The organism is Microbacterium sp. NPDC091676 (assembly GCF_044756645.1).
In the GTDB taxonomy this organism is placed as follows: Bacteria; Actinomycetota; Actinomycetes; order Actinomycetales; family Microbacteriaceae; genus Microbacterium; species Microbacterium paraoxydans_D.
Window position 1 is genome coordinate 1,454,799 of record NZ_JBIVTI010000001.1, and the last position, 56,365, is coordinate 1,511,163.

General features: G+C 70.7%; 54 protein-coding genes and 3 tRNA genes (1 of these 57 running past the window's edge). 12 read left to right on the plus strand and 45 right to left on the minus strand.

Annotated features, from left to right (window positions below; translation table 11 throughout):
- Together ACIQID_RS07155 and ACIQID_RS07160 are read right to left on the minus strand one after the other, a co-directional pair.
- A protein-coding gene (locus ACIQID_RS07155; protein ID WP_312673557.1) for an APC family permease crosses the window boundary here: on the minus strand, positions 1-624 show its start. Its footprint begins 915 nt before the window's first position; the window shows 624 of its 1,539 coding nt (coding positions 1-624); it begins with the start codon at positions 622-624; the stop codon falls past the left edge of the window.
- Positions 625-722: 98 nt separating this feature from the next.
- A complete protein-coding gene (locus tag ACIQID_RS07160) occupies positions 723-1,088 on the minus strand; it encodes a helix-turn-helix domain-containing protein (protein ID WP_071327524.1) in 366 nt (121 codons plus the stop codon).
- A gap of 93 nt (positions 1,089-1,181) precedes the next feature.
- Between ACIQID_RS07160 and ACIQID_RS07165 the strand changes: the two genes are divergently transcribed.
- Positions 1,182-2,027: an SDR family oxidoreductase gene (locus ACIQID_RS07165; protein WP_400283295.1), complete on the plus strand. Its 846-nt coding sequence runs from the start codon at positions 1,182-1,184 to the stop codon at positions 2,025-2,027.
- Between the two features lie 17 nt (positions 2,028-2,044).
- Here ACIQID_RS07165 and ACIQID_RS07170 read toward each other — a convergent pair whose 3' ends face one another.
- The 9 genes from ACIQID_RS07170 to ACIQID_RS07210 all read right to left on the minus strand — a co-directional run bounded on the left by ACIQID_RS07170 (position 2,045) and on the right by ACIQID_RS07210 (position 6,123).
- A complete protein-coding gene (locus ACIQID_RS07170) occupies positions 2,045-2,434 on the minus strand; it encodes a hypothetical protein (protein ID WP_400283298.1) in 390 nt (129 codons plus the stop codon).
- Positions 2,431-3,033 (minus strand): hypothetical protein, encoded by a 603-nt coding sequence (locus ACIQID_RS07175; RefSeq protein WP_400283301.1) that lies wholly within the window; start codon positions 3,031-3,033, stop codon positions 2,431-2,433. The genes ACIQID_RS07170 and ACIQID_RS07175 overlap by 4 nt, the downstream gene beginning before the upstream one ends.
- Positions 3,030-3,596 (minus strand): RNA polymerase sigma factor, encoded by a 567-nt coding sequence (locus tag ACIQID_RS07180; protein ID WP_400283304.1) that lies wholly within the window; start codon positions 3,594-3,596, stop codon positions 3,030-3,032. Before ACIQID_RS07180 ends, ACIQID_RS07175 begins: the two co-directional genes overlap by 4 nt.
- Before the next feature lie 117 nt (positions 3,597-3,713).
- Entirely contained in the window at positions 3,714-3,887 is a 174-nt protein-coding gene (locus ACIQID_RS07185; RefSeq protein ID WP_400283307.1) for a CsbD family protein, read from the minus strand.
- Positions 3,888-3,901: 14 nt separating this feature from the next.
- Positions 3,902-4,600, minus strand: coding sequence for a hypothetical protein (locus ACIQID_RS07190; protein ID WP_400283310.1), 699 nt, complete (start codon positions 4,598-4,600; stop codon positions 3,902-3,904).
- The gene (locus ACIQID_RS07195) at positions 4,597-5,163 is read right to left on the minus strand and encodes a hypothetical protein (RefSeq protein ID WP_400283313.1); all 567 of its coding nucleotides are present in this window, start codon (positions 5,161-5,163) and stop codon (positions 4,597-4,599) included. The genes ACIQID_RS07190 and ACIQID_RS07195 overlap by 4 nt, the downstream gene beginning before the upstream one ends.
- Complete coding sequence (locus tag ACIQID_RS07200; RefSeq protein ID WP_400283316.1) at positions 5,160-5,501, minus strand: hypothetical protein; 342 nt, start codon at positions 5,499-5,501, stop codon at positions 5,160-5,162. The genes ACIQID_RS07195 and ACIQID_RS07200 overlap by 4 nt, the downstream gene beginning before the upstream one ends.
- Positions 5,498-5,689 carry a DUF2273 domain-containing protein gene (locus ACIQID_RS07205; RefSeq protein WP_025104398.1) on the minus strand — a complete coding sequence of 64 codons (192 nt, stop codon included), beginning with the start codon at positions 5,687-5,689 and terminating at the stop codon, positions 5,498-5,500. The genes ACIQID_RS07200 and ACIQID_RS07205 overlap by 4 nt, the downstream gene beginning before the upstream one ends.
- Entirely contained in the window at positions 5,686-6,123 is a 438-nt protein-coding gene (locus ACIQID_RS07210; RefSeq protein WP_312673567.1) for an Asp23/Gls24 family envelope stress response protein, read from the minus strand. Before ACIQID_RS07210 ends, ACIQID_RS07205 begins: the two co-directional genes overlap by 4 nt.
- A gap of 174 nt (positions 6,124-6,297) precedes the next feature.
- Between ACIQID_RS07210 and ACIQID_RS07215 the strand changes: the two genes are divergently transcribed.
- Both ACIQID_RS07215 and ACIQID_RS07220 read left to right on the plus strand, forming a co-directional pair.
- Positions 6,298-6,909 carry a TetR family transcriptional regulator gene (locus ACIQID_RS07215; protein WP_312673568.1) on the plus strand — a complete coding sequence of 204 codons (612 nt, stop codon included), beginning with the start codon at positions 6,298-6,300 and terminating at the stop codon, positions 6,907-6,909.
- Positions 6,909-8,576, plus strand: a complete 1,668-nt coding sequence (locus ACIQID_RS07220) for an MDR family MFS transporter (RefSeq protein WP_400283321.1) — start codon at positions 6,909-6,911, stop codon at positions 8,574-8,576. Before ACIQID_RS07215 ends, ACIQID_RS07220 begins: the two co-directional genes overlap by 1 nt.
- Positions 8,577-8,582: 6 nt before the next feature.
- On the opposite strand, the gene ACIQID_RS07225 is transcribed toward ACIQID_RS07220, so the two are convergent.
- The gene (locus tag ACIQID_RS07225; protein ID WP_400283324.1) at positions 8,583-8,744 is read right to left on the minus strand and encodes a hypothetical protein; all 162 of its coding nucleotides are present in this window, start codon (positions 8,742-8,744) and stop codon (positions 8,583-8,585) included.
- Between the two features lie 158 nt (positions 8,745-8,902).
- Here ACIQID_RS07225 and ACIQID_RS07230 point away from each other — a divergent pair, with 158 nt between their 5' ends.
- On the plus strand, positions 8,903-9,727 hold the full coding sequence (locus ACIQID_RS07230; RefSeq protein ID WP_400283327.1) for a lysostaphin resistance A-like protein: 825 nt from the start codon (positions 8,903-8,905) through the stop codon (positions 9,725-9,727).
- A 9-nt stretch (positions 9,728-9,736) separates the two neighbouring features.
- Here ACIQID_RS07230 and ACIQID_RS07235 read toward each other — a convergent pair whose 3' ends face one another.
- From ACIQID_RS07235 to ACIQID_RS07310, 16 genes are all read right to left on the minus strand, one after another.
- A complete protein-coding gene (locus ACIQID_RS07235) occupies positions 9,737-10,216 on the minus strand; it encodes a hypothetical protein (RefSeq protein ID WP_400283330.1) in 480 nt (159 codons plus the stop codon).
- A 156-nt stretch (positions 10,217-10,372) separates the two neighbouring features.
- A tRNA-Met gene (locus ACIQID_RS07240) sits at positions 10,373-10,446 on the minus strand.
- A 32-nt stretch (positions 10,447-10,478) separates the two neighbouring features.
- Positions 10,479-10,550: transfer RNA gene (locus ACIQID_RS07245), tRNA-Thr, on the minus strand.
- Positions 10,551-10,618: 68 nt separating this feature from the next.
- Positions 10,619-11,770, minus strand: coding sequence for a M23 family metallopeptidase (locus ACIQID_RS07250; protein WP_400283333.1), 1,152 nt, complete (start codon positions 11,768-11,770; stop codon positions 10,619-10,621).
- 239 nt (positions 11,771-12,009) lie between these two features.
- A complete protein-coding gene (locus ACIQID_RS07255; protein ID WP_400285708.1) occupies positions 12,010-12,804 on the minus strand; it encodes an inositol monophosphatase family protein in 795 nt (264 codons plus the stop codon).
- Positions 12,804-13,841 (minus strand): hypothetical protein, encoded by a 1,038-nt coding sequence (locus tag ACIQID_RS07260; RefSeq protein WP_400283336.1) that lies wholly within the window; start codon positions 13,839-13,841, stop codon positions 12,804-12,806. Before ACIQID_RS07260 ends, ACIQID_RS07255 begins: the two co-directional genes overlap by 1 nt.
- Before the next feature lie 116 nt (positions 13,842-13,957).
- On the minus strand, positions 13,958-14,758 hold the full coding sequence (locus ACIQID_RS07265; protein WP_400283339.1) for an enoyl-CoA hydratase/isomerase family protein: 801 nt from the start codon (positions 14,756-14,758) through the stop codon (positions 13,958-13,960).
- 45 nt (positions 14,759-14,803) lie between these two features.
- The gene (locus ACIQID_RS07270; RefSeq protein WP_312673578.1) at positions 14,804-15,295 is read right to left on the minus strand and encodes an FBP domain-containing protein; all 492 of its coding nucleotides are present in this window, start codon (positions 15,293-15,295) and stop codon (positions 14,804-14,806) included.
- 72 nt (positions 15,296-15,367) lie between these two features.
- A tRNA-Tyr gene (locus ACIQID_RS07275) sits at positions 15,368-15,452 on the minus strand.
- 86 nt (positions 15,453-15,538) lie between these two features.
- A complete protein-coding gene (locus tag ACIQID_RS07280) occupies positions 15,539-16,468 on the minus strand; it encodes a PfkB family carbohydrate kinase (RefSeq protein ID WP_400283342.1) in 930 nt (309 codons plus the stop codon).
- A 182-nt stretch (positions 16,469-16,650) separates the two neighbouring features.
- A complete protein-coding gene (rpoC, locus tag ACIQID_RS07285) occupies positions 16,651-20,526 on the minus strand; it encodes a DNA-directed RNA polymerase subunit beta' (protein ID WP_400283345.1) in 3,876 nt (1,291 codons plus the stop codon).
- Between the two features lie 91 nt (positions 20,527-20,617).
- On the minus strand, positions 20,618-24,121 hold the full coding sequence (locus ACIQID_RS07290; RefSeq protein ID WP_312673581.1) for a DNA-directed RNA polymerase subunit beta: 3,504 nt from the start codon (positions 24,119-24,121) through the stop codon (positions 20,618-20,620).
- A 276-nt stretch (positions 24,122-24,397) separates the two neighbouring features.
- Positions 24,398-26,218, minus strand: a complete 1,821-nt coding sequence (locus ACIQID_RS07295; RefSeq protein WP_400283348.1) for an ABC transporter ATP-binding protein — start codon at positions 26,216-26,218, stop codon at positions 24,398-24,400.
- The gene (locus ACIQID_RS07300; RefSeq protein WP_071327550.1) at positions 26,215-27,180 is read right to left on the minus strand and encodes an ABC transporter permease; all 966 of its coding nucleotides are present in this window, start codon (positions 27,178-27,180) and stop codon (positions 26,215-26,217) included. The genes ACIQID_RS07295 and ACIQID_RS07300 overlap by 4 nt, the downstream gene beginning before the upstream one ends.
- A 34-nt stretch (positions 27,181-27,214) precedes the next feature.
- Positions 27,215-28,219 carry an ABC transporter permease gene (locus ACIQID_RS07305; protein ID WP_060922593.1) on the minus strand — a complete coding sequence of 335 codons (1,005 nt, stop codon included), beginning with the start codon at positions 28,217-28,219 and terminating at the stop codon, positions 27,215-27,217.
- Between the two features lie 83 nt (positions 28,220-28,302).
- On the minus strand, positions 28,303-29,976 hold the full coding sequence (locus ACIQID_RS07310) for an ABC transporter substrate-binding protein (RefSeq protein WP_312673585.1): 1,674 nt from the start codon (positions 29,974-29,976) through the stop codon (positions 28,303-28,305).
- 167 nt (positions 29,977-30,143) lie between these two features.
- On the opposite strand from ACIQID_RS07310, the gene ACIQID_RS07315 reads away from it, so the two are divergent.
- Positions 30,144-31,064 (plus strand): sugar kinase, encoded by a 921-nt coding sequence (locus ACIQID_RS07315; RefSeq protein ID WP_400283353.1) that lies wholly within the window; start codon positions 30,144-30,146, stop codon positions 31,062-31,064.
- A 10-nt stretch (positions 31,065-31,074) separates the two neighbouring features.
- Here the strand turns inward: ACIQID_RS07315 and ACIQID_RS07320 are convergent, their stop codons facing one another.
- From ACIQID_RS07320 to ACIQID_RS07340, 5 genes are read right to left on the minus strand one after another with little or no spacing between them, the layout of a single operon-like run.
- A complete protein-coding gene (locus ACIQID_RS07320; RefSeq protein ID WP_400283356.1) occupies positions 31,075-31,950 on the minus strand; it encodes a MurR/RpiR family transcriptional regulator in 876 nt (291 codons plus the stop codon).
- Positions 31,951-31,964: 14 nt separating this feature from the next.
- Complete coding sequence (locus tag ACIQID_RS07325; protein ID WP_400283359.1) at positions 31,965-33,473, minus strand: glycoside hydrolase family 3 N-terminal domain-containing protein; 1,509 nt, start codon at positions 33,471-33,473, stop codon at positions 31,965-31,967.
- Positions 33,470-34,303: a carbohydrate ABC transporter permease gene (locus ACIQID_RS07330; protein ID WP_025104419.1), complete on the minus strand. Its 834-nt coding sequence runs from the start codon at positions 34,301-34,303 to the stop codon at positions 33,470-33,472. Before ACIQID_RS07330 ends, ACIQID_RS07325 begins: the two co-directional genes overlap by 4 nt.
- Positions 34,300-35,274 (minus strand): carbohydrate ABC transporter permease, encoded by a 975-nt coding sequence (locus tag ACIQID_RS07335; protein ID WP_101847280.1) that lies wholly within the window; start codon positions 35,272-35,274, stop codon positions 34,300-34,302. Before ACIQID_RS07335 ends, ACIQID_RS07330 begins: the two co-directional genes overlap by 4 nt.
- Before the next feature lie 15 nt (positions 35,275-35,289).
- Positions 35,290-36,579, minus strand: a complete 1,290-nt coding sequence (locus tag ACIQID_RS07340; protein WP_312673590.1) for a sugar ABC transporter substrate-binding protein — start codon at positions 36,577-36,579, stop codon at positions 35,290-35,292.
- A gap of 147 nt (positions 36,580-36,726) precedes the next feature.
- Between ACIQID_RS07340 and ACIQID_RS07345 the strand changes: the two genes are divergently transcribed.
- The 4 genes from ACIQID_RS07345 to ACIQID_RS07360 all read left to right on the plus strand — a co-directional run bounded on the left by ACIQID_RS07345 (position 36,727) and on the right by ACIQID_RS07360 (position 40,025).
- Positions 36,727-37,992, plus strand: coding sequence for an LCP family protein (locus ACIQID_RS07345; protein ID WP_400283365.1), 1,266 nt, complete (start codon positions 36,727-36,729; stop codon positions 37,990-37,992).
- Positions 37,993-38,023: 31 nt separating this feature from the next.
- Positions 38,024-38,884 carry a spermidine synthase gene (locus tag ACIQID_RS07350; protein ID WP_400283369.1) on the plus strand — a complete coding sequence of 287 codons (861 nt, stop codon included), beginning with the start codon at positions 38,024-38,026 and terminating at the stop codon, positions 38,882-38,884.
- 81 nt (positions 38,885-38,965) lie between these two features.
- On the plus strand, positions 38,966-39,493 hold the full coding sequence (locus tag ACIQID_RS07355) for a hypothetical protein (protein WP_400283372.1): 528 nt from the start codon (positions 38,966-38,968) through the stop codon (positions 39,491-39,493).
- A gap of 43 nt (positions 39,494-39,536) precedes the next feature.
- Complete coding sequence (locus ACIQID_RS07360; protein WP_060922339.1) at positions 39,537-40,025, plus strand: SprT-like domain-containing protein; 489 nt, start codon at positions 39,537-39,539, stop codon at positions 40,023-40,025.
- 31 nt (positions 40,026-40,056) lie between these two features.
- Here the strand turns inward: ACIQID_RS07360 and ACIQID_RS07365 are convergent, their stop codons facing one another.
- From ACIQID_RS07365 to ACIQID_RS07415, 11 genes are all read right to left on the minus strand, one after another.
- Complete coding sequence (locus tag ACIQID_RS07365; RefSeq protein ID WP_400283377.1) at positions 40,057-40,587, minus strand: DUF3054 domain-containing protein; 531 nt, start codon at positions 40,585-40,587, stop codon at positions 40,057-40,059.
- 26 nt (positions 40,588-40,613) lie between these two features.
- The gene (locus ACIQID_RS07370; RefSeq protein WP_312673595.1) at positions 40,614-41,273 is read right to left on the minus strand and encodes a 2-phosphosulfolactate phosphatase; all 660 of its coding nucleotides are present in this window, start codon (positions 41,271-41,273) and stop codon (positions 40,614-40,616) included.
- Between the two features lie 18 nt (positions 41,274-41,291).
- Positions 41,292-42,752 (minus strand): FtsX-like permease family protein, encoded by a 1,461-nt coding sequence (locus ACIQID_RS07375; RefSeq protein ID WP_400283380.1) that lies wholly within the window; start codon positions 42,750-42,752, stop codon positions 41,292-41,294.
- A complete protein-coding gene (locus ACIQID_RS07380) occupies positions 42,749-43,510 on the minus strand; it encodes an ABC transporter ATP-binding protein (RefSeq protein WP_136051761.1) in 762 nt (253 codons plus the stop codon). The genes ACIQID_RS07375 and ACIQID_RS07380 overlap by 4 nt, the downstream gene beginning before the upstream one ends.
- A 170-nt stretch (positions 43,511-43,680) precedes the next feature.
- Entirely contained in the window at positions 43,681-44,316 is a 636-nt protein-coding gene (locus tag ACIQID_RS07385; protein WP_025104430.1) for a response regulator transcription factor, read from the minus strand.
- Positions 44,313-45,494, minus strand: coding sequence for a sensor histidine kinase (locus ACIQID_RS07390; protein ID WP_400283384.1), 1,182 nt, complete (start codon positions 45,492-45,494; stop codon positions 44,313-44,315). Before ACIQID_RS07390 ends, ACIQID_RS07385 begins: the two co-directional genes overlap by 4 nt.
- Before the next feature lie 54 nt (positions 45,495-45,548).
- The gene (locus ACIQID_RS07395; protein WP_400283387.1) at positions 45,549-46,340 is read right to left on the minus strand and encodes a class I SAM-dependent methyltransferase; all 792 of its coding nucleotides are present in this window, start codon (positions 46,338-46,340) and stop codon (positions 45,549-45,551) included.
- A gap of 29 nt (positions 46,341-46,369) precedes the next feature.
- A complete protein-coding gene (locus ACIQID_RS07400) occupies positions 46,370-47,521 on the minus strand; it encodes an AMP-binding protein (protein WP_400283390.1) in 1,152 nt (383 codons plus the stop codon).
- A gap of 25 nt (positions 47,522-47,546) precedes the next feature.
- Positions 47,547-48,467 (minus strand): 1,4-dihydroxy-2-naphthoyl-CoA synthase, encoded by a 921-nt coding sequence (locus ACIQID_RS07405; protein ID WP_400283393.1) that lies wholly within the window; start codon positions 48,465-48,467, stop codon positions 47,547-47,549.
- 5 nt (positions 48,468-48,472) lie between these two features.
- Positions 48,473-49,435: a permease prefix domain 1-containing protein gene (locus ACIQID_RS07410; protein WP_400283396.1), complete on the minus strand. Its 963-nt coding sequence runs from the start codon at positions 49,433-49,435 to the stop codon at positions 48,473-48,475.
- A 1-nt stretch (position 49,436) separates the two neighbouring features.
- On the minus strand, positions 49,437-49,769 hold the full coding sequence (locus tag ACIQID_RS07415; protein WP_136051756.1) for a PadR family transcriptional regulator: 333 nt from the start codon (positions 49,767-49,769) through the stop codon (positions 49,437-49,439).
- Positions 49,770-49,858: 89 nt separating this feature from the next.
- On the opposite strand from ACIQID_RS07415, the gene ACIQID_RS07420 reads away from it, so the two are divergent.
- Complete coding sequence (locus tag ACIQID_RS07420; RefSeq protein WP_400285711.1) at positions 49,859-50,845, plus strand: o-succinylbenzoate synthase; 987 nt, start codon at positions 49,859-49,861, stop codon at positions 50,843-50,845.
- Here ACIQID_RS07420 and ACIQID_RS07425 read toward each other — a convergent pair.
- Positions 50,842-51,468 carry a TetR/AcrR family transcriptional regulator gene (locus tag ACIQID_RS07425; protein WP_025104438.1) on the minus strand — a complete coding sequence of 209 codons (627 nt, stop codon included), beginning with the start codon at positions 51,466-51,468 and terminating at the stop codon, positions 50,842-50,844. The genes ACIQID_RS07420 and ACIQID_RS07425 overlap by 4 nt on opposite strands.
- A 129-nt stretch (positions 51,469-51,597) precedes the next feature.
- On the opposite strand from ACIQID_RS07425, the gene ACIQID_RS07430 reads away from it, so the two are divergent.
- Together ACIQID_RS07430 and ACIQID_RS07435 are read left to right on the plus strand one after the other, a co-directional pair.
- Complete coding sequence (locus ACIQID_RS07430) at positions 51,598-54,384, plus strand: efflux RND transporter permease subunit (RefSeq protein WP_400283400.1); 2,787 nt, start codon at positions 51,598-51,600, stop codon at positions 54,382-54,384.
- Positions 54,381-56,348, plus strand: a complete 1,968-nt coding sequence (locus tag ACIQID_RS07435) for a YhgE/Pip domain-containing protein (RefSeq protein WP_331202310.1) — start codon at positions 54,381-54,383, stop codon at positions 56,346-56,348. The genes ACIQID_RS07430 and ACIQID_RS07435 overlap by 4 nt, the downstream gene beginning before the upstream one ends.
- The last annotated feature ends 17 nt before the right edge of the window (positions 56,349-56,365 follow it).

Genomic DNA, 56,365 nt, shown 5'->3' on the forward strand with positions numbered 1-56,365 from the left:
GCCGAACGGGTTGAGCCACTCCCACGCGAACGGCGTGGCGTCGGGGGCGTCGCCCGAGAAGAACTGCCAGAGGGCGGCGACGATGAAGATCGCCAGCGCGAGGTACTGGATCGCGAGGAGCACGTTCTGGATGCGCTCGCCGATCTCGACGCCGCGCCAGCTCACCCAGGTCATCGCCGCGATGAACAGCACGGCCACCACCACGACGCGCCAGTCGTTGTTCTCGAGGTCCTGGCCGATCAGCGACCAGAAGTAGACGGAGGCGATCTGGGCGAGGTTCGCGAGCACGACCATGCCGGCGACCGCGACGCCCCAGCCGCCCATCCATCCGACCCAGGGGCCGAAGGCCTTCGTGCCCCAGGTGAAGGTGGTACCGCAGTCGGGCACGGCGTTGTTTAGCTCGCGGTACGCGAACGCGATCAGCAGCATCGGCACGAAGGCGATGATGAAGGCGATCGGCGCCTGGGCGCCGACGGCGAGCACGACGAAGCCGAGCGTCGCGACGAGCGAGTAGACGGGGGCCGTGGAGGCGAGCCCGATGACGGTGGAACCCCACAGGCCGAGGGTGCCTGCAGCCAGGCCCTTGCCGTCGGGGCGTTCGAGGTGGATGGGCGTCGTTGCCATGTTCTGAACAGTACGGCCGGCTGCGGTATCCCGTCAATCCTTTTGTTCCGGCGACGGATTCCACGCGTCCCGTTGGGATACGCGAAGGATTCCGTGGATCAGTCCCGCCCGAGCATTCCGTCGGCGTGTGCGGCCACCCACTCCATCAGGGGCAGCATCCGCTCCATGAGATCGCGCCCCAGCGGGGTGAGGCTGTACTCGACGTGCGGGGGCACGGTCGGCAGCGATTCCCGGTGCACCAGGCCGTCGTCGGTGAGCGTGCGCAGGGTCGACGCGAGCATCTTCTCGCTGATGCCGTCGACCTCCCGACGCAGCTCGCCCCAGCGCCGCGTGCCGTCGGAGAGGCAGGAGAGCACCAGCACGCCCCACTTGCTCATGATGTGGTCCAGGACGACCCGCGTTCCGCACCCCTGATCGAAGAGAGCGGGCTGCGAGTCGCGGATCTGCGCAAAACTCACCGTCATGTGGGTACCTTACCGAAAAGTGGGTACCCGCCGAAAGGAATGCGCGGCACGGCCCCGGGGGTTGTCCGGGGAGTCAGCTACGAAAGGACTCCCATGACCATCCTCGTCACCGGTTCGACCGGTCACCTCGGCCGCCTCATCGTCGCCGCCCTGCTCGAGCGCGGCGTCGACCCGCAGGCGATCCGCGCCGGCGCGCGCGACATCGCCAAGGGCGCCGACCTCGGCGTGCCCGTCGTCCGTCTCGACTACACCGACCCGGCTTCGGTCGCGGCGGCGCTCGACGGCGTGGACACCGTCGTCCTCGTCTCCGGCTCCGAGGTGGGCCAGCGCGTCGCGCAGCATCAGGCGGTGATCGAGGCCGCGAAGGACGCCGGCGTGTCGAAGCTCGTCTACACGAGCGCTCCGAAGGCCACCACGAGCGCGCTCGTCCTGGCCCCCGAGCACAAGGCGACCGAGGAGCTCATCGCGGCCGCGGGCCTGCCTGCGGTGATCCTCCGCAACAACTGGTACACCGAGAACTACGCCGCCGACCTCGCGCGCGCAGCGGAGACCGGCACCCTCAGCGCCGGCACCGGGGAGGGCCGCGTCGCCTCCGCCAGCCGGAAGGACTACGCCGAGGCCGCCGCCGTCGTCGCCACCGAGGACGGACACCTCGGCGCGGTCTACGAACTGGGCGGTGACGTCGCGTGGACCTACGCCGACCTGGCCGCCGCGATGACAGAGGTCACCGGCCGCGAGGTGGTCTTCGTCCCGCTCTCCGCCGACGAGCAGGGCGCCGCACTCCGCGCGGCCGGTCTCGACGAGGGCACCGCCGGGTTCGTCGTCGCCCTCGACGCCGGCATCCGCGACGGCGCCCTGGCGGACACCGACGGCACCCTCCGCCGCCTCATCGGCCGCCCGACGACCCCGCTCGTCGAGGGCCTCCGCGCCCTGGTGTGACGCGAGGAGCGCCGCCGTCACGGACGGCGGCGCTCCCCCGGTGCTGGCTCCACGGCGCTCTGCACGTAGGCGACGGTGAGCGTGATGGTCCCGCGGCGCAGGCCCTCCGCACGCAGCACCGCGTCGACGGCGTCACGGGCATGCCGCAGCGTCGCGACGCTGCGCACCCGCCCATCGACGCCGATCGCCGCCTCCACCGCCACGCCATCCGCTCCGGCGGAGACGGACACGATCGGTTCGACCTCGCGCTCGGCCCCCCACGCCGACGCGCCCGCACGCAGGAGGTTGGAGACGAGGGAGCCCGATCGGTACACGCCGCGCACCCCGGAGCAGGCGCGCAGCGCCGCCTCGATCCGGAGCGCGAGACCCGCGCGCTCCTCCTTCGACAGTTCGGTGCCGGCCATCATGCCCCCTCCCTGACATCGGTGATCGCGACATCGATCGCCGCGACCTGCAGGTCGGTATGACGACGCAGCCGGTCCTCCACCTCCGCGCGCAGGCGGTCGGCGACGCGGCGGAGCGGGTCGCCGAGGCGCACGCTCACGTCGATCGCCACGCGCACGGGCGCTCCGGGCTCTGTGACGTCGCCGTCCAGCCGGCACCGGCCGATCAGCACGCCGGGAACGGCCTCCTCCGATGCCCGGACCAATCCGCGGACAGCGCCCTCGGTGATGGCCAGGTCCACGTCGGGCTCGTCGGAGGCGAAGGGGATCCGGCGTCCCGCCTGGGCGTCCATGGCGATACCGCTGAGGATCCGGTCCACCCAGCTCTCGTCCGCGGGCGGTGCGGACGCGGCATCCTCGTCCATCAGCGCGGTGCCGAGACCCCGCAGTCTCTCCAGGGCGTCCAGAGCGAGCTGACACCCCGGAGACTCCTCGATCGCGGGATTCCTCGGGGTGCGTCCGGCCTCCAGGTAGTCGCTGAGGTCGTCGATCGTGTGCCCGTCCAGATCGGCGGGCTCCAGGCCGAGGCGGCGCAGCCGGTCGTCCTCGTGGTGGTCGGTCATCGCCACGCCTCCATCCGTGTGATCAGGAATCGTCGCGCGCGGGACAGCAGTCCGCGCACCGTGCTGACGGGGATGCCGAGTTCCTCGGCGATCTCGTCGTAGCTGTAGCCGCCGAGCTCACGCAGCACCCAGCACTCGCGCTGGGCCTCCGGAAGCTCGCGCAACGCGGCACCGAGGGCCGCCACGCCCGCTCTCGCCTCGACGACCGCGTCGGGCGCGGTGTGCGACGGCGCGGGCCGGTCGAGCTCGTCCACGTCGAGGGCGGGCCGCGTCCGGCGCAGGCGATCCACCGCCTTGCGACTCACGATCCGCATGAGCCAGCTCTTGACCTTCGCCGGGTCCTCCAGCTCGCCGAACCGCTGCCACGCGGTCACGAACGCGTCCTGCACGATGTCGTCGACCTCCGCCGACGCGTTGAGCATCCGCTGCGTGTAGGCCCTCATCATCGGCGTGTACCTGCGCACGAGCACCGCGAACGCGGCGACGTCGCCGTCCATCGCCCGCCCGGCGACGATCCGGTCCCCGGCCTGCTCCAGCGCCTCACCCCAGTGATCGGCTGCCATTCCCCCACCCCTCGTTCACGGTCCCCCAGGCATTCGGAGCCCGCGCCGGATCGGATCGAGACGATGCGATCCGCGCGGGAGGAGGAGACGCCCCTCCGGGCGTCTCCTCCCCTTCCGTCACTTGGTGAACGTGTCCTTGACATCCTCGGCCGCGTTCCTGATGTCGCCCTTGGCCTGCTCGGCCTTGCCCTCGGCGACGAGCTTGTCGTTGTCGGTGACCTCGCCGACGACCTCCTTGGCCTTGCCTGCCACCTTCTCGGCTGCGGCCTTGATCTTGTCCTCCGCGCTCATGGCGCCTCCTTTCCTCACACGACCCCGACGGTCGGGGTCGACGTCCGTGCGGCGTTCCGCTCGTGCGGTGCCGTCGTCTGTGTGGCCGCGAGCGAGCGGCGCATCCGCTGCCGCGACCGGAAGAGCTCCCGCCATCCGCGGTCGGCGATGTGCACGACGAGCGGCATCCGCGTCCCGGTGACGGCATCCCACTCCTGCACGGCGGCATCGGCGGCGGCGAGCACCTGCCCCAGGGCCGCGCCGGGGCGCGGAGTCACCACGAGACCGAGGGCGATCTCGCGACCGACCTTCCGGCTCGTCACCCGGGCAGCGAGCACGTCCGCCCGGTCGGCGAGCGGCGCCGCGAGCAGCTCCTCCGCCACGCTCCGGTCGACGGTGGTCGTTCCTCCTCCGCCGACGAGGCGGAGGACGGTGCGCTCCCGCCGCGGCCGGCGGGTGAGCAGGAAAGCCACGAGCAGGACCACCAGCAGTGCCGCAGCGGCGATCCCCACGATCGCCCACAGCGGCACGAAGCCGGCGCCGGGGATGTCGAGGCCCCACGCCCCCGACCACGCCACGAGGCCGTCGGCCTGCGCGAGCGCGTCCTCGACGGGCGCGGGAAGCACGCCGGCGTCCCGCACGCCCGCGGCGAGCAGGGCGAGGCCTCCGCCGAGGAGCAGCACGCCTCCTCCGAAGAGGACGATCCGGTTCGCCGTCGTCCCTGCCGACGTCATGCGATCACTCCTTCCCGCGCCACCTGCACCCGCGGCGAGAGCCGGAATCCGGCCTCGTCCAGCACGCGCGCCGCCGCGTCCTCCGCGGCATCCGGGTCCACCGGCACACCGCTCGTGGGCGTGACCCGGATCAGCACCGTGCGTCGCCCCACGGTCACGCTCGTCTGTCCGCGCGGCACTCCGAGCCGGCGGGCGACGCCGTCCGCGATGGCGTCGGCGAGCACGCCGTCGTCGATCACGAGCGCCGCCCGCACGTCGAGACGTGTGCGGCGGGCACGACGACCGGGCAGCACCGCCGCTCCGAGGAGGAGCAGTGCCAGAGCGATGAGCACGGCACCGGCCGTGAGCAGTGCCGGCATCGGCTGTGCGATCGCGGCGACGGGCGCGAACCACGCCCGCAGCTGCGTGCGGAACCCCTCGTCGAGAGTCCAGCCCACCGCGCCGGCCAGGAGAAGCAGCAGCAGCGCCGTCAGCACCAGGGCGATCGCGATCGCCGGACCCCGGCGGGTCGCCCTCGTCTCTCGACGCAGCAGCCGCCGTGTCGTCGCCGTGTTCGCCGTCATGTCACTCTCCTCTGCAACTCCCGTCGGACTCCGTGGAAGCGCACGTCCACCGCTCCCACGCGGCGCGCCGCGAGATCACGCAGACCGCCCACCACCGCGTCGCGGACGGCGTCCGCCCGCCCGCTCACGGTGTCGTCGCCCTGACGTCCGCGGACGACCGGGACCACCACCGAGACCTGCAGGTCGCCGCGTCGGTCCGCGAGCTGCACGCTCACGTCATCGGTGCCGACCCGCACGACGTCCCGGACGATGCCGACCACGAGGCGGTGCAGCGCCCGGGCCTCGACGACCGTGGCCCCCGCCACGGTCGTCGGCCCGTCCGTCTGCATCACGCTCATGAGGACGATCGCCGCCCGCGCACCACGTCGGCGAGCGCCCGCACGTCCAGGCGACCGTCGACGATGCGGCCGACGACGGCGCCGACGAGCATCGCGAGGGTGACGAGCAGGAACGCCCAGAACCCCCAGACGATCCAGGTCAGCGCGAGCACCGTCGCCGCAGCTCCGCCGATCACCGAGGCGTTCACTGGACTCGCGCCTCCGGGGCCTCGTCGTCGTCCTCGGAGGGGATGTGCACGTCGTTGACGGTCACGTTCACCTCGGCGACGTCCATGCCCACCAGCTCCACCATGGCCCGGTGGATCGCGGCCCGCACCTGGTCGGCCACCTTCTGCAGGGAGACCGGGTACTCCGCCACGATCGTCACGTCGACGGCCACCTGGGTCTCGCCGACCTCGACGCTGATCCCCTGCGCGAGGTCGGTCGTGTTGAGGGCGTCGCGGATGGCGCCCATCATGCGCGCGGCGCCACCGCCGAGCGCGTAGACGCCATCGACCTCCCGCGCCGCGATGCCGGCGATCTTCGCGACCACCGCGTCCTCGATCGTGGTCTTCCCCGCCGCCCCCTGCGACGTCGGAACGACCTGAGCCTTGGGCTGGGTGCCCCCAGTCACGTTCGCCATCTCGAGCTCCTTCATCCGTGTGTCCACGCGGTTCCCGCGCGGGCCGTGTTCTCACGACACCACTAAGACGGTCGGGGAGCACAGAATGTCACAAACTTCTCGGAACGGATCCGGACCGCTCCTCAGCGGGGACTCTCAGTGCACTCCAAGGTTCAAAGTGCAAAGTTGCACTTTATGGAGAACAGTGCAGAATCCACCCGCGAACAGCGCAAGCGGCGGACCACGCGCGCACTCACCGAGGCCGCGCGCCGCCTGACCACCGAGCGGGGCTTCGCCGGCTTCACGGTCGAGGAGCTGTGCGCCGACGCCGGGGTCTCCCGGCGCACGTTCTTCAACTACTTCGAGAGCAAGGAGAACGCCGTCTTCGGGTTCGCCGTCATCGACTCCCGCCAGGAGGAACTCGAAGCGGTCTTCCTCGAGCGCGACGGCGATCTCCTGGACGACTTCGTGCAGCTCACCGTCGAGCGCTTCGCCCTCTTCGACCCCATCGAGCACGCCGCGGAGCTGTTCGCCGTCATCGAGCAGGAGCCGCGACTGCTGCGCGCGGCGTTCGAGCAGCAGGAGAAGCACGAGCGGCGCGACATCGCCCTCGTCGCCCGCCGCATCGGCGCGGAGCCGGACGCGGAGCTGCGCGCCGAGGTGCTCGTCCACTCCGTCGGCGCGCTCGTGCGGTTGTGCATGGAGCAGCTGCTGCACCACCACTCCACCGAGCCGTTCGCCGACCTCATCACCCGCCGACTGCGCCTCGCGCGCGACCTCTACTCCCCTTCACAGAAAGCCCACTGATGTCCGCCACCGCAACCGCGGATGCGCCCTTCCTCCTCACGAAGCGCCGCATCTGGATCATCTTCAGCGCCCTGATCGCGGGCATGCTGCTCGCGAGCCTCGACCAGACCATCGTGTCGACGGCGATGCCCACCATCGTCGGCCAGCTCGGCGGCGTCGACCATCAGGTCTGGATCACCACGGCCTACCTGCTCGCCACCACCATCGTCATGCCCATCTACGGCAAGTTCGGCGACGTGCTGGGCAGGCGGTCGCTCTTCCTCGTCGCGATCGCCCTGTTCACGCTCGCCTCGGTCGGCTGTGCCTTCGCGACGGACTTCTGGATGTTCGTCGTCTTCCGTGCCCTCCAGGGCCTCGGCGGCGGCGGCCTCATGATCCTGTCGCAGGCGATCATCGCCGACATCGTGCCCGCCAACGAGCGCGGCAAGTACATGGGTCCGCTCGGCGCGGTGTTCGGCCTCTCCGCCGTCGCCGGACCGCTCCTCGGCGGCTTCTTCGTCGATCACATGACCTGGCAGTGGGCGTTCTACATCAACATCCCGGTCGGCATCGCCGCGTTCCTCATCGCCCTCGTGGCCCTGAAGCTCCCCAGCAAGAAGGCGGAGAAGCCGATCGACATCCTCGGCGTGCTCTTCCTGTCGGCGGCGACGACCTGCCTCATCTTCTTCACCGACTTCGGCGGCGACGCCGCGTTCGGCTGGGACTCCCTCGCGACCTGGGCCTGGGGCGCCGGGCTCGTGGTGTCGGCGACGGCGTTCGTCATCACCGAGTCCCGGGTGCAGGACCCGATCATCCCGCTCAGCCTCTTCCGCAACCCGATCTTCGTGAACGCCACCGCCATCGGCCTCGTCCTCGGCATCGGCATGTTCGCCGCGATCGGCTTCGTCCCGACGTTCCTGCAGATGTCCTCCGGCACGTCCGCCGCCGCATCGGGTCTGCTGATGATCCCGATGATGGTGGGTCTCATGGGGACCTCGATCTTCTCCGGCCTCGCGATCTCGAAGACCGGGAAGTACAAGATCTATCCGATCCTCGGCACGCTCATCACCGGCATCGCGATGGTCGCCATGACCACGCTGTCGGCGGAGACGCCGATCTGGCTGATCTGCGCGTTCCTGTTCGTCTTCGGCGCCGGGCTCGGCCTCATCATGCAGGTCGTCGTGCTCGTCGTGCAGAACGCCGTCCCGGCGGGCGAGATCGGCACCGCCACGAGCACGAACAACTACTTCCGCGAGGTCGGCGCCTCGCTGGGGACGGCGGTCTTCGGCACGATCTTCACGACGCGACTGACGGAGAACCTCCTCGGCGTGTTCGCCGGCGCCGGGGCGTCTCCGGAGGCCGCCTCCGAGGCCGCGTCCACGATCGACCCCGCCACGCTGAACAGCCTCCCGGACGAGGTGCGCGACGGCATCGTCACGGCGTACGCGGACGCGCTCGCCCCGGTGTTCTGGTACCTCGTGCCGTTCATCGCCCTCGCCCTGATCCTGTCGCTGTTCCTCAAGCAGATCCCGCTGTCGGATCAGGCCGGTCTCGTGGCCCGGGGTGAGGCGATCAGCGGCGAGGAGGCCGAACGCCTGGAGGCCGAGCTCCGCGCCGGAGGACGGGTCGATGCCGCACACGCGGACGCCGAGCCGGGAGATGCCGACTCGGCGCCCAGGGGCAGGTAGCCCGCGCTAGGGGAGGTCGGCGACGTCCACGTCGTCCTCGTCCTCCCCGCCGCCCGTCGCCGGAAGCTCGTCGGGCTCGGGGTCGTGGTCGGTGGTGACGAAGTCGGGGTCGACGCCGATGGCCTCGATCTCCTCCTGGTCGTCCTGGCTGTTCGACGTGTCGGACATGGCGCCTCCTGCCGTTGGGGATCCGGACGGCCAGTCTGGGCGGGCGGGCTCCCGGGGCCGAGGGGGTTGACACGGCGTGTCGAGGCCCGGCGCCCGACCGACCGGTGCGGAACCGGCAGACTGGAGCGGTCCGCCCCTTCCCCCTCCGAGGAGCACCCGTGATCGACGCCGCACCGCACCGTTCCGCCTGGCAGCGCTTCTGGGATCGCGGAGGCTGGTGGCGCGCCCTCCTGCTCGCGGCCGTGTACTACGGGCTCTATCAGCTGCTCTCGCTGGCGTTCCTCCCGTTGGCCGCGCAGGTCGACGACTTGACGAGTGCAGCCGGCGTCCTCGTCTACGACGTCCTGCCGATCCTCGTCGGCGGGCTCCTGCTGGTCGCGTTCATCGCCTCGGTCGGGTGGTGGCGACCGATCTTCGGGCGCCAGCCCGTCCGGGGAGCGGGATGGATGTGGATCGCGATCGTCGCCGTCCTGCTGTTCAACGTCCTCCGCTTCCTCACGATCGACTACGGCAGCGTCGGGGTGGACGTGGTGGCGACGTGGTTGCTCGCGGGACTCGTCATCGGCTTCGCGGAGGAGGTCCTCACCCGCGGCCTCGTCGTGAAGATGATGCGGGACGCGGGGGCGCGGGAGCTCGTCGTCGCGGTGATCTCTGCGGCGATCTTCGCCGGGCTGCACGCGGCCAACCTCCTGACCGGCCAGGATCTGCTCCCGACCCTCTTCCAGCTCGTCTACACCTTCGCGTTCGGCATCTGCATGTACCTCGCGCTCCGCGTGACCGGCACCATCCTCGCCCCGATCCTCCTGCACGCCAGCACCGACCCGAGCATCTTCCTGCAGACGCTGTACCCCGCCGAGGGCGGGCTGACGGCCATCGCGGGACTCGGCAACATCGTCGTGGTCGTGGTGGGCCTCGTGCTGATGATCTTCATCCGCGGGCGGGTCGAAACCTCCGTACCCCGCACCTTCGCCCCTCAGCGCTGACAGCGCGCGTCACGCCGCACGCCAGACGGCGTGGGTGCCGACCGCCGCGATCGCGAAGACCAGCACGGCCACCCGGTGCGCGTCGCCGACGACCAGGGCCGCGTCGGAGGCACCGATGAGATCGTCGGCGACGTCGGCCACCATCGTCCGCGACACGACGGCATCGTCCATCTCGGCCACGCCGTCCGCGAGCCATCCGCTGACGAGCCGGAGGGATCTCGGCCCGAGCTCGACCCCGAGAGGGACCGCAGGACAGCTCAGCACGTCGGCGACGGTCGCGCCGCGCCGCCGCAGCCCGGCGAGTGCCCCGGCGAGGGCGCCGGTCAGCAACGCGCGCCCGTAGCCTTCGGCGACCAGCACGTCCCAGGACTCGTGCGGCGCGAGCGTTTCGAGCCCGAGGCAATGACCGCGCCCGTCCGCGACGGCTTCCTCCAGGGCGCGCCGGGCGTCCCGGAACACGATGCTCGCACGGCGATCGGGCGCAGACACGACAGACCTCGTCCCTCGATGCCCGCCATCTCGGTGGCCGGCTGGGAGGCCGACGCGTCACACACTCTAGGCCGCTCCGCGCGGAGTGAGGACGGTATCCCGGCACGGAGGTCGGAGACGACAAAACCCCCGGAAGGTTCCGGGGGTTTTCGTCTGTAGCAGGAGCGGGGCTTGAACCCGCGACCTCACGATTATGAGTCGTGCGCTCTCACCAACTGAGCTACCCTGCCGCACGGCATCCGCATCGCAGATGCGAACTCCGAGCCCCGAGTCAGGATTGAACTGACGACCCCTTCCTTACCATGGAAGTGCTCTGCCACTGAGCTATCGGGGCGTGCTGCCCCTCGCGGGGCAACCACACGAGAATACCATCACTGTGGCGTCCTCATGAAATCGAGACGGTCACTCCTCCGAGGTGAGCGACGAGCGTCCGGCGTTCTTCTTGAGCCACGGCATCGGGTCGATGGTCGTCCCGTTCACGATGAGCTCGAAGTGCAGATGCGCGCCGTACGAGCGGCCGGTGTTGCCGGTCTTGCCGACGATGTCGCCGACCTTGACCTTGTCGCCCGCCTTGACCTGCAGCGAGCCGTACTGCATGTGCGAGTAGTGGCTCGTGATGACGGAGCCGTCGATGACGTGCTCGATGTAGACCGTGACACCGTAAGCGGCACCCTGCTCGGTCGCGATGCGGACGGTGCCGTCGGCGATCGCCTGGATGGGCGCACCGTTGCCCGGCACGAAGTCGATGCCCTCGTGGAGGCGGCCGCTGCGCATGCCGTAGCCGTAGCTCATGCCCACGCCGACGAGGAACGGCCACTGGATGGCGGCATCCGGATCGTTGGTGTAGATCTCACCGGAGTAGTTGATGCCCTGCTCGGCGGCGACCTCGACGAGCGAGACCGTGCTGAAGTTGTCCGCGCGCGAGAGCGGCTCGTTCTGCACACCCGACGGCGCGACGAAGGCCTGGATCTCGTCGTCCCCCGAGCCTGCCGCGTCGGCGGCCGCCGCGGTGACGAGGGAGGTCGAAGCGAGGGACCCGCCCTGGGCCGCCGCGACGGCCTCCGCGGGCAGCGTCATGGACACGGCCAGGAGCCCGGCGAGCCCCATCGCGCCGACAGTGGCGCCGGCGGCGAGGGTCTTGCGGATGCTGCGCGTGCGACGAGGGCCGACGGCTGCGAGGCCGGCGGTGTCGATCTTCGGCGCGGCCTGCGATGCGGCGTTCGCGGTGAAGGCCGAACGCCGGGACGTCGACGCGGTCGGGATGGAGCCGGTGGTGCGGAACGCGCGGGAAGCCCGCTCGAAGGCATCACCCTCGGCGTCGGCCTCAGCGACGAAGGGCTCGGACGCCGGGGCGATGTCCTCGACCGCGACGGTGTCCTCGGACTTCTCGACGATCTCGGCGACGACGGGCACCGCGGGGACATCGGCGATGGCAGGCGCGGGAGCCGCAGCGATGAAGGGCTCCTCCGGCGCGGTGGGCACCGGAGGGACGTCGGCCTGACGCTGACGCGCGGCGCGACGGGAGAGCGGGATGACAGCAGCGAGGGCGATCACGGTCTCCGCGTCAGCGAGGGGTGCCGTCGACCCGCTCGCCGAGGCCTCGGAGGCCGCAGTGCGAGGGCGGCTGGACCGGCGCGTGGGCGCAGCGGCAGCCTGGGGGTTCTCGAAGGGCAAAGCTAATCTCTCGGTCGTTCGTGATGCTCGGGGGCGCAATGACAACTCTCACCTTCGGGTGGTGAAAGTAACGATCGGGTAAACACTACCCCGATCGACCTGTGAATGCCATGGATCGGTCAGGGTTCTTCCTCATCGAGGATATCCCGGAGTCGGTCGTGCACGGTCACGCCACCCGCGATGAGGAACGGACGCGGCGATTCCCGGTCGATCCGGCTCACTTGCCCACCCGCCTCCTGGACGAGGAGGGCGCCCGCCGCGTGGTCCCACGGCTTGAGCCCGCGTTCGAAGTACCCGTCCAAACGGCCTGCCGCCACGTAGGCGAGGTCCAGAGCCGCCGATCCCATGCGGCGGAGGTCGCGCGCGATCGGCATCACCCGCCGGACCGTCTCGATGTCGCCGTCGTGGGTCGCCGGGTCGTAGCCGAATCCGGTCGCCAGGAGCGCGCCGGCGTCGGTCACCTGGGTCACGGCGAGCCGGACGCCGTCCGACCAGGCGCCGTGTCCGCGAGCGGCCGAGAAGGTCTCGCCGATGGCCGGAGCGTGCACGGCGGCGGCCAGTGCCTCCCACTCGTCGGGCACCGGAGGCCCGCTGACGGCCGCGATGCTCACGTTGTACGCGGGGATGCCGTAGGCGTAGTTCACGGTGCCATCGATCGGGTCGACCACCCAGGTGATGCCGCTGTCGCCGCTCGCCGCCCCCGACTCCTCGCCGAGGAAGCCGTCCGCCGGACGTGCAGCCTGCAGCCGCTCGCGGATGAGGGCCTCCACCTCGCGGTCCGCCTCGGTCACGATGTCGGCGAGCGACGACTTGGTCGCGGCGAGCCGGACACCCTCGCGCCTGCGGACACGGGCGAGTGCGCCCGCCTCCTCGGCGATCTCGGTCGCCAGCGCGCTGAGCTCGAGAGCGTCGATCACGGTGCCGGGTGCGAGGGTGCGGGCGGCGGCGGGGGGAAGGCCGGGGACTCGCCCTGGGTGGGCGACGCCGGCTGCGGCGGTGCCGGCTGCGGTGGGGCAGGCTGGGCAGGGGCCGACGAGGGCGGAGCAGGCTGGTCGGGCACGGGCGGCACGGGGGGTCCCGGCGCCGGAGGAGCTGCGAAGTCGGGAAGGGCCGGAGCCGTGGGCGCCAGGGGCGGCGTCGCCACGGGGAACGCCGCGGCGGGCGCCTGGCCCAGGGCCTGGGGAGCCGCCGAGGGGTAGCCCGTGTAGAACGCATTCCAGTCCGGGCTCCCGTCCGGGAGGACCGGAAGGGGCGTGATCCCGTCGGCGTAGGTCGGCCAGGACGGCGCGGACGCGACCGGACGGGCGGCAGGGGCCTTCTTCGGCGCGAACAGGGCGTTCAGCAGCGGGATGAGCGTGGTGCCGACGGCGACGAGGATCGTGAGGGCGACGACGATGCGCCAGTACAGCTCGGTGTAGTCGAAGGTGTTCGGGAACGCGAGGAAGAACACCAGCAGGGCGACGAGGGCACCGAGGAAGACGATCGTCACGATGTGGATCACCTTCGTGAAGGTCGTGACATGGCGCTGCGCGGCACGGGTGAACAGCCGCACGTGGAGCAGTGCGAGCTGCAGGATCCCGATCACGAGCAGCAGCTGGAAGAAGCGCTCCGCGCCGAAGTAGAGCCCGTCTTCCGGAAGCCAGATCTTCACGAGGCCGACAAGGAGCGCGATGACCCAGGTGACCATGCTCGCGAGCTGGAGCCAATCCGGCCGGTTCGTCGCGAGGCCCGCTTCGAGGATGGCGATCCCCGCGAAGCCGGCGAGGAGGAGGATCGTGAGGAAGGCGCGACCGATGAGGCCGTTCTGATCACCGACCAGCACCCACACGACGCAGACCAGGGCCGCGGCGATGAGGGCGCCGATGGCGACCCACAGCGAGCCCCTGATGAGCAGCGACATGTTCTTCTTGTCACCCTGCGGCTGCAGCCGGGCGGTGTCCGGATGGGACATGGGGATCCTCTCGTCGAGCGGCGATGCCTTCATCCTGCCACGCGCGGGCCCGCTTGTTCCGGCTTCCCTCGAGTGCGAAGGAGATCGGGGACCGACCGCGGTGTGGGGAGGAAGGGTCAGCCGGCCTTCTTCGCGGATGCCGCCGCGAAGGCCGCGACCCGCGCCTGTGCGTCCGGGGTCTCCAGGGCGGCGCCGATGGACCGGGCCTCCTCGCTCAGCTGCTCGGCGAAGGTGCGCTCCGGCTGCGACCGCACCAGCCGCTTGGCCTGCCCGTACGCCTCGGCAGCCCCGGCGAGCCAGAACCGCGCGATCTCCTCGGCCCGCGCACGGACCCGGTCGGCTTCCCTCCTGCCGTCCTCGCCCTCCACGACCTCGGCCACCAGCCCCCAGTCGAGGGCCTCCGCGGCGGTGAGCAGCCGGTCCTGCAGCACGAGCTGGAGGGCGCGGCGCTGCCCGACGGCCCGCGCGAGCTGCGCCGACACGGAAAGGTCCGGCGTGAGGCCGATGTTCGCGTACAGGCTCCCGAGCTGCGACCGCGAGCCCACCACCGCATAGTCCGTGGCGAGCAGGATGCCGAGTCCGCCACCGGCCGTCGTCCCGTGCGCCGCGGCGACCACGGGCACGCTCGACTCCGTGAGCGCACGGATCCCGGTGTTGATGACCTCCGCCAGCGCGGTGATCTCCGCCCCGGACGACCCCATGGTCGTCGCCATGTCGATCACGTCACCGCCGGCGCAGAAAGCCGGTCCCGCCGCGTCGATGAGGATGGCCTGCACGTCGTCGCGCGACGTCGCCTCGACGGTCGCATCCCGCCAGGCGTACGCCAGATCGGCGTTGAAGGCGTTGAGGCGGGTCGGACGGTTCAGCGTCAGCCGCGCCATCCCCTCGTCGACGGCGAACAGGATGGCATCACTCATGGCTTCTCCTTCGAGCACAGGCGGATGCCTCCAGGCTAGTCGCGCTCAGGCGTCCTCCCAGACGCGCGCCACGAACCGCTCCATCCGCCGCCGGGTGCCGTCGAGTCGGAAATCGACCTGTCCCGCCGCCCGGATCTCGTTCGGTGCGAGCGGATGCGCCAGGCGCACGTTCTCGTGGCAGGACAGATCGGCGCAGATGTAGGTGCCGACTGAGTCGCCGCGCTCCCCCGCCGCTCCCGTGCGCCGGGCGGCGAACAGCGCCACCTGATTGCCCGGCTGCATCGTGTGGCAGATGTTGCACATGCCGGAGCGCCCGCGCCCTGGTTCCGACGCCCGCAGCACCACGCCGACCACACGCCCCTCGTGCGGGATGAGGACGTAGCCGCGCTTGCCGGCACTCGGGTCGCGCCAGGCGAAGAAATCGAGGTAGTCCCAGTCCACGAGGAGGAAGTCGTGCGGCATCTCCATGACGCGCAGCTCGTCGGCGTCCGCGTTCACGAACGAGGCCCGGACGTCGGCTTCGGTGAGAGGTCGCATCGCTCCAGTCTAGGAACTCGGCGCGGAGGTGAGGCCGGGAACGGGAGAAGCCCCCGCGAGCGGGGGCTTCCGTGGTGGCGAGTGAGGGATTCGAACCCCCGAAGTCGAAGACGGCTGATTTACAGTCAGATCCCTTTGGCCACTTGGGTAACTCGCCAGAGCGCACCCGTCCGACTTGAACAGCCAACCGGGGGCACGAAGAACAATCATACCTGCCGGATGCGGGCGCGAGAAATCGAGGCGTCAGCTTCCGTACACGCCACGGTCGGCGGCGGCGAGCGACTCCGGTGTGCGCAGCAGCCCGCCCTCGGCGCGGCAGGTCGCGGCGGCGACATCCATCGCGCGCTCGAGCAGGGCGGACCAGCCCTCGGCCGCCTTCGGGGAGCCTCCCACCAGTCCGGCGGCGACGGCGGCGAGTGTCGCGTCCCCCGCGCCCACGGTATCGACCACGCGACCCGGCAGCGCCGAGATGGGGGCCGAGATCGACCCGGCGTCCGACTCGAGCACGGCGCCGTCCGCTCCGGCCGTCGCGAGCACCGCCGCGACGCCGAGGCTCCGGAGCCGCGCGCGCAGAGCGTCGAGGTCGCCGTCGTAGAGCACGGCGGCGTCGTCGGCGCCGACCTTCACCAGGTCCGCCCGCGCGGCCAGGCGCTCGAAGCCGCGGACGAACTCCTCGCGGTCGGACAGCATGCCGGTGCGCGGGTTCGGGTCGATCGCCAGCCGCGCGCCCTCCACCGCGGCGGCCAGGGCGTCGACCTCGGCCGGGACATCGAAGGGGAAGCAGCTCACGGCGACGATGTCCGCGGCGGCGATGGCGGCCCTCGCCTCGTCCGCGTACCGGACGGTCCGCTCCTGGGCCGCGCGATTGAAGACGTAGCTCGGCTCGCCGTTCGCAGCCCGGGTCACGACGGCCCGCGACGACCCGTGCGGCGCCGCGCTCGCGATCAGCCGCACGCCGTGATCGGCCAGGTACTCGCGGATGTGCGCGCCCGCGACGTCCTCCCCCACCATCGCGATGAGGGTCGTGGGGATGCCGAGCCGGCGCAGCCCGACCGCCACGTTCAGCGCTGCTCCGCCGACGAACTCGCGGACGCCGCTGTCATCCCGGATCTCGTCGATCAGGGCGTCTCCGATGACGACGGCCGCGCCGCCGGGGGAAGTCTCAGTGGTCACTCGCCGACCCTACCGCGCCCGCGCCGGTCACAGCTTCGGAGATGACACCCGACACCCCGATGGATGATCCCCACCGGCGGCGCGCCGCGCCGGATCTCCGAAGCTGTGCACATCCCCACCGCGTCACGGGACGACGAAGGCCCCGGGGAGAACCCCGGGGCCTTCGTTCACTCACTCACACCTCAGTTGTAGGTACCGGGGGTGATGTCGTCCGTCGAGAACGCGTCGAAGTCGACGTAGCCGAAGTCGCCGTCCGCGTACGCGCCGTCGGATGCGAAGATCCGGTTCGGGTAGCGCTCGCTCTTGGCTTCCTCGGTGGCCTCGACCGTGACGTCGCGGTACTTCGAGAGACCGGTTCCGGCGGGGATGAGCTTTCCGATGATGACGTTCTCCTTGAGACCGACCAGCGGGTCGCGCTTGCCCTCCATGGCGGCCTGCGTGAGCACGCGGGTCGTCTCCTGGAAGGACGCAGCGGACAGCCACGACTCGGTCGCGAGCGACGCCTTCGTGATACCCATCAGCTCCGGGCGACCGGACGCGGGGCGCTTGCCCTCGGCCACGGCCTCGCGGTTGATCTGCTGGTAGCGCTTCAGGTCGACCATCTCACCCGGCAGCAGGGTCGTGTCGGCGTGGTCGACGACGGTGACCTTGCGGAGCATCTGGCGGACGATGACCTCGATGTGCTTGTCGTGGATCGGCACACCCTGCGAGCGGTAGACGCCCTGGACGCCACCGACGAGGTACTTCTGCACCTCGCGGGCACCCATGACACGCATGACCTCCTTGGGGTCGAGCGTGCCGACCTGCAGGGGCTGACCGACCGAGACGTGCTGGCGGTCCTCGACGAGGAGGGTGGCACGCTTCAGCACCGGGTAGACGACGGGCTCGTCGCCGTTGTCGGGCGTGAGGATGACCTTCTTGGCCTTCTCGGTCTCGTCGATCGTGATGCGGCCGTCGGCCTCCGCGATCGGCGATGCACCCTTGGGGGTACGCGCCTCGAACAGCTCCTGCACACGGGGCAGACCCTGCGTGATGTCATCCGCCGACGCCGAACCACCGGTGTGGAAGGTACGCATCGTCAGCTGGGTACCGGGCTCACCGATCGACTGGGCCGCGATGATGCCGACGGCCTCGCCGATGTCCACGGTCTTGCCGGTCGCGAGCGAACGGCCGTAGCACTGCGCGCACACACCGACGGCGGAGTCGCAGGTCAGGACCGAACGGACCTTGATGGTCTCGACACCGAGTCCGACGAGCTTGTCGATGAGCACGTCGCCCACGTCGTCGCCGGCCGAAGCGAGAACCTCGCCCGACTCGCTCACCACGTCGGAGGCCAGCGTGCGGGCGAACACCGAGTTCTCGACGTTCGCGTCGCGCACCAGCTCACCCTGCGAGTTCGGAGCGGCGATCGGGAGCTCGAGGCCCTTCGACGTGCCGCAGTCCTCTTCGCGGATGATGACGTCCTGCGAGACGTCCACCAGACGACGGGTCAGGTAACCCGAGTCGGCGGTACGCAGAGCGGTGTCGGCCAGACCCTTACGGGTACCGTGCGTCGCGATGAAGTACTCCGCCACCGACAGACCCTCGCGGTACGAGGAGATGATCGGACGCGGGATGATCTCACCCTTGGGGTTGTTCACCAGACCACGCATACCGGCGATGTTCCGGATCTGCAGCCAGTTACCACGGGCGCCGGAGGACACCATGCGGTTGATGGTGTTGTCCTCCGGGAAGTGCGCCTTCATCGCGGCCTGCACCTCGTCGGTCGCCTCGGTCCAGATCTTGATGAGCTCCTGACGACGCTCGGCGTCGGTCGTGAGGCCCTTCTCGTACTGGGACTGGACCTTCGCGGCCTGCTTCTCGTAGCCCGCGACGATCTCCGCCTTGTTCGGCGGGGTGAGGATGTCGCTCAGCGCGACGGTCACACCCGAACGGGTCGCCCAGTAGAAACCGGCATCCTTGATGCGGTCCAGCGTGGCGGCCGTCTCGACCTTGGGGTACTCCTCGGCCAGCTTGTTGACGATCTGCGACAGCTTGCCCTTGTCGGCCTGCTCGCGCACGAAGGGGTAGCCCTTCGGGAGCGCGTCGTTGAAGATCGCCTGACCCAGCGAAGCGTCGACCAGGCCGTGCTTCTCGTAGCCCTCGGGAGCCTCGCCCTCGAGGAAGGCCAGACCCGGGATGCGGATGCGGACCTTCGCCTGCAGGTCGAGCGTGCCCTCGTCGTACGCGAGCTGTGCCTCGCCGACGGAGCCGAACGCACGACCCTCGCCCTTGGCGCCGGCCTTGACCGTCGTCAGGTGGTGCAGACCGATGATCATGTCCTGCGAGGGCAGGGTCACCGGACGGCCGTCCGACGGCTTCAGGATGTTGTTCGACGCGAGCATCAGCACGCGGGCCTCGGCCTGAGCCTCGACCGACAGCGGCAGGTGCACGGCCATCTGGTCACCGTCGAAGTCGGCGTTGAACGCTGCGCAGACGAGCGGGTGCAGCTGGATGGCCTTGCCCTCGACGAGCTGCGGCTCGAACGCCTGGATGCCGAGACGGTGCAGGGTGGGTGCGCGGTTCAGCAGCACCGGACGCTCGCGGATGATCTCCTCGAGCACGTCCCAGACCTCGGGACGGGTGCGCTCGACGGCGCGCTTCGCGGCCTTGATGTTCTGCGAGTGACCGAGGTCGATCAGGCGCTTGATGACGAACGGCTTGAAGAGCTCGAGCGCCATCTGCTTGGGCAGACCGCACTGGTGCAGCTTCAGCTGCGGACCGACGACGATGACCGAACGGCCCGAGTAGTCGACGCGCTTGCCGAGCAGGTTCTGGCGGAAGCGACCCTGCTTTCCCTTGAGCATGTCGCTCAGGGACTTCAGGGCGCGGTTGCCGGTACCGGTGACGGGGCGACCGCGGCGGCCGTTGTCGAACAGGGCATCGACGGCCTCCTGCAGCATCCGCTTCTCGTTGTTGACGATGATCTCGGGGGCACCGAGGTCGATCAGCCGACGGAGACGGTTGTTGCGGTTGATCACGCGGCGGTACAGGTCGTTCAGGTCGGAGGTCGCGAAGCGGCCACCGTCGAGCTGGACCATCGGACGCAGCTCCGGCGGGATGACCGGGACGACGTCCAGGACCATCGCGGCCGGGCTCATGCCGGTCTCGAGGAACGAGCTGACGACCTTGAGGCGCTTGATCGCACGGATCTTGCGCTGGCCCTTGCCCTCGGAGATCTGCAGACGCAGGTTCTCGGCCTCGGCGGCCAGGTCGAAGGCGGCCAGGCGACGCTGGATCGCCTCGGCACCCATGTAGGCCTCGAAGTACTGACCGAAGCGGTCCTGCAGCTCGTGGAAGACGTCGTCCTCCGGGCGCAGGGCACCGACCTCGAGCGTGCGGAAGTCCTCCCACACGCGCTCCAGCTTCAGGATCGCCTCGTCGGCACCCTTGCGGATGAGCGACATCTCCTTCTCGGCGGCGTCCTTGACCTTCTTCTTGGCGTCGGCCTTGGCACCCTCGGCCTCGAGGGCCGCGAGCTCCTCCTCCAGCTTCGCCAGGCGCTCCGCGATCTTCGAATCGCGGCGGTCGCCGAGCGTCTTCAGCTCGAGACGGATGTTGTTCTCCTGGGTGCCCAGGTCGCGGTGGCGAGCGTCCTCGTCGACCGAGATGACCATGTACGCGGCGAAGTAGATGACCTTCTCGAGGTCCTTCGGCGCCATGTCCAGCAGGTAGCCGAGGCGCGAGGGCACGCCCTTGAAGTACCAGATGTGGGTGACGGGAGCGGCGAGCTCGATGTGACCCATGCGCTCACGACGGACGGAGCTCTTGGTGACCTCCACGCCGCAGCGCTCGCAGACGATGCCCTTGAAGCGGACGCGCTTGTACTTGCCGCAGGCGCACTCCCAGTCACGGGACGGGCCGAAGATTTGCTCTCCGAAGAGACCGTCCTTCTCCGGCTTGAGGGTGCGGTAGTTGATGGTTTCGGGCTTCTTGACCTCGCCGTAGGACCACGCGCGGATGTGGTCTGCGGTCGCCAGGCCGATGCGAAGCTCATCGAAAGTTGTGGACTCGAGCACTAGTTCTCCTGTGTCGGAAATTCTTGTTGAGAAGTCTGGGCTTCGACAGGCTCAGCCACCCCGAGACGGGGTCCCTGAGCCTGTCGAAGGATTAGATCTCGTCGATCGAGGCGGCCTCGAAGCGGCTGGAGATGTTGATACCGAGTTCCTCTGCGGCGCGGAACGCCTCGTCGTCGGTGTCGCGGAGGTTGACCAGCGTGCCGTCGGCCGAGAGGACCTCGACGTTCAGGCAGAGCGACTGCATCTCCTTCATGAGCACCTTGAACGACTCGGGGATGCCGGGCTCCTGGATGTTCTCGCCCTTGACGATGGCCTCGTACACCTTGACGCGGCCGAGGATGTCGTCGGACTTGATCGTGAGGAGCTCCTGGAGGGCGTACGCCGCACCGTAGGCCTCGAGGGCCCACACCTCCATCTCACCGAAGCGCTGTCCACCGAACTGCGCCTTACCACCGAGCGGCTGCTGGGTGATCATCGAGTACGGACCGGTGGAGCGGGCGTGGATCTTGTCGTCCACCAGGTGGTGGAGCTTCAGGATGTACATGTAGCCCACGGAGATCGGCGCCGGGAACGGCTCGCCGGAGCGGCCGTCGAACAGCTGCGTCTTGCCGCTCGAGTCGATCAGGCGCAGGCCGTCACGGGTCGGGAGCGTCGAGTCGAGCAGACCGGAGATCTCCTCCTCGCTCGCACCGTCGAACACCGGGGTGGCGACCTTGGTGCCGGGCGCGGCCTCGAAGGCCTGCTGCGGCAGCTTTGCGGCCCACTCCGGGGTGCCCTCGACCTTCCAGCCCTGCTTCGCGATCCACCCGAGGTGGGTCTCGAGGACCTGGCCGAAGTTCATTCGACCCGGGATGCCGAGCGGGTTGAGGACGATGTCCACCGGGGTGCCGTCCGCGAGGAACGGCATGTCCTCGACGGGCAGGATCTTCGCGATGACACCCTTGTTGCCGTGGCGGCCGGCGAGCTTGTCGCCCTCGGTGATCTTGCGCTTCTGGGCGATGTAGACCACGACGCGGCGGTTCACGCCGGAGCCGAGCTCGTCGTCGCCGTCCTCCGCGTTGAACTCCTTGACCGCGATGATCGTGCCCTGCTCGCCGTGCGGCACCTTCAGGGACGTGTCGCGGACCTCGCGGCTCTTCTCGTTGAAGATCGCGCGGAGCAGACGCTCCTCCGCCGACAGCTCGGTCTCACCCTTCGGCGTGACCTTGCCGACGAGGATGTCGCCGGGGCGGACCTCGGCGCCGATGCGGATGATGCCGCGCTCGTCGAGGTCCTTCAGGAGCTCCGGGCTGACGTTGGGGAGGTCACGGGTGATCTCCTCCTTGCCGAGCTTCGTGTCGCGGGCGTCGACCTCGTACTCCTCGATGTGGATCGACGAGAGGGTGTCGTCCTTCACCAGGTCCTGGCTCAGGATGATGGCGTCCTCGAAGTTGTAGCCCTCCCACGTCATGAACGCGACGAGGAGGTTCTTCCCGAGGGCCAGCTCGCCGTTCTCGGTGGCGGGGCCATCGGCGATGACCTCTCCGACCTCGACGCGCTCACCGGCCGAGACGACGACCTTCTGGTTGTAGGAGGTGCCCTGGTTCGAGCGGTCGAACTTGCGCAGGTGGTACTCCTGCGTGCCGCCCTCGTCGAGCATGACCACGACGCGGTCCGCGGAGACCTCGGAGACGACACCGGCCTTCTCGGCGGTGAGCACGTCACCGGCGTCGATGGCGGTGTAGCCCTCCATACCGGTTCCGACGAGCGGCGAGTCGCTGCGCAGCAGCGGCACGGCCTGACGCTGCATGTTCGCGCCCATGAGCGCGCGCTGCGCGTCGTCGTGCTCGAGGAAGGGCACGAGAGAGGTCGCGACCGACACCATCTGGCGCGGCGAGACGTCGATGTAGCCGATCTCCTCCGGGAGGAACAGGTCGACCTCACCGCTGCCGCCCTTGGGGCGCGCGAGCACGTGGCTCTCGCGGAAGCGACCCTTCGCATCGAGCGGCGCGTTGGCCTGCGCGATGTTGTAGTCGACCTCCTCGGAGGCGGTCAGGTAGTCGATCTGGTCGGTCACGACACCGTCGACGACCTTGCGGTACGGCGTCTCGATGAAGCCGAACGAGTTGATGCGCGCGAAGGTCGCGAGCGCTCCGATCAGACCGATGTTCGGGCCTTCCGGCGTCTCGATCGGGCACATGCGGCCGTAGTGCGAGGGGTGGACGTCACGGACCTCGACGCCGGCACGGTCGCGGCTCAGACCACCGGGGCCCAGAGCCGACAGACGGCGCTTGTTGGTCAGACCCGCGAGCGGGTTGTTCTGGTCCATGAACTGCGACAGCTGCGAGGTTCCGAAGAACTCCTTGATCGCGGCGACGACGGGGCGCACGTTGATCAGGGTCTGCGGCGTGATGGCCTCGATGTCCTGCGTGGTCATGCGCTCGCGGACGACGCGCTCCATGCGGGACAGACCCGTGCGGACCTGGTTCTGGATCAGCTCGCCGACCGCGCGGATGCGACGGTTGCCGAAGTTGTCGATGTCGTCGGTCGCGAGACGGATCTCGGTCTTCTTGCCGCCGCGGATGCCCTCGAAGGTCTCCTCGGTGCCCGCGTGCAGACGCACGAGGTACTTGATCGTGGCGACGATGTCCTGCACCGTCAGCACCGACTCCGTCAGCGGGGTGTCGAGACCCAGCTTGTGGTTGATCTTGTACCGGCCGACCTTGGCGAGGTCGTAGCGCTTCGGGTTGAAGTAGAAGTTGTCGAGCAGCGCGCGGGCGGCCTCGGCGGCCACCTGCTCGCCCGGACGCAGCTTGCGGTAGATGTCGCGCAGCGCGTCTTCCTTGGTGACGATCGTGTCCTTCGCGAGCGTCTCCTCGATGGAGGTGTATCCGGCGAACTCCGCGAGGATCTCCTCGCTGGTCATGCCCAGCGCCTTGAGGAAGACCGTGACGGACTGCTTGCGCTTGCGGTCGACGCGGACGCCGACCTGGTCGCGCTTGTCGATCTCGAACTCGAGCCAGGCACCACGGCTCGGGATGACGCGCGCCGAGACGATGTCCTTGTCACTCGTCTTGTCGGGGGTCTTGTCGAAGTAGACACCCGGCGAGCGCACGAGCTGCGAGACGACGACGCGCTCGGAGCCGTTGATGATGAACGTGCCCTTGTCGGTCTGCAGCGGGAAGTCGCCCATGAAGACCGTCTGAGTCTTGATCTCACCCGTGAGGTGGTTCATGAACTCGGCCTCGACGTAGAGCGGGGCCGCGTACGTCTTGCCACGCTCCTTGCACTCCTCGATGGAGTACTTCTCGGGCTCGAGGTACGGGTTCGTGAACGACAGCTGCATCGTCTCGCCGAGGTCCTCGATCGGGGAGATCTCCTCGAAGATCTCGCCCAGACCGCTGTTCTCGTTCACGTCGGTGCGACCGGCGGCCTTGGCCTCGGCCACGCGCGCCTTCCAGGCGTCGTTGCCGACCAGCCAACCGAAGGACTCGGTCTGCAGGGCGAGAAGGTCCGGGACCGTCAGCGTGTCGGAGATCTTGGCGAACGAGAGACGGGAAGCTCCGCGTCCGTTCTTGGTGGTGGTGGATGTGGATGCGTTGGGAGCAGCAGCCAAGGGAATAACCTCCGTGAGCCCCGCAGGGCTTCTCGATTCCTTTGTCGTCAGGTGGAGTGCGCTCAGAAGCTCACGAGATGCCGACCACCATATGAGGGCAGGGAGAAGCGAGCGCAACTACCAACTATAGACGCGATCTTGCGACATGGCAAGCGCAATCCTTGACCAATCTTCGATGCTGCGGTAATGGGACCGCCGAGACCCCGCTTCCACGCCGAAACCCCGCCCTCGCCGCGGAGGCAGGGCGGGGTTTCGACGCGAAACCGGGGTCTCGGGTCAGGAGGCGATGTTGAGCTCGTTGCCGGGGATCGAGGCGAGGAGGCGGCGCGTGTAGGGGTCGCGAGGGTTCGTGAAGATCTCCTCCGACGACGCGGCCTCCACGAGCTTCCCGTCCTTCATCACGCACACGTAGTCGCTGATGAGCCGGACCACCGCGAGGTCGTGCGAGATGAACAGGTAGCTCAGCCCGTACTCGCGCTGCAGGTCGCCCAGCAGCCGCAGGATCTGGTCCTGCACGAGCACGTCGAGCGCCGAGACGGGCTCGTCGCACACGATGAGGTCCGGCGACAGGGCCAGCGCCCGCGCGATCGCCACACGCTGACGCTGCCCGCCGGAGAGCTCGGACGGGTAGCGCCGCAGCATCGACTGCGGCAGAGCGACGTCGTCCAGGAGCTGCCGTACGCGCTTGCGCCGGTCCGCCCCGCTCCCCCGCTTGTAGAACTCCAGCGGCTCCGCGATCAGGCGCTCGATCGTGAACATGGGGTTCAGGCTGGAGTACGGATCCTGGAAGATCGGCTGCACCCGCTGACGGAAGTCCTTCGTCTCCGCGCGGCTCAGCGTCGAGATGTCCTTGCCCTCGTAGCGGATGAGGCCGCTCGTAGGCTCGATCACCTTGAGCAGCATGCGCGCGGTCGTGGTCTTGCCCGATCCGGACTCCCCCACGATCGCGACGGTCTCCCCGCGCGGGATCGCGAGCGAGACGTCGTCGACGGCGACGAAGTCCTCGTGCTTGCCACGCACGGGATACACCTTCGTGAGGTTCTCGATCTCGACGATGTTGCCCTTCGACGAGCTCAGGGACCCAGACTTCGACGAGCTCAGGGACCCCGACTCACTCTGGATCGCTGAGCCTGTCGACGCGCTGGACTGGGTCGCTGAGCCTGTCGAAGCGCCGCTGTGGGTCGCTGAGCCTGTCGAAGCGCCCGCCGAGCCTGTCGACGCGTCGCGGACGAAGGCCTCGGGGCGCAGCCGCGCCACCGCCACCGACGGCGCCGCCTTCACGAGCGACTGGGTGTACGGATGCTGCGGATCCTCGAGGATCTGCCGCGCGGGGCCCTGCTCGACGACCTTGCCGCGGTGCATCACGATCACCCGCTCGGCCCGCTCGGCGGCGAGCCCGAGGTCGTGCGTGATGAGGAGCACGGCCGTGCCCAGCTCCCTCGTCATCTCGCCGATCTGGTCGAGGATGGTCTGCTGCACCGTCACGTCCAGGGCGCTGGTGGGCTCATCGGCGATGAGCAGCCGCGGCTTGCACGCCAGACCGATCGCGATGAGCGCCCGCTGCCGCATGCCGCCGGAGAACTCGTGCGGGTACTGCTTGGCCCGACGCTCCGGATCCGGGAGACCGGCGGCGGTCAGCGCCTCGACGACCTTGGCCTGCACGTTCTGCCGGGTGGCGAGGCCGTGGGCGAGCAGCGTCTCGGCGACCTGGGTGCCGATCTTCGCGACCGGGTTGAGGTTGGACATGGGGTCCTGCGGCACGAGCCCGATGTCCCGTCCGCGGATCGATCGCAGCTCGCTCTCGGAGGCGCGGGAGATGTCCCGCCCGTCGAGCTTGATGCTACCGGCGGCCACCTTCCCTCCGCCCGCCAGCAGCCCGATGATCGCCATCGCGGTGGTCGACTTGCCGGAACCGGACTCGCCGACGATCGCCACGGTCTCCCCCGGACGGATCTCGAGGTCGACGCCCTCGACGGCGTGCACGACGCCGTCCATGGTGGCGAAGTCCACCGCCAGGCCCTCGACCGACAGCAGGGGCTCGTCCGCCATGCCGTTCTCCTTCGCGGCGCGCACGGCGCCCTCGTCGCGGATGTTCATCGTGCCCTCGTCCTCGGGTCCATGGCTTCGCGCAGCGCCTCACCGAGCAGGGTGAAGCCGAGCGCGGTGACGGCGATGCAGATGCCGGGGAGGAACGCCAGCCACGGGGCGATCGCCAGCTCCGCCTGCGCGTACGTGAGCATGCGGCCCCACTCGGCCGTCGCGGGACCGCCGCCGCCGAGGCCGAGGAACGACAGCGCCGCCGCATCGATCACGGCGGTCGCGAGGGTCAGGGTGCCCTGCACGATCACGGGCCCGATCGCGTTCGGGAGGACGTGCGACATCGTGATCCGGCCGCGGCCGAGACCGAGGGTCTGCGCCGAGAGCACGTAGTCGCTGGAGCGCTGCTGGAGCATGGACGCCCGCAGCAGGCGCGCGAAGATCGGCACCTGGGAGGCCCCGATGGCGATCATCACGGCGTACGGCGTCTGCCCGAGGATCGCGGCGATCGACACCGCCAGCAGGAGGTTCGGCACCGAGAGGATGATGTCGACGACGCGCATGATGACCGTGTCGACCCAGCCGCCGAACGTGCCGGCGAGGAGTCCGAGGATCATGCCGCCGACGAGGCCCATCGCGGTGGAGACGACGCCGATCAGCAGCGACGCCTGCGCGCCCCAGATGAGCTTCGACAGCACGTCGCCGCCGAACCGGTCCAGACCGAGCGGGAACTGCGGCAGCTCCCCCGGGCCGGGGATGTGCGTGGGCGTGATCTCCTTCGCGCCCGGGAGCGCGGTCTCGGGATACGGAGCGAGGACCGGCGCGAGCACCGCGACGAGCAGGAAGAGGAGCACGATGACCGCGCCGATCCACGCCGTCGGGTTGTGCCGGAGCCGGCGGAAGACGTCGCGCCAGAAGCCGCCGCCGCCGTCCTTGAGGTCGGCCTGGGCGATCGCGACGGTGTCGATGCTGCCGCCGCTCTCGGCGGACGGCCCCTGTGCGGGTGGGAGGGCGATGCTCATGCGAGCGCCTCCTTTCGGATGAGGGAGGAGGACATCACTGCACCCTCACTCTCGGATCGATGAAGCTGTACGACACGTCCACGGCCAGGTTGATGAGGGCGTAGGCGATCGCGATGAAGATGATGAATCCCTGCAGCACCGGGAAGTCGCGCGTGAAGATGGCCCGCGCGAGGAACGACCCGATGCCGGGGAAGGCGAAGACCGTCTCGGTGAGCACCGCCCCGGAGATGAGCAGTCCGGTCTGCAGGCCGATCGTCGTGATGACGGGCAGCATGGCGTTGCGGAGGATGAACCGGCTGCGCAGCGTCGCCGAGCCCACGCCCTTCGCCCGTCCCGTGCGCACGTAGTCGGCGTTCTGCACCTCCAGCACGCTCGCCCTGGTGATGCGGACGATGATCGCGAGCGGGATGGTGCCGAGGGCGAGCGCCGGGAGGATCAGATGGAGGATCGCATCCCACGCGGCGTCGAACTCCCCCGTGATGATGCCGTCCCAGACGTAGAACCCGGTGGGATGGGTGGCATCGATCCGGGGATCCTGCCGACCGTCCGAGGGCAGCCACCCCAGCTGCACGGCGAAGACGTACTTGAGGATGAAGGCCAGGAAGAAGACGGGGATCGTGATGCCGATGAGGCTCAGCACGACCGACGCGTGATCGGTGAACTTGCCGTGGCGACGGGCCGCCCAGTATCCGAGCGGGATGCCGACGCCGATCGCGAAGATGAGCGCCGCGACGCTCAGCTCGATCGTCGCGGGGAATCGGCGGAGGAACTCCTCCGTGACGGGCCGGTTGGTCTGGATGGACGTGCCGAAGTCGCCCTGCAGCAGCCGGGTGACCCAGATGAAGTACTGCTCGATGAGGGGCTTGTTGAAGCCGTAGAGCTCGTTGACCCTGGCGATGGCCTCCGGGGTGGCCTTCTCGCCGAGGAGGGCGACCGCGGGGCCGCCGGGGAGGGCCCTGACCCAGGCGAACAGCAGGATGCTGAGCCCGAACAGGGTGGGGATGAGGAACAGCAGTCGCCTGCCGATGGTGCGCAGCACAGAGTTCTCCGTCGATCAGAAGGTACGCCGTGCCCCGGTCCCGCGAGAGCGGAACCGGGGCTCGGCATATCAAATGGTCAGGCCTACTTCGTGAGGACGATGTCCGTGAAGACCTCGTCGTTCACCGGGCTGGCGGGGTAGCTCTCGACGCGCGGGTCGAAGGCGAGCGTCGGCGCGGGGTGCGCGAGCGGGACGCCGGGGATGAACTCCGCGACCATCTCGTTGATGTCCTCGTAGAGGGCCGTCTGGTCGTCGAGGTTGGAGACCCCGCGCGCCTCGGTCAGCGCCTGGAACAGCTCCGGGTTGTCGAAGCCCCACTCGGAGCTCTTCTGGCCGAAGAACACGCCGACGAAGTTGTCGGTGTCGTTGTAGTCGCCGGTCCAGCCCAGCAGGTGGATGCCGTGGTCGGAGGTGCCGGTGGTGCGGTCGAGGTACTCGACCCACTCCTCGGAGACCGGGGTGGTCTCCACGCCGACCTCGGAGAGCTGCGACGACAGGACGGTGTAGATCTGCTCGGGGTCCGGCATGTACGGACGCGAGACGTTGACCGGGTAGTTGAAGTCCAGCGCCAGCGGGTTCGCCTCGTCGTAGCCGGCCTCCGCGAGCAGCTCCTTGGCCTTCTCCGGGTCGTAGTCGTAGGTCGTGACCTCGTCGTTGTAGCCGTTGACCACCGGCGGGACGAACTGCGTCGCCTTCTCGGTGCCCTCCGGCAGGACCTGGCTGATCAGGGCGTCCTTGTCGATCGCGTAGGACAGCGCCTCACGCACCTTCGGGTCCTGCAGCTCCGGGATCGCCTGGTTGAAGGCGAGGTAGAGGATCGTGAACGGGGGACGCGACACCATGGTGAAGTCGTCCTCCTCCAGGGCCTTCGTGTCGGCGGGGCCCACGAGGTCGTAGCCGTCGATGGAGCCCGACTCGAGCGCCTGACGGCGGGCCGTCGGGTCGTCGATCGTGCGGAAGATGATCTGGTCGATCTGGCCGGCCTCGCCCCAGTAGTCGTCGTAGGCCTTGAGCGTGACCTGCTCGCCCGGAGCCCACTCCTCGAACTGGTAGGGGCCCGTGCCGACCGGGTGGCCCATGGCGTACTCGGACAGCTGCGGCGCCTCGGCGGTGCCGCCGACCTCGTCCGCGCCGAACTCCTGCATCGCCGAGGGGCTCTGCATGCCGAAGGCCGGGAGCGACAGCGAGGCGATGAAGCCGGCGAACGGCTTGTTCAGCTCGATCGTGACGGAGTTCTCGCCGTCGGGCGTGCAGGACTTGTAGACCGCGTCCTCGGGGTTGGAGGCGTAGCCCTTGAAGAGCTTGTTGTAGTAGTAGCCGAAGGCCTCGGAGGCGGCGAGACCGGTCCAGTTGTACCAGCGGTCGAAGTTGGCGCAGACGGCCTCGGCGTTGAACGGGGTGCCGTCCTGGAAGGTCACGCCCTCCTTCAGCGCGAAGGTGTGGGACATGCCGTCCTCCGACGACTCCCACGACTCCGCCAGCAGCGGCGCCGGGTCGGCCGTGCCGGGCTCCGTGCCCACCAGACCCTCGAAGATCTGGCGCGAGACACGGAAGGTCTCGCCGTCCTGCGCGAACGCCGGGTCGAGGCTCGCGGGATCCGACGAGGCGGCGAAGACGAAGGTGCCGTCGACGTCGCCCGATCCTTCCGACCCGTTGTCCCCGCGCTCGCTGGCGACGCATCCGGCGAGTGCGAGAGCGGCGATGGTCGCTCCGGTGACGGCGGCGAGTCCTCGCCGAGGCATGGCTGACTGGTGCATGTGTGTATGACCTTCCCTGTCGGGCGCTTCCTTGCGCGTCTCCGGGCATCGTCGCCGCGGAGACGGTGATTCCTCGAAGGTACCCAGCGGTCCGGCCGATGCCAAGAGTCCGAGGTTGCGATCCGGTATCGACGCGGTGCCGCCCGTGATCCGGTAATGTCCAGAACGTGCCGGACACCACTCCCCGCGTCGTGTGCCTGGGCGAGGGCCTGGTCGCCCTCGTCGCCGCCACCGCCGGACCGCTCGAGACCTGCCGCACGTTCCACCGCTCCCTCGCCGGGGCCGAGTGGAACACCGCGATCGCGCTGGCCTCCGCCGGCATCCGCACCGCGGTCGTGTCCCGCGTCGGCGACGACGGCTTCGGACGCTTCCTCACCGCCGAGCTCCGTGCGCACGGCGTGGACGATCGGGCCGTGGAGGTCGACCCGGTCGCACCGACGGGACTCTACGTCAAGGAGCTCTCACCGCGGGCGGACGGCGCCGTGGAGGGGACGATGCACTACTACCGTGCCGGGTCGGCCGCGGCGGCGCTGTCGCCGGCGTCGCTGGAGTCGCCCGTGGCGGTGGACCTGCTCGCCGCGGCGGCCCTCGTGCACACCTCCGGCATCACGCCGGCACTCTCGCCCTCTGCACGCGCCGCCCAGGAGTCCCTGGTGGCGGCTCCCCGCCCCGCCCGCCTCGTCAGCTTCGATCTGAACTGGCGCCCTGCGCTGTGGCGCGGCCGGGAGGACGAGGGGCGGGCACTGCTCACCGACCTCGCCCACCGCGCCGACATCGTCTTCTGCACCCGTCCCGACGCCGAGGCCGTGTTCGGGACGAGCGCGCCGGACGACCTGCGCATGCTGTTCCCCGAGCCGCGGTACCTGGTCGTGACCGACCCCTCCGGCGCCGTGGCGTTCGACGGTGCCGAGCGCGCGGCCAGCGATGCCCTCGATGTGCCGGTCGTGGAGACGATCGGGGCGGGCGACGCGTTCGCCGCGGGCTTCCTCGCCGGCGTCCTCACCGGCCTGACGCTGCACGGAAGCCTGGCCCGCGCCCACCGCATCGCGACCCGCGCGATCGCCAGCACGCGCGACCACGTCGACTGATCCGAGGCGGTCAGTCCGCGTGGCGGCCGTGACGCGGCGGGACCGCGTCGTGCGTGCGTTGCAGCGATACCGCGACGTGCTCGCCCCGGTGCTGCACGATGCGGACGAAGAGCACGTCGATGAGCGCGAGCTGCGCGATGCGGCTCGACATGGCGGCCATCCGGAACGGCGACTCCTGGGCCTGGCTGAGGAGCACGACGTCGGCGAGGGCCGCGAGCGGGGAGTCGGCGGCGCTCGTCACGGCCACCGCGAGCGCGCCCGTGGCCCGGGCGACCTCGAGGGCGCGGACGGTCTCGGCCGTCTCCCCGCCGTGCGAGAAGGCGATCGCCACGTCCGCGGAGGAGCGCAGCGACGCCGCGGTGATCGCGAGGTGCGGATCGGCCGAGTGGGTCACCGAGCAGCCGATCCGCGAGAGCTTGAGCTGGAGGTCCTGGGCGGTCAGCGACGACGCCGCCTGCCCGAACAGGTCGATGTGCCGGGCGACGACCACCGCCCGCGCCACCCGGTCGAGGGCATCCGCATCCAGGGCCCGTGCCGTCTTCTCGATCGCGTCGATCTCCTGCGCCGCGAGCTTCGCGGCGATCGCCGCCGGTCCGTCGTCCCGGTCGATCGCCGTGGAGTCGAGTCCGAACCGGGCCTGCTGCGCCTGCGCGAGGGTGACGGACCGCGCGACGGCGACCCTCAGCTCCCGATAGCCGCTGTACCCCAGCGACTGCGCGAAGCGCGCGACGGTCGACAGCGAGGTCTGGCAGAGCTGCGCGAGATCGTTGATCGCGAGGTCCACCACGAGGGTGGGGTCTCCGAGGATCCTCTCGGCGACGCGTCCCTCCGCCGCGCTGAGCTTGGGGAGGGAGCGCCGCACCACGGCCAGAACGTCGTCGTCCATGCGCTGATCCCGTCTCAACCGGCGGCGGTCGTCCTCTGTCGCGGCCGGAACCGGCCGAGGAGCGCGTCCCGCGCGGTCTGCGCGCCGAGCCGGCTGGCGGCGCCGACCTCGACGGTGGGCAGCGGCAGCGGCGCCTGCACGGGGAGGCCGACGTTCACGACGACCGCACCCGGGTCCCGGAGCGCGGTCCGCTCGATCAGTGCGCGCTGCGCCGGCTCCGCATCCGGTCGATCCACGAGGATGACCGTCGTGCCGGTCGCCGCGGCGACCTCGTCGATCACGGCATCCTGCTCGGCCACGGGGCGTGCGGCCACGTCCAGCCGCACCCGGATGCCGTCTCCCGCGAGCGCCTCCGCGACGTACGCGGCGGCGCTGTCCACCGCGAGCGTCGAGCGACGTCGGGCATCGATCACCGCCAGGGCCTCCGCGGCCTCGGGGGCGTCGCCGGCGAGCGACACGGACCGACGGACGATCTCGGCGGCGTCGAACGCGGCGTCCTCCTCGTCCGAGGTCGCGCTCGCGCGCAACCGGGCGGCGAGGGCCGACACCCGTGCGGCGGCCTCCTCGACGCGCTCCCGGGAGAGCGAGCCGTCGCGCAGCGCGGCGACGATCCCGTCGCGGGCGGCGAGGAAGTCCCGGCGGTCCTGGTCGGGAAGGGCGGCCTCGCCGGGGTTGGTCGGGTTGCCGATGCACAGCAGGTCGGCGCCGGCGGCCAGCGCGAGGGCGGCGCCCCCGCCGAGTCCGACGGTCTCGCGGATCGCGGCCATGTCCAGCGCGTCGGTGATGATGACGCCCCGGAAGCCCCACTCGCGCAGCATGCCGAGCACGCGCGGGTTGAGGGTGGCCGGCTGCGCGCCCCACGCGGGGACGACGATGTGCGCGGTCATGATCGCGTCCACCCCCGCCTCGACGGCGGCGCGGAACGGCTCGAGGTGTACGCGCTCGTACTCGGCCACGTCGAGCGCGATCTCGGGCAGGGCGTGGTGGGAGTCGAGGTGGGTGTCGCCGTGGCCGGGGAAGTGCTTGACGCACGCGGCCACCCCGCCGTCCTGGATGCCGTCGACCGTGGCGACGACGTGGCGGGTCACCAGCGCCTCCTCGGACCCGAACGAACGCACCCCGATGACGGGGTTGCGGGGATCGGTGTTGACGTCGGCCACCGGACCGAGCACCACGTTCGCACCGACGGCGCGCACGCGGCGGGCGAGCTCCGCCCCGGTCCGCTCCGAGGCGACGACGTCGTCGAGCGCGCCGAGCTGCGCGGCCCCGGGAAGGGTGGAGCCGCTCCCGGACTCCAGGCGCGTGACGCTGCCGCCCTCCTCGTCCACACCGATCAGGGCGTCCGGGTTCGCGTCGAGGATCTGCGCGCTCAGCGCGGGCAGTCCCTCGCCGACGTTCTGGCCGAAGTACACGACGCCGGCCAGGCCCTCGCGCAGCTCCTCCACGAGCCAGGCGGGGGCCGTGGTGCCGAGGAATCCGGGCCAGAGCACGCCGTTCGCGAGACGCTCGAGCTCGTCGGTCATCCCTTCACCGCCCCCGCGACCATGCCGGCGGAGAGCCGGCGCTGCACGATGACGAAGAAGATCATGACGGGCACGGTGATGATCGTCGAGGCGGCCATGATGCTGCCCCAGTCGTTGGAGTACAGGCCGAAGAACGACTTGAGGCCGATCGAGACCGTGTACTGGTCGGTCTGCGCGCCGAGGATCGTCATGGCGAAGATGAACTCGTTCCATGCCGTGATGAAGCTGAAGATGCTCGTCGCGACGAGACCGGGCATCACGAGCGGCAGCAGGATGGAGCGGAACATCCGCCACCAGCTCGCGCCGTCGATGTAGGCGGCCTCCTCGAGCTCGACCGGGACGGCGGCGACGAAGCCGCGCAGCATCCAGATGCCGAACGCGAGCGACAGCGCCACGTAGACCACCATGAGGCCGATGATGCTGTTGAGCAGACCGAGGCTCTTCACCTGGAGGAACAGCGGGATGACGAGTGCCTCGAGCGGCACCATCTGCACCACGAGGATCATCATCAGGACCGTGGTGCGGAACTTGAAGCGGAAGCGCGCGACGGCGACCGCCGCGAGCAGGCAGACGATGGCGCTGACGAGCACCGTGACGAGGGCCACGATCGCCGAGTTGCGCAGGTACGTGCCGAAGCCGCCCTCCGTGAGCACGAAGGCGAAGTTGTCCCACGTGAACTCCTGGGGGAGGAGCGACTGCCCGCCGCTGGACGCCTTGGCGTCGAACGCACTGGAGACCATCCAGTAGACGGGGAACAGGGTGAAGACGAGGACGGCGGCGACGCCGATGCCGAGTCCGATGCGCGACCGGAGCCTGGGGCGGGGGTTCACAGCTCGTCCTCCTTCATGAGGGAGCGGATGTAGACGATCGTGATGCCGATCAGCACGAGGGTCAGCAGCACCGCCAGCGCGGCGCCGAATCCGTACCGGTTCTGACCGAACGACTCCACGTACGACCACACGCCGAGGTTGAGCACCTGACGGTTGCCGCCGCTGCCGCCGGGCATGAGGTAGACCTGCGCGAAGACCTTGAAGTCCCAGATCGTCGACAGGATGATGACGACGGAGAAGACGGGCTTGAGCGTCGGGAAGATGATCTTCCAGAAGCGGCGCCATGCGCCGGCCCCGTCGAGCGCCGCCGCCTCGAGCATCTCCTTCGAGACGCCCAGGAGCCCGGCGAGCACGGTGATGGCCACGAACGGGAAGCCGTGGTGGACGACGTTCAGCAGCACGATCGCGTAGAACGACCACTGGTTGGTGAACCAGTTGACCTGGCCGTCGATGAGGCCGAGGTCCTGCAGGACGCTGTTGAAGATGCCGCGGTCGGCATCGAAGATGAAGGTCCAGACGTACGTGCCGGTCACGGCGGGCATCGCCCACGCGACCATGATGCAGCTGGAGACGATGGTGCGCCACACGGTACCCAGGCGCGCCAGCAGCAGCGCGACGAGGGTTCCGAGTGCGACGGTGGTGAACACCGCGACGGCCGCGAAGCCGACCGTGTTGGGGAGCACCACCGTCCACAGGGTCGGATTGGTGAGCGCCTCGGCGTAGTTGTCCAGCCCGATCCAGTTGCTCTCACCGGTGTTGATCTCGCGCAGACCGTAGTCCTGCAACGAGTAGAGGAACACCTGCACGAGCGGCCAGAGCATGAGCACCGCGAGGATGATCAGCCCGGGGGCGAGGAGGAGCCAGGGGCGGGCCGTGACGATCGAGAGACCCCGACGCTTCCGGCCGCCGGCCACGGAGGCGGAGGAGGGCTCCGCCTTCGTGGCCGGCAGTGGCGCTTGCACCATCGACATGGAAGGAATGGTTCCTTACTGGTTGAGCAGTTCGGTCATCTCGGCGGCGGCGTCCTTCGTCGCGGTCGCGACGTCCTTCTGCCCGCTGAGGATGGCCTGGATCATGGCGTTGGTGGTCTTCTTCGCCTGCACGGCGCCGAAGTTCGGCGTGACCGGGACGGACGCGCCGCCGTCGACCATCTGCTCGGCGAACGGAGCGACGAGCGGGTCGGTCGAGGCGAGGGCCTCCTCCATCGCGGACTGGACGCCCGGGAAGTAGCCGGTCTCGTCGGACCACTGCTCGGCGAACTCACCGGTGGTCATGAGCTTGACGAACTCCCACGCGAGGTCGGCGTTCTTCGTGGTGTTGAACACCGACAGGTGCGAGCCGCCGAGCACGGAGGGCGCGATGCCGCCGTCCTGGCCGGGGATCACGGCGGCGCCGATCTTGCCCTCGAGCTCGGGGTTGGCCTCGATGAGGGCGTTCGGCGTCCAAGAGCCGGAGAGCATCATCGCGACGTTGCCCTGCGTGAAGGCGTCCCGGAGGTCGGTCTCCTTCCACGTGGTCGCACCGGCCGACGAGAAGCCGTGCTCGGTGGCCAGGCCCGTGTAGAACTCGATGCCGGCCTGCGACTCGGCGCTGTCGAGCTCGCTGGTCCAGGTGTCGCCGTCCTTCGTGGCGATCTCGCCGCCGGCGCCCCAGACCCAGGGGTAGACCTGGAACTCGGCGTCACCCGCGACGGGGAAGGGCAGCATGTCGGGCTTGGCGGCCTTGATGGCCTCGCCCGCGGCGACGATGTCGTCCCAGGTCTTCGGAGCCTCGAGACCGAGCTCCTCGAAGACGTCGGTGCGGTAGACGATGGAGCGGACACCGGCGTACCACGGCATGCCGTAGAGCTCGTCCTCGTAGGTGCCGGCGACCGCGAGGCCCTCGACGAGGTCGTCGCGCAGGCCGTCCTCGGCGTCGACGTACTCGTCGAGCGGGAGGAGCGCACCGGCGTCGGCGAACTCCGCGGTCCAGGTGGTGCCGGTCTCGGCGATGTCCGGGGTGGTGCCACCGGCGATGGAGGTGACGAAGCGGTCGTGGGCGTCGGCCCACTGGATCTCCTCGATGGTGACCTTCGCGCCGGTCTCCTCTTCGAAGGCGTCCGAGACCTTGTCGTAGAACGCGGTCGCGTCGGGGTTGGTCCCCTTCATGATCCAGACGGTCAGCTCCTGGCCCTCGCCGTCGGTCGAGCCGTTGTCGCCGCTGCCGCCGGCGCAGCCGGCCAGAGCGATCGTGGCAGCGGCGCCGAGCGCCACCGCCGGAAGAATGCGCTTGTGCATGGGGGGATCTCCTCTTTGAAAGTCCAGGTGTGCATCGGGTGCGTACCGGGGATAGGAAAAAGTATTCACGACTAACTAATTCCCTGCAAGTTCCTCCCACAATCGTCATACCCCCGTAACATCAGGCCTCCGGGGTAGGCTCCCCGCATGCCCCGCCGTGGATCCGACGCCGACCGCCCTCCCCTCCCCCGGCACGCACCGCCGTCGGCGCGCAGCCGGACCACCCGGGTCCTGCGGGGTCTCGGGATCGGGCTCGCGGTCGTCCTCGTCTCCGCCGTCGCGGTGGCGGGTTTCCTCGTCTGGGACGTCTTCAACCGCGTGGGCGACGGGGCGGTCACCCTGGAGGGCGCCCCGGAGGTCGACCCGCCCACGGTCGGCGCCTACCCGGACGACAAGGCGTTCAGCATCCTCATCGTGGGGACCGACGAGTGCGGCCCCCAGGCGACCGCGCTCTTCGACGAACGCTGCGCCGAAGCCGACGGCCGGAGCCGCAACGACGTCAACCTCCTCGTGCACGTCTCGGCGGCGCCCCGGAACGTGACCGTCGTCTCCCTCCCCCGCGACCTGGGTGTCCCCGTTCCCGAGTGCACCCGCGAGGACGGCTCCGTCGCGTCCGCGATGGAGAAGGCGTCGATGAACGCGCTCTTCGAGCACGCCGGCCTCTCCTGCATCGCGAAGACGGTGAGCGAACTGGGCGACATCCCCATCGAGTTCGCCGCCAAGATCAGCTTCGACGGCGTCATGGCGGTGACGGACGCGATCGGCGGCGTCGAGGTGTGCATCGCCGGAGACGGCATCCGCGACCGGCACACCGGCATCGACTGGCCCGCCGGCATGCGGACGGTCTCGGGAGTGGAAGCCCTCCAGTTCATCCGCACCCGGCACGGGGTGGGAGACGAGAGCGACCTGGCACGCATCTCCAACCAGCAGCAGTACATGTCGCGGCTGGCCAGGAAGGTGCTCAGCGAGGAGACGCTGACGGACATCCCGAAGGTGCTGCGACTGACCAACGCGGTCGCCGACAACATCGACCCCAGTGACGAGCTCGCCGACCCCCTCCGGCTGGCTCAGCTCGCGCTGGCCCTCAAGGATGTGAACTTCAGCGACTTCGTCTTCGTGCAGTACCCGAACATCGCCGATCCGTTCGACGACGACAAGGTCGTGCCGGACGAGGCGGCCGCGGCCGCCCTGTGGGACGCGGTGCGGGCGGGGCAGCCGCTCCAGCTCACCGGCGACGTGACGACGCACCGCGGCGTGGAGCTCGTCACGCCCGCCCCCACGGCGGCGGAGACCCCGGAGACCGAATCCACTCCCGAGGCGAGCGCCACGCCGGACGTCAGGGCGACGCTCCCGCCGGAGGTGTCGGGTCAGACCCTCGAGCAGGAGACCTGCGCGGTGGGCAACCAGCGCTGACCCCTGGTCCGCGCGGCGTAGGCTCGACGGCATGGGACGGACGCGATCACGGGACGCCGAGCACCCGCAGACCCGCCTCGACCACGGCGGTCTCGCCCGGATCGTCCCGTCGGAGTTCACGAGCGGCTACGAGCTCGTCGTGGACGACACCCCGCAGTCGCACGTCGACCTCGACGACCCCACGCACCTGCACTTCGAGTACATCGTGCGGATGGGGGCGGTGATCGATCAGCTCCGCGACGGTCCGCTCACGGCGGTGCACCTCGGGGCCGGTGCCCTCACCATCCCCCGGTACATCGACGCGACCCGCCCCGGATCCCGGCAGCAGGTCATCGAGCTGGAGGCCCCGCTGGTGCAGCTCGTCCGCGAGCACCTCCCGCTGCCGAAGGGGGCGGCGATCCGCCTGCGGATCGGCGATGCGAGGGAGGGGGTCCGGAAGCTCCCGGGGGCGCTGGTCGGCACGTGCGACCTCGTCGTCTCGGATGTGTACTCGGGCGCGCAGACGCCCGCCCACCTCACGAGCGTGGAGTTCTACCGGGAGCTCGCCGCGCTGCTCGCCCCCGGCGGCGTCCTGCTCGTCAACGTCGCCGACGGTCGCGGTCTCGCGTTCGCCCGTCGACAGGCCGCGACGATCGCCGAGGTGCTCCCGGAGATCGGGATCCTCGCCGACACCCAGGTACTCAAGGGCCGCCGCTTCGGCAACCTGGTGGTGGCGGCCTCCGCCGCCCCGCTCCCGACGGAGTGGCTGCCCCGGATGCTCGCCGCGGGTCCGCATCCCGCGAAGATCGCCCAGGGGGACGAGGCCCGCGCCTTCCTCCAGGGCGCCCGGATCGTCACGGACGCCGACGCCGTCGCGTCCCCGCGACCCGATGCCTCGCTGTTCCTGCGCTGACGTGGCGCGCCGCCCCGAGGACCGCGGAAGCGGCAGGCAGACTGGACGGGGACAGGTGCGGGGACGCGCGGAAGGAGAGCAATGAGTTTGATCCGGGGATACGACCAGGAGAGCCTCCGCGAACGGGTCGATCTCGACGAGTGCGCCGCTCGCCTTGCCGAGATCGAGGAGCAGCGCAGCCTTCCCGCTCTGCTCGAGCGGGTCTGGCTGCTGAAGGTGCTGGGACGCCTCGACGAGGCCCTCGCGCTCGCCGACGAAGCCGTGCGGCAGGCCCGGATGGCCGGCACCCGCAAGGACGTGCTCCGCGCCCGCGTGCTGCACGCGACGATCCTGCAGTACCGGGGCGCGCATGCCGCGGCCGAGCAGGAGCTGGCGACCTGCGCCGCGGAGGCGGAGGGGCAGCGCTGGCTGTCGATCGCCGCCTTCGCCTATCAGCACCACGGCAAGAACGCCTACGACGCCGAGGACTACGAGACCGCACGGGAGAGCTTCAAGCAGTCGCTCTTCCTGCGGCGCGAGTCCGGCGCGGAGGACCGGGAGCTGGAGACCGTGCTCCTCGCCATCGAGGCCGTGGAGCGTCGTCGTCCGGCGCAGCTCGTCGCCGGCTGAGCCGATGCGCCCGAGTGTCCGCGGCATGCCTTAGCCTGAGCGCATGGCGGAACTTGACCGCGTGCGCGTCTGGGGCGAGGCACTGATCCGGTTGCATCTCGACGACAGCTGGTCGTTCGACTTCGACCATGCCAAGCGTCGCGCCGGCCAGTGCGACTACACACGCAAGCGCATCACCGTATCGCGGTATCTCGCCGCCCGCTTCGAGGACGACGAGATCCATCAGGTGCTCCTGCACGAGGTGGCCCACGCCCTCGCCGGGCACCAGGCCGCCCACGGCCCCACCTGGAAGCGCGTGGCCCGCGACCTGGGCTATGTCGGCGGCACGACGCACCGCGGGGAGACCGCCGTCGAGCTCGCTCCGTGGGTGGGCCGCTGCCCTGCCGGTCACGTCACGTATCGACACCGCCGACCGAGTCGGGCCACGTCCTGCGCCCGATGCTCCCGCACGTTCGATGCCCAGCACCTCTTCGCCTGGACGCGCCGCGAGATCACGACCGACGCCCGTCTCGCCGCACAGGCCCCCCGCTGAGCCCCGCGGGAGCGGGGTCGCCGCTCTCGCTTCAGACGGAGGAGCCGCCGGAGTGCGGCCGTTCCTCGGACCCGGAGGCGTCCTCCTCGGCGGGCGCGGCGTCCTCCGCGTCCGCGTCCGTCGGAGCAGGCTCTGCGGCTGCGTCCCGGTCTGCCGCGGAGTCCACAGGACCGGGGCGTCCTGTCTCGGTCTCGGTCTCGTGGCGACTGCGGCGTCGACGGACGAGCGCGGCCAGACCACGCCAACCGAGCAGGAACACGCCGAGCACGAGCATCGCCACGATGACGAAGGGCACCTCCGCGGTGTCTCCGCTGAGCAGCCGCAGCAGCATGCCGCCGACGACCGTCACCGCCCAGACGACCGCTCCCCAGGACAGCGACCACGGCCGACGCGGCCGTCCAGGGAGCGGCAGCGCGGCGGCGTGTCCCAGCAGCAGGGCCACGAGGAAGGGCCAGGCCGTGAGGAGGAACCCTGCCGGGTCCTCCTGGTGGGAGGCGCGGCCGATGGCGGCGAAGACGAGGACGAGGACGGCGTCGACGAGGAGAGCGGGGAGGAACCTCATTCCTCGACCCTACGCGGATCGCGTGCTCACTCGAAGCGCGTGAACCGCCCGTCGCGCAGAACGGGGACGACGTCCACCGCGTCCAGGACGGCGGCGTCCGCGGTGCTGGTCGGCACCAGTCCGGCGGCCCGCATCCGCTCGGTCGCCGGGACCCCGGCCTGCAACTCGCGCCCGGAGCCCGTCGCCCCGATCAGGTGCTTCAGTGCGCGCCGCAGTGCGCGGAAGCCCTCCGCGGCCACGGCGGCGTCCGGGGCGGTGTGGTCGATGCCGAGATCGGTCAGCGCCGCCGCGATCGCTCCGGCCCCGAGCTGATCCTCCACGGCGACGCGCAGCTCCCCCGCGGCGTCGACCTCGCCGGCCGGGATCAGCGCCACCGAGGTGCGACCCTGGCGGCGTTCCTGCTCCACCTGCACGGCTCTGGCCACGGCACCGGCGTTGCGGATCGCGCCCAGCAGGACCGTGGCCCCGGTCGGGACGGCGGCTGCCACCGCCGCCCCGTTCCGCGACCATTCGAGGGCCCCGTCCAGTTCGACCTCCGCTCCCGCGGCCACCGCATCGGCGACCGTCGAGGAGAACCGGAGGACGTCGATCACCACGACGACGTCGGCCGGGGCGAGGCGGGCGAGCCCGGACACCCCCCAGTCGAGTCGGACCTGGTACGGGGACTGATCGAACGGCGACGGCATCCGTCCAGCCTAGAGCCGTCAGTCGGCCGCGAGCGCCTCGACGGGGGCCACCCTGGTCGCCAGTCGGGTCGGCGTCGCGGCGGCCACGAGCGTGAGCAGCGCGGTCGCGGCGACGATGATGACCACCGGCAGCCACGGCACCTGCGGGGCGATCAGCCCGGCGGGCGTGAACTCCGGAAGGACGGGCACGGAGCCGAGCAGCGACTGCGCCGCGATCCACCCGTACAGCACCCCGAGCACGAGACCGGTGAGGGTCGCCGCCACCGTGATGTGCGTCGCCTCCAGCAGCACCATGCGGCGCACCTGGCGGTTGGACAGACCGATCGAGCGCAGCAGTCCGAGCTCGCGGCGCCGCTGCACGACGCCGATGGTCAGGAGGTTGACGAGGCCGACGGCCGCGATCACGGCCGAGACGGCGACGAGCACCATCATGATGGCCGCGAAGGCGTCGTACGGCGCGAAGAACTCGGCCGGGATCTCCTCGGTCGTCTGGCTCGTCATGAGACGCTTCGACGACTCCAGCGCCACCGCGAACATCGTCACCAGCGTCACGCCCATGACGACGCCGATGGCCATCCGCGACGACCGCTCCGGGTACCGCAGGGCGTTCTCGGCCGCGAGACGGGCGGTCGCGCTCGACCCGAACAGGCGCCCCACGAGCCGGAGCACCGGCGGCATGAACAGCACCGACCCCAGGGCGAGCCCGGTGAAGGAGAGGATGCCGCCGAAGAACGCGACCACGACACCGAGCGGCGTGACGAGTCCGAGGACGACGCCGCCGGCGAGCAGAGCCGCGCCGGAGATCAGCAGGACCCAGGCCCCGACATGGCGGCCCTTCCGCCCGGAGACCTCGTCACGGGTGCGCTCGACGGCACCACCCAGAGCCTGCAGCGGCGTCACCGCGAGCACGCGACGCGAGCCCACCCAGGCGGCCGCCCAGGTGGTGAGCGCGACGCCGACCGCCGGGAGGGCGAGAGCGGGCTGGGCGAGTGAGAAGGACGACGGCGAGGTGGCGACGAACTGTCCGCCGAGCTGGACCGCCGCCGCGGAGAGGAGGAGTCCGGAGAGAAGGCCGAGCCCCGCGCCGAGGAGCCCGACGACGAGCCCCTGCCGACCGACCTCCGCCCGCTGCGCACGAGCCGTCGCCCCGATGAGACGCATCAGCGCGATCTGCCGGGTGCGGCCCGCGATGATCGTCGAGAACGTGTTCGCCGTGACGATCGCGGCCACGTACATCGCGACGGCGGTGAGCAGCACCGACAGGATCGCGACGACGACCGCGAGCGTGCCGCTGTCGCCGATGAACGGATCGGCCTGGAGCACGGCGCCGATGTAGGCCGTGATCTCGACGAGGAAGACCCCGAACGCGGACGAGAGCGCGGCGACGAGGACGCTCGCGCCCATGCCGCGGTCGCGGAGCCAGGCCAGCCGGGGTCCGGTCGTCCGCGTCTCCGGGACGACCGTGGCGAGCGCGGTCATGCCGACACCTCCGCGGCGAGCATGTAGGCCGAGATCTGCTCCGCGGTCTGCCGCGGGTGATCCGCCACGATCCGGCCGTCGCCGAGGTAGAGTACCCGGTCGGCGTGGCTCGCCGCGATCGCGTCATGCGTGACCATCGCGATGGACTGGCCGTGCTCCCGGCTGGCGGACGCGAGCAGGCGCAGCACCTCCCGTCCGGTCTGGGAGTCGAGGTTGCCCGTGGGCTCGTCCGCGAACACGAGGTCGGGGGCGGTGGCGAGTGCCCTGGCGATGGCGACGCGCTGCTGCTGCCCTCCCGAGAGCTGATGCGGCCGGTGACCGAGGCGCTTGCCGAGGCCGAGCGTCTCGATGAGACCGTCGATCCGTGCGCGCTCGATGGCGCTGGGGCGGCGGCCGTCGAGCTCGAACGGCAGCAGGATGTTGCCGAGGGCGTCGAGCGTGGGGACGAGGTTGAACGCCTGGAAGATGAACCCCACGCGGCGGCGGCGCAGGATGGTCAGGTCGAGGTCGCCGAGACCCGTGATCTCGGTGTCGCCGATCCACGCCCGTCCCTCGGTCGGGCTGTCGAGGCCGGCCATGATGTGCATGAGGGTGGACTTGCCGGATCCGGACGGACCCATGATGGCGGTGAACTGTCCGCGGCGGATGCCGACGCTCACGTCGTCGAGCGCGCGGACGGTGCCCTCGCCCGAACCGTAGGTCTTCTTCAGGTGCTGGACGCGGGCGGCGAGCCCGAGGTCGGTGGTCGTGATCTCCATGATGACGACGCTATTTCCGCGCTCCCGTCCCCCGCGTCGCCCGCCGGGAGCATTCCGCTACATCGGGAGGATGATCCCGCGTCCCCTCGCGACCCACCCCCGTGCGTTCCTCCCACCCCTCTGCGGACCGCCGCCAGGGGCCGGGTCGAACGGAAGGGGGTGGGTCGGCGTCAGGCGAGGCCGTGTTCGAAGGCGAACACGACGAGCTGCACACGGTCGCGGAGGGCGAGCTTCGTGAGGATGCGGCTGATGTGGGTCTTCACCGTGGCCTCGCTGAGGAACTCCCGCGCGGCGATCTCGGCGTTCGAGAGACCTCGGGCGGCGAGCGCGAAGATCTCCCGCTCCCGCTCGGTCAGCTCGGCGTACTGCGGCGGCACGGGCTTCGGAGCCTCCGCGAAGTGCTCGAACAGCTCGCGGGTCGCCGAGGCTGCGATCACGCTCGACCCGGCGTGCACGGTCCGGATCGCGGCGAGCAGGAACTCCGGATCGGCGTCCTTGAGGAGGAAGCCGCTCGCCCCCTGCCGGATCGCCCGCGCCGCCGCCTCGTCGAGGTCGAACGTCGTGAGCATGACGATGCGCGGGGGCTCCGGGCGGGACAGGATCTCCGCGGTCGCGGTCAGCCCGTCCATCACCGGCATCCGGATGTCCATGAGGACCACGTCCGGCCGGGTCGCGGCGACCACGTCGAGAGCCTCCCGGCCGTTGCCCGCCTCTCCCACGACCTCGAGGTCGGGCTGGGAGGCCACGAGCATGCGGATCCCGGCCCGGAACAGCGCCTGGTCGTCCACCAGCACGACTCTGATCACTGCGGGGCTCCGATCGGAAGGCTGCTCTGGACGACGAACTGCGCACCACGGCGCTCGGCTTGCAGACTACCGCCCACGAGCTGCGCCCGCTCGCGCATGCCGATGAGGCCGTGTCCTCCGGGGGTCCCCGGCGTCGACTCCGGCGCGACGGTGTTGCGGACCTCGATGTCGACGCGATCGGGGAGCCACGCGAGGTGCACGTCCACCGCGCCGTCACCGTGGCGGATCGCGTTGGTCAGCGCCTCCTGGAGGATCCGGTAGACGGCGAGCTGGATGGCCCCCGGCGGCTCCCCCGGCGGCATGGGATCGACGGTGACCCGCGGCTCGATGCCGGCCTGGCGCACCTGGGCGAACAGCGTCTCGAGATCGGCGAGGGTCGGCTGCGGACCGTCGCCCTGACGATGGCGGAGCTGGGTGAGGAGCATCCGCACGTCGCTCAGGGCTCCGCGGGCGGTCTGCGCGATCGTGCCGAGGGCTTCCGTCGCGATCTCCGGCTTCACCGCCGCGGCATAGCGGGCACCGTCGGCCTGGGCGATGACGACGGCGAGCGAGTGCGCCACGACGTCATGCATGTCCCGGGCGATGCGCACCCGCTCCTGCTCCTCGGCGGCCAGGGCCTCGGCCTGCAGCTGCGCCGAACGCGTGCGCCGGTTGCGCAGCACGACCCGCCAGAGGAGGCCGCACACCCACGCGAACCCCAGCGCCATGATGGAGGCCGCGACGAGCAGGGTGCCGCCGGTCACGAGCTCCCACCCGCTGCCGGAGCCGAACATGACGCCCCCGACGACGACCATGTACAGCGCGGCGACGATGCCGCCCACGATCACCGACCCGAACCCCCACCAGAGCACGCGGCGGGTGCCCCACGCGGAGGTCGCGTACAGCACGAGGAGGATCGCGAAGTCGGTCGGCAGCGGCCCGAATCCGGCGAGCATCTGCACGAGGGCTCCGGCCCAGGCCGCGGCGAGCGCGAGACCGGGAGCCAGGCGTCCGATCGCCACCCCGCCGAACAGGAACACCGACGACGCGACGAGGCCGATCGCGCTGCCCGCCGATGAGGCCTCCATCCCGGGCTGCGGGGCGTAGAAGACGATCCCGAGCGGCGTGAGGAGCGCGAACAGCAGCACCGCCCCGACGATGTCGAGGACGAGGCCGGTGCGGGACAGCGGACGGATCACTCCCCCACGCTACGCGAGCGGGTCGAGGGCGGCATCCGTCGCGGGATGTATCCGTCAGGCGCGGGCGAGGATCTCCCCGTGCGGCACGAGGAACCAGCCGTCGCTGTCGTCGGCCCAGCGCTTCCAGGCGTCGCTGATCTCCTGCAGGTCGGCCGCAGACGCCATCTCCTGGTCCACGAGCTGCCGGGCGAGTGCCGATTCCAGGATGCGGTCGGCCCACATCCCACCCCACCAGGCGCGCTCGGACGGCGTCGCGTAGCACCAGGTCGACGCCGTCGCCGTGACGTCCGCGAAGCCCGCCGCCCGCGCCCAGGCCAGGAGGCGGCGGCCGGCATCCGGCTCTCCGCCGTTCGCCCGGGCGGCGGCGCGGTAGAGCGCGAGCCAGCGGTCGAGCTCCGGGAGCACCGGGAACCACAGGAAGCCCGCGTAGTCGGCGTCGCGGGCGGCGATGAGTCCGCCGGGCTTCGCTACCCGGCGCATCTCCCGCAACGCCTGCACCGGATCGGCGACGTGCTGCAGCACCTGGTGCGCGTGCACCACGTCGAAGGAGTCGTCGGCGAAGCTCAGCGCGTGCACGTCCTCCACGGAGAAGGCGATGTTCGCGACTCCCCGCGCGGCGGCGAGGTCGCGGGAGAGGGACAGCGCGGCGTCGTCGATCTCAGTCGCGGTGACGTGCGCGACCTCTCCGGCGAAGTCCACCGTGATCGATCCGGGTCCCGCCCCCACGTCGAGGAGCCGGGTCTGCGCGGTGAGGTGCGGCCGCAGGTACGCCGCCGAGTTCGCGATGTCCCGCACACTGTGCGAGCGGAGGACGGATTCGTGGTGTCCATGCGTATACGAGGCCATGCGCTCAGTCTGGCACTCCCGCCGAAGGGCTAGAGGGACGACACCATGCGGCGGATCGCCTCGCGGTCGGGCTTGCCGGAGGAGAGGACGTCGAGCTCGTCCACGAGGATCAGGCGGGACGGACGGGCGTGGGCGCCGATCTCCCGGGCCACCGCCTCCCTGGCCTGGGCGAGCTGTTCGGACTCGCTGCGCCGCAGGGACTCCCCGCGCGCCGCGACGATGACCGAGGCCTCTCCCCAGCGCTCGTCGTCGACGCCCACGACCACGGCCTGATGCAGTCCGGGCACTGCGCGCACGATGCGCTCCACCCGGTCGAGCGAGATGTTGATGCCGCCCGACACGATCACATTGTCCGCGCGACCGTGCACGCGCACGACGCCGTCCTCGATGAGCCCGAGGTCGCCGGTGCGGTACCAGCGGATGCCGTGCTCGTCCCTGACGAAGGTGCGCGCGGTCAGCGCCGGGTCGCCCAGATACACCTCCGCGAGCATGGGGCCGGCGATCCGCAGCTCGCCGTCCACCGCGCGGACGTTCACGGTGTCGAGCGGGACGCCGTCGTACACACAGCCGCCGCTGGTCTCCGTCGAGCCGTAGGTCCGCACGAGACGCACCCCGAGGTCGGCCGCCCGCTCCCGCAGCGGCTCCGGGAGCGCCTGGCCGCCGACGAGGATCGCCTCGTAGGCCCGGAGCGCCGCGAGCACCCCCGGCTCGCCTGTCGCGTCCAGGAGCGTGGCGATCTGCGCCGGGACGAGGGAGGTGTAGAGCGCGGGGACGACGCCGGAGGCCGTCGCGCGCAGCATGCTCCGCGAGGCCTCGGCGAACGCCCGTGGCGCGAACCGCCCCTCGATCCGGGTCGGCTCGGTGCCCGCGAGGATCGACCGCACCATCACCTGCAGCCCCGCGACGTAGCCGGCCGGCAGGGCGAGGAGCCAGCGACCGCTGCCGATCCGGGCGGCGGTGGCCTCCGCACTCGCCCGCAGCGCCTCGCCGCTCAGCGCCACCCGCTTCGGGACGCCGCTGGACCCGGACGTCGCGATCACCGCGGCGATGCCGTCGTCCACCTGCGCCGGAGCGTCGGCGAGCATGCCGAAGCCGAGGGCCGGTCCGTCGTCGAGCGCCCGGAGCAGCGCCTCCCGCAGGAGCCCGGTGTCTTCGGCGTCGGTCGGGATCAGCGCGGTCACGGTCGGCTCCGTCTCTCGTGCGGACTCAGTAGTGCCAGGGGAACGAGGACCAGTCGGGGGCGCGCTTCTCGAGGAACGAATCCCGCCCCTCCACGGCCTCGTCCGTGCCGTAGGCGAGACGGGTGGCCTCGCCCGCGAACACCTGCTGCCCCACGAGCCCGTCGTCGACCGCGTTGAAGGCGAACTTCAGCATCCGGATCGCCGTGGGCGACTTCGTCAGCACGGTGCGCGCCATCTTCAGCGCCTCGCGCTCGAGCTCGGCGTGCGGCACGACGCGGTTCACGGCGCCGGCCTCGTAGGCCCGCTGCGCCGAGTACTCCTCGGCGAGGAAGAACACCTCCCGCGCGAACTTCTGTCCCGTCTGCCGGGCCATGTAGGCGGAGCCGTATCCCGCGTCGAAGCTGCCGACGTCGGCGTCCGTCTGCTTGAAGCGCGCGTGCTCGGCCGACGCGATGGTCAGGTCGCAGACCACGTGCAGGGAGTGCCCGCCGCCGGCCGCCCACCCGGGGACCACGGCGATGACGACCTTCGGCATGAACCGGATGAGCCGCTGCACCTCGAGGATGTGCAGCCGCCCGACAGCGGGGGCGGCTCCTTCCCCCTGGGTTGCTGAGCCTGTCGAAGCATACTTGTACCCGTCCCGCCCGCGGATGCGCTGATCACCGCCGGAGCAGAACGCCCACCCGCCGTCCTTCGCGCTCGGTCCGTTGCCGGTCAGCAGCACCGCGCCGATACGCGCGTCCTGCCGCGCGATGTCGAGCGCACGGTAGAGCTCGTCGACCGTGTGCGGGCGGAAGGCGTTGCGCACCTCCGGCCGGTGGAAGGCGATGCGGGCGACCCCGCCGTCGCGGCTCACGTGCGCCGTGATGTCGGTGTAGTGCTCGGCGCCGGGCGCCAGCTCCCACTCGGCGGGATCGAACAGGTCGGAGACGAAGGCATCGGTCACGGTCTTCAGCCTATTCCCCGGGCACGCGCCGTCTTCATCCACCCGTCGACGATGTCCCAGGCCGGGAAGGCCACGAGGCAGACGCCGGTGATCACCGTGAGCACGCGCATCGTGTCGGCCTCCACCCCGTTGTCCGTGAACACGAACTCCAGGAAGGCCGGGTTGAGCAGCTCCCCCTGCAGGAGCAGGGTGAGGGCCCACACCGCGAAGGCGACGGCGAGCACGGTGTTCACGACGGCCGCGGCGACGGTCCACCGCCGACGCGCGTACACGGCGACGGCCAATCCCGCCTCCGCGATCATGAGCGCGAGGAGGATGCCGATGCCCACCGGCCAGAGGGCGGGCGCCAGGATCGGGATCGGGTCGCCGCCGGTCGGGAAGAATCCGAGCGTCGCATCCCACACGATCGCGCCGATGCCGACGAGGAGGAAGACGAGCGAGGCGATCACGTCGGCGCGCGCGGCCCCGTGCTCCGTGGGCTCGGGGAGCTGATCGACGTCCCATCGCACGCCGGTGTCCGCGCCGGTGCGCTCCAGCACGACGAAGACGAGCGTGACCCAGAAGCACAGGTGCACGATGACCGACAGGGTGACCGAGACGACCGCGCCGATGACCTCCCCGGGGCCGCCCACGCTGATGAGCTGCCCGATCGCGACCCCCACTGCGGCGAACGGCGGCACGATGAACAGGAGCAGCTTCAGCAGCCGCCACCAGGTGAGGTAGTAGCGCGGACCGATGAGGTGCAGCGGGCGGTCGGCGTATCCGGCGGCGAGGATGCCGGGGTCGCCGAGGTCGGTGAGGACGGCGCGCTCCGCCTCTTCCGGGCTCTCGCCCTGTTCGCGCCGCGCGTCGACGGCGTCGGCGATGGCGGCTTCGAGTTCGGCACGGACCTCGCCCTGCGCCTCCGGCGCGAGGCTGCGGATCGTGGCGCTGATGTAGCGCTCGGTGAGCGTGCTCGTGGGGGTCATGTCAGTTCTCCTCGGGGGTGAGGGAGGCGATCGCGGCGGTCAGCGCGCGCCACTCGTCGGTGAGGGTGTCGGCGAGCCGGGTCCCGGCTTCCGAGGTGCGGTAGAACTTGCGAGGCCGGGCCTCGTCGGTGTTCCACTCGCTCGTGAGGTACTCCTGCTTCTCCAGACGACGGAGCAGCGGATAGAGCGTGTTCGCATCGGTGGCGAAGCCCCGACTCTCGAGCTGCTCGAGCAGCGCATACCCGTACTCCGGCGTACGCAGCAGCTGCAGGCAGGCGAGCACCACGGTGCCGCGGCGCAGTTCCTGCAGATGCGTGTCGAGCGTCTCGTTCATGTCGATCACATTAGTGTGTGTCACACACCATTGTCAACGGCACACCCTCGCGCGACATCATCGCGGCGGTCGTGGCGCACAATGGGGTCATGATCCCCGCCGTCACGGAGCTCCTCGATTCCGCCCGCGTCGTCGCCCTGCCGATGCAGACCCGCTTCCGCGGCGTCGACACCCGCGAGGCCCTGCTGTTCGAAGGACCGGAGGGCTGGGCCGAGTTCTCCCCGTTCGTCGAGTACGACGACGCCGAGGCCGCGACCTGGCTGGCGGCCGCGATCGACTACGCGTACGCACTCCAGCCCGCACCGCTGCGTGACCGCGTCGGCGTCAACGCCACCGTGCCCGCCATCGGGGCCGCCCGCGTGCCCGAGGTCCTCGCGCGTTTCGCCGGCTGCCGGACCGCGAAGGTCAAGGTCGCCGAGCCCGGCCAGGAACTGGCGGACGACGTCGCCCGGGTCCGGGCCGTCCGCGAGGCGCTCGGGCCGGAGGGCCGCATCCGGGTCGACGCGAACGGCCTGTGGAACGTCGACGAGGCCGAGCACGCGGTGCACGCCCTCGCCCCGTTCGACCTGGAGTACGTCGAGCAGCCCTGCGCGTCGGTGCCGGAACTCGTCGAGCTGCGCCGGCGGATCGCCTACATGGGCATCCCGGTCGCGGCGGACGAGAGCATCCGGAAGTCCGGCGACCCCCTCGCCGTCGCACGCGCGGGCGCGGCGGACATCGTCGTCATCAAGGCGCAGCCCCTGGGCGGCCTGAACCACGCCCTGCAGATCGTCACCGCCGCCGGCCTGCCCGCGGTCGTCTCCAGCGCGCTGGACACCGCGATCGGACTCTCGCAGGGGGCCGCCCTGGCCGCCGCCCTCCCGACCCTCGACTACGACTGCGGTCTGGGCACGGCCTCCCTGTTCCAGGACGACGTCGCCGACCTCCGCCCGGTGGACGGCGCGATCCCGGTGGGACGCCTGTCCCCCGACCCGGCAGCGCTCACCCGTCTCGCCGCCGCGGACGAGCGGCGGGAGTGGTGGCTGGCCCGGCTGGCCCGCTGCCACCACGAGCTGCTCGCAGCCCGCAGCGCCTAGGACTCGACGAGGAGTTCCACGAGCCGCCCGAGCTCCTCGCCGCCGGAGTGCCGCAGGGCCGCGTCGTCCCGACCGGCCATCGCACCGCGGACGGTCATGCCCTCCCAGAGGATCATGAGCATGCGCGCCGCGTCGGTGGCCGGCAGCCGGAGGCGCAGCGTCCCCGCCGCCTCCACGATGTCCTCCACGATGCGCGCGATGCTCGCCACCATCTCGCGCTCCTGGGCGAGGTAGGCCTCACCGAACTGCGGATCGCGCAGGGCGCGGATGCGGATCTCGCTCATCAGCATCACGCCCAGGCGGTCGTCGCTGCCGAGCTCCATGATCTGCTGGACGAGATCCTTCGGGTCGCAGTCGTCGGCGAGCTCGCCGTCCGCCCGCATCTGCTCCACGCGCGTCCGCACGGCTGCCACCCTCGCGTCGGCGACCCCGGCCGCGAGGGTCAGGAACAGCTCGTCCTTCGAGTCGAAGTTCGAGTAGAACGCCCCGCGCGTGAAGCCGGCGCGCTCGCAGACCGCCTCGACCGAGGCCCCGTCCAGGCCGACCTCGGCGAACACCTGCGCGGCGGCCTCCAGCAGACGCGCCTTCGTGTTCTCCCGGCTGCGGGTGGCGGGTGACGACATCGGAACCTCCTGGCCTTCCCTCTCGACGATTCACACCCGGTGCACAGACTCCGGATGGCGGATGACCTTACGATACATCTATGTATCGGATACACCTGTGTATCCACCCGGCACCCCACGGAGAATCGCGTGTCCACACTTCTCTCGTCCCTCGGACGCTGGTCCTTCCGCCACCCGTGGCGCGTCCTCGTCTCCTGGCTCCTCGCCCTCGGCATCGCCGGAGCCGGAGCCGTGGTCCTCGGTGCCGGCACCGACAACACGTTCTCCATCCCCGGGACCGAATCCCAGGCCGGCCTCGAGCAGCTCTCCCGCTCCTTCCCCCAGGTGAGCGGCACGAACGCGCAGTTCATCGTCGTGGCCGCCGACGGCGACGAGATCACCGATGACGAGTACCGCGAGCCGATCGAGGATGCCGTGTCGGAGCTCGGCGACCTCGACGAGGTCCTCGCCGCCACCTCGCCGTACGACGAGATGGTCAACGGCATGATCAACGACGACGACACGGCGGCCATCGTGCGCCTGCAGTTCGACGGCGAGTCCACCGACGTCTCCGAGGAGACGAAGGACGTGCTGCGCTCCACCGTCGACGAGCTCGCGCCAGAGCTCCCCGACGGTGCGCAGGCCTCCCTCGGCGGCGACCTCTTCGCGATCTCGATCCCCGGCGTCACGCTCACCGAGGCCGTGGGCCTGCTCATCGCGCTCCTCGTGCTCATCGTCACGTTCCGGTCGTTCGTCGTCGCCGGACTCCCCCTGCTCACCGCGATCCTCGGCGTCGGCATCTCCATGGCCGGGATCTTCACGGCGACCGCCTTCGCGACCGTCTCGTCCACCACGCCGCTGCTCGCCCTGATGCTCGGACTCGCGGTCGGGATCGACTACGCGCTCTTCATCGTCGCGCGCCACCAGGACCAGGTCCGGGACGGCGTTGAACCTGAGGAGTCGGCCGCCCGCGCGGTCGGCACGGCCGGATCGGCGGTCGTCTTCGCCGGCGTCACCGTGCTCATCGCGCTGATCGGCCTCGGCTTCGCGGGGATCCCGTTCCTCACCACCATGGGCGTCGCGGCGTCCGTGGCCGTCGCGGTCGCCGTGGCGATCGCGGTGACCCTGACCCCCGCCCTGCTCGGATTCCTCAAGGGCCGCGTGGCCGGACGACCGAAGCGCGCGAAGACCCCGAAGAAGGCGGCCGCGAAGGACGCCGCGACGAAGCCCCGCGGCAGCCGTGGGTGGGTGGAGGGCGTGACGAAGCACCCCGTCCTCGTCTCCCTCGCGGTCGTCCTCGGCCTCGGCATCGTCGCCGTGCCCGCCCTCAGCCTCGACCTCGCCCTGCCCAACGCCGGGGTCCTGCCGAAGGACTCCGAGGCGCGACAGAACTACGACCTCGTCGGCGAGCAGTTCGGTCCCGGCTTCAACGGCCCCCTCATCCTCACCGGGACCATCGTCACCTCCACCGATCCGCTCGGTCTCATGGAAGACCTCGGAGACGCCGTGGCCGAGGTTCCCGGGGTGAAGGAGGTCGCCCTCGCGACGCCGAACGAGACCGCCGACACCGGCATCGTCCAGATCATCCCGGAGACGGCTCCCGACGACCCCGCGACGGCCGACCTCGTGCGCGAGCTCCGCAGCCACCACGACGAGTGGCTGGACGAGTTCGGCATCGACCTCAAGGTCACCGGCTTCACCGCCGTCGGCATCGACATCTCGGATCAGCTCGGGGCGGCTCTGCTGCCGTTCGGGATCTTCGTGATCGGCCTCTCGCTGATCCTCCTCACCATCGTGTTCCGGTCCCTCTGGGTGCCGATCACCGCCGCGGCCGGCTACCTGCTGTCGATCGTCGCCGCCTTCGGCGTCGTCGGGGCGGTCTTCGAGTGGGGCTGGTTCGCCGACCTCCTGCACGTTGCGAAGGTCGGACCGATCATCAGCTTCATGCCGATCATCCTCATGGGCGTGCTCTTCGGCCTCGCGATGGACTACCAGGTGTTCCTCGTGTCACGGATGCGCGAGGACTTCGTGCACGATCCCGACCTCCGCCCGGGTGCGGGAGTTGTGAACCGCGCCACCCGACGGGCCGCGGCGCTGCGCGCGGTACGGAGCGGCTTCACAGGGTCGGCGAAGGTCGTCACGGCAGCCGGCCTCATCATGTTCGCGGTGTTCGTCGCCTTCGTGCCGGAGGGCGACTCCTCCCTCAAGCCCATCGCCCTCGGACTCGCCGCGGGCATCGCCTTCGACGCCTTCCTCGTGCGCATGACGCTGATCCCGGCGCTCATGGCGATCCTCGGCGAGCGCGCCTGGGAGATCCCGTCGTGGCTGGAGCGGATCCTCCCCCGCGTGGACATCGAGGGCGAGGCGGTGGAACGCGAGCGGCACCTCGAGGCGTGGCCGGGCGACGGGTCGCTCGTCGCAGCGGACGACCTGGAGCTCGGCGCGGGCGCCGCGGCGACGGAGCGACTGTCGCTGCGGCTCGCACCCGGCGCGGCCCTGGTCGCGAGTGGCGCGGACGCCGGGACGCTGCGGGCCCTCGCTCTCACCGTCGGCGCCCGCATCGCTCCGGCCGACGGACGCCTCCGCGTCGCCGGGCACCTGCTCCCCGGTCGGGCGGCCTGGGTCCGTTCCCACGTGGGCTGCGTGCTCGCGGGTGATGACGCCCCGGCGCTCGCCGACCTCCGCGAAGCCCTCCGCGGTCGTTCCGAGCTCGTGGTGATCGACGGCGCGGACCGGCTCCGCGGCGGCGAGCGCGACCAGGTCGCCGCGATGCTGCGCGATGCGAAGGCGCGCCGAGAGCTCGCCGTCTTCGCCACGGCCGCCGACCCCGACGCGGCCCGTTCCCTCCTCGCGGACGCCGGATGGCCGTCCGCCGACGTACTCGACACGCGCGCGCCCCGCCCGAGCGCCGCAGAAACGACCGAGGTGCCCGCATGACCCTCCCCCTCGAGCGCGCCCGCTCACGTAAGCCCATCACCTGGCTCACGATCCTCGGCGTCCTGCTGCTGCCCGCTGCGATCGGCGGCATCCTCATGGCGGCGCTCTACAACCCGACCGAGCGCCTCGACTCCATGACGGCGGCGATCGTGAACCTCGACGAACCCGTCGAGATCGACGGCCAGACCGCGCCTCTCGGGCGACAGCTCGCGTCCGGACTCGTCGAGGGTTCGGACGATCTCGACTCGAACCTCACGTGGGTCATCTCCAACGAGGAGGACGCCGCCGACGGGCTCGCCGACGGCACCTACCAGGCGGTCATCACGATCCCCGAGGACTTCTCCGCCGCGGCGACCTCCGCGGGTCAGGCGGTCGCGGACGGCGGCGGGGACGCGGAGCAGGCGACGATCCAGGTGACGACACCCGACGACGGCCTCGTGGCGGACGACCTCATCACCGGGCAGATCGCCGACGTGGCCGCCTCGACGCTCGGCACCACGCTGTCCGAGGCCACGACCGAGAACATCCTCGTCGGCTTCACCACCATCGGCGACCAGATCGGCGACGCGGCGGATGGGGCCCTGGAGCTGGCGAAGGGCGCCCGTGACGCGGCGACCGGCGCCGCGGCCCTCCCGGAGGGCGCGACGCAGCTCGCCGCCGGTGCCGGAGAGCTGGGCACCGGGGCCTCGACCCTCGCGTCCGGCCTCGACACGATCGCGGGGCAGACCCGGCAGGCGGCGACCGGCGCCGGGACCATCGGTGCGGGGCTCACCTCCGGGGCGACCGAGCTCCAGGGCCGGGTCGCCGGCGTGCAGCAGCTCACGGGCGGCATCCAGTCGGCGGCCGCGGCCGCAGGGTCCGCTGCGGGCGAGTCCGCCGCGGTGGCGCAGGGTCTCGGGACGATGGCGGCCACGACGTGCGCCGCCGATCCGAGCTCGGCGGAGTGCGAGCAGCTCTCCGCCCTCGCGGAGCAGGCGGTGACGGCAGCGACCTCGGCCGGGACCGCCGCCGGCATCCTCAACGACAAGCAGGTCGCCGAGGGCGTGGCCGCGCTTCCCGGGTCCTTCTCCACGCTGGCCACCCAGCTCGGCCAGGCGGGCGCCGGGGCGACCGAGCTCGCCGGCGGGCTCAACCGCCTCGCGACCGAGGGTGTGGATCAGTCGGCGGCGGGAGCGCGGGCGCTGTCGTCCGGCGCGGCGCAGCTCGCCGACGGCGCGACCCAGCTCGCCGACGGCAGCACGGAGCTCGCCACCGGCCTCGACACCCTCGCGACCGGCACCGGCGACCTCGCGGGCGGACTGCGCACTGCGGCGGACTCCCTTCCGTCCTTCAGCGACGAGGAGTCGACGTCGTTGGCGTCGGTGATCGCGGACCCCGTGGCGACCGACTCCTCGATGGGCTCGCTCTTCGGCCCCACCGCGATCCCGCTGCTCACCGCGGTGGTGCTGTGGTTCGGCGGCCTCGCGTCGTTCCTCGTGCTCCGTGCCCACACGGCGCGCACCCTCACCTCGCGACGCTCCTCCGCCTCCCTCACCCTCCGTGCGTTCTGGCCGGCCGCGGCGATCGGCGCGGCCCAGGGTCTGCTCGTCTCGCTCATCGTGCAGATCGTGGCCGACTACGACGTCGCGGAGTGGTGGGCGTTCGCGGGAACCGCCGTCCTCGCCGGGGTGGTGTTCGCCGCGGTGAACCAGGCCCTCGTGGCGGTGTTCGGAGGCATCGGACGCTGGATCGCCGCACTGATCGGTGTCATCGCCGTGGCGACGGGACTCATCTCGACCGTGCCCGACGGGCTCGCCAGCATCGGGGCCGCTCTCCCGACCGCACCGGCTTTCGCGGGTCTCGTGGAGGCGAGCGGGGCCGCCGTCGCCGCCCTCGTCGTCTGGGGCGTGCTCTCGCTCGTCGCCACGACGGTGGTCGTCGCGGTCCGCCGCACGACCACGGCCCGCGCCGTCGTCACCGCCTGACCCCCGGGCACATCTTC

Excerpts from the sequence above, each read along its gene's own strand:
- ACIQID_RS07160 (WP_071327524.1), bottom strand. The coding sequence starts at position 1,088 with ATGACGGTGAGTTTTGCGCAGATCCGCGACTCGCAGCCCGCTCTCTTC.
- ACIQID_RS07165 (WP_400283295.1), top strand. The coding sequence starts at position 1,182 with ATGACCATCCTCGTCACCGGTTCGACCGGTCACCTCGGCCGCCTCATC.
- ACIQID_RS07170 (WP_400283298.1), bottom strand. The coding sequence starts at position 2,434 with ATGATGGCCGGCACCGAACTGTCGAAGGAGGAGCGCGCGGGTCTCGCG.
- ACIQID_RS07175 (WP_400283301.1), bottom strand. The coding sequence starts at position 3,033 with ATGACCGACCACCACGAGGACGACCGGCTGCGCCGCCTCGGCCTGGAG.
- ACIQID_RS07180 (WP_400283304.1), bottom strand. The coding sequence starts at position 3,596 with ATGGCAGCCGATCACTGGGGTGAGGCGCTGGAGCAGGCCGGGGACCGG.
- ACIQID_RS07185 (WP_400283307.1), bottom strand. The coding sequence starts at position 3,887 with ATGAGCGCGGAGGACAAGATCAAGGCCGCAGCCGAGAAGGTGGCAGGC.
- ACIQID_RS07190 (WP_400283310.1), bottom strand. The coding sequence starts at position 4,600 with ATGACGTCGGCAGGGACGACGGCGAACCGGATCGTCCTCTTCGGAGGA.
- ACIQID_RS07195 (WP_400283313.1), bottom strand. The coding sequence starts at position 5,163 with ATGACGGCGAACACGGCGACGACACGGCGGCTGCTGCGTCGAGAGACG.
- ACIQID_RS07200 (WP_400283316.1), bottom strand. The coding sequence starts at position 5,501 with ATGAGCGTGATGCAGACGGACGGGCCGACGACCGTGGCGGGGGCCACG.
- ACIQID_RS07210 (WP_312673567.1), bottom strand. The coding sequence starts at position 6,123 with ATGGCGAACGTGACTGGGGGCACCCAGCCCAAGGCTCAGGTCGTTCCG.
- ACIQID_RS07215 (WP_312673568.1), top strand. The coding sequence starts at position 6,298 with ATGGAGAACAGTGCAGAATCCACCCGCGAACAGCGCAAGCGGCGGACC.
- ACIQID_RS07220 (WP_400283321.1), top strand. The coding sequence starts at position 6,909 with ATGTCCGCCACCGCAACCGCGGATGCGCCCTTCCTCCTCACGAAGCGC.
- ACIQID_RS07225 (WP_400283324.1), bottom strand. The coding sequence starts at position 8,744 with ATGTCCGACACGTCGAACAGCCAGGACGACCAGGAGGAGATCGAGGCC.
- ACIQID_RS07260 (WP_400283336.1), bottom strand. The coding sequence starts at position 13,841 with ATGTCCCATCCGGACACCGCCCGGCTGCAGCCGCAGGGTGACAAGAAG.
- ACIQID_RS07265 (WP_400283339.1), bottom strand. The coding sequence starts at position 14,758 with ATGAGTGATGCCATCCTGTTCGCCGTCGACGAGGGGATGGCGCGGCTG.
- ACIQID_RS07270 (WP_312673578.1), bottom strand. The coding sequence starts at position 15,295 with ATGCGACCTCTCACCGAAGCCGACGTCCGGGCCTCGTTCGTGAACGCG.
- ACIQID_RS07295 (WP_400283348.1), bottom strand. The coding sequence starts at position 26,218 with ATGAACATCCGCGACGAGGGCGCCGTGCGCGCCGCGAAGGAGAACGGC.
- ACIQID_RS07300 (WP_071327550.1), bottom strand. The coding sequence starts at position 27,180 with ATGAGCATCGCCCTCCCACCCGCACAGGGGCCGTCCGCCGAGAGCGGC.
- ACIQID_RS07310 (WP_312673585.1), bottom strand. The coding sequence starts at position 29,976 with ATGCACCAGTCAGCCATGCCTCGGCGAGGACTCGCCGCCGTCACCGGA.
- ACIQID_RS07320 (WP_400283356.1), bottom strand. The coding sequence starts at position 31,950 with ATGGACGACGACGTTCTGGCCGTGGTGCGGCGCTCCCTCCCCAAGCTC.
- ACIQID_RS07325 (WP_400283359.1), bottom strand. The coding sequence starts at position 33,473 with ATGACCGACGAGCTCGAGCGTCTCGCGAACGGCGTGCTCTGGCCCGGA.
- ACIQID_RS07335 (WP_101847280.1), bottom strand. The coding sequence starts at position 35,274 with ATGTCGATGGTGCAAGCGCCACTGCCGGCCACGAAGGCGGAGCCCTCC.
- ACIQID_RS07340 (WP_312673590.1), bottom strand. The coding sequence starts at position 36,579 with ATGCACAAGCGCATTCTTCCGGCGGTGGCGCTCGGCGCCGCTGCCACG.
- ACIQID_RS07345 (WP_400283365.1), top strand. The coding sequence starts at position 36,727 with ATGCCCCGCCGTGGATCCGACGCCGACCGCCCTCCCCTCCCCCGGCAC.
- ACIQID_RS07350 (WP_400283369.1), top strand. The coding sequence starts at position 38,024 with ATGGGACGGACGCGATCACGGGACGCCGAGCACCCGCAGACCCGCCTC.
- ACIQID_RS07355 (WP_400283372.1), top strand. The coding sequence starts at position 38,966 with ATGAGTTTGATCCGGGGATACGACCAGGAGAGCCTCCGCGAACGGGTC.
- ACIQID_RS07360 (WP_060922339.1), top strand. The coding sequence starts at position 39,537 with ATGGCGGAACTTGACCGCGTGCGCGTCTGGGGCGAGGCACTGATCCGG.
- ACIQID_RS07365 (WP_400283377.1), bottom strand. The coding sequence starts at position 40,587 with ATGAGGTTCCTCCCCGCTCTCCTCGTCGACGCCGTCCTCGTCCTCGTC.
- ACIQID_RS07370 (WP_312673595.1), bottom strand. The coding sequence starts at position 41,273 with ATGCCGTCGCCGTTCGATCAGTCCCCGTACCAGGTCCGACTCGACTGG.
- ACIQID_RS07375 (WP_400283380.1), bottom strand. The coding sequence starts at position 42,752 with ATGACCGCGCTCGCCACGGTCGTCCCGGAGACGCGGACGACCGGACCC.
- ACIQID_RS07380 (WP_136051761.1), bottom strand. The coding sequence starts at position 43,510 with ATGGAGATCACGACCACCGACCTCGGGCTCGCCGCCCGCGTCCAGCAC.
- ACIQID_RS07395 (WP_400283387.1), bottom strand. The coding sequence starts at position 46,340 with ATGGCCTCGTATACGCATGGACACCACGAATCCGTCCTCCGCTCGCAC.
- ACIQID_RS07410 (WP_400283396.1), bottom strand. The coding sequence starts at position 49,435 with ATGACCCCCACGAGCACGCTCACCGAGCGCTACATCAGCGCCACGATC.
- ACIQID_RS07415 (WP_136051756.1), bottom strand. The coding sequence starts at position 49,769 with ATGAACGAGACGCTCGACACGCATCTGCAGGAACTGCGCCGCGGCACC.
- ACIQID_RS07420 (WP_400285711.1), top strand. The coding sequence starts at position 49,859 with ATGATCCCCGCCGTCACGGAGCTCCTCGATTCCGCCCGCGTCGTCGCC.
- ACIQID_RS07425 (WP_025104438.1), bottom strand. The coding sequence starts at position 51,468 with ATGTCGTCACCCGCCACCCGCAGCCGGGAGAACACGAAGGCGCGTCTG.
- ACIQID_RS07435 (WP_331202310.1), top strand. The coding sequence starts at position 54,381 with ATGACCCTCCCCCTCGAGCGCGCCCGCTCACGTAAGCCCATCACCTGG.